Consider the following 57,671-nt stretch of genomic DNA (forward strand, 5'->3'; position numbering starts at 1 on the left):
ACGCCCCGAGCGTTCCACCGAGATCCCTTCGCCTCCGCGCAGCAGAAGCCGGTCATGGGTTCCCGGGGTGAAGACCAGCTTTTCGCTCTCCTTAAGTTCAGGAGCAAGCTGCAGGAGCTGGTGAAGAGTGAACTTGCCGCGGAAGGCGGCGAGCTTCTTGTACTGCGGATAGGTTTTCTCTCCGGTGTTGCCGTCCACCACTTCCACCACCAGTTGTCCGACGAACCCCCGGTTCGCCTTACTGCGCAGCAGCCAGAATGCGGCTGCAGCAGCCAGCAGCAGCACAATGCCGCCGATGATATAGTACAGCGTGTTCGAGGTCTTCTCCTCAGCAGGCTCTTCGCCCGCAGGAGTGCCTGCTGACGGCGGGGTGGTCGCCACCGTTCCGGTCTTGGCATTGATGGTCAGCACATCGCTCTCCCGGTAGAAGCTGCTCTCTTCGGCCCGGACCTTCAGCTCGTATTCATGATTATCCTTGATTTCAAAAGCACCCTTGAACTCGGCACCCGAGTTATCCAGCGGAATCTCCTGCACCTGGCCGGTATCCTTATCTGTAACCAGCAGCACAGCCTTCATATCCTGGTACAGGCTGCTCTCTGTTACCTCTGTTCCATTGCTGAACAGATGCGAGGAGATATCCACCGTATCGCCTTTGCCGTAAGACTTGGAGGGCAGAGCATCCAGCTTCAGCTCCAGATCGTAGTTGAATACCAGGTTAATATCGATCTTGTCCTTCGGCACACCCTTGACCTGGAGCTTCCAGTCTCCCTCCTCCGGCGACAGCAGCTTGATCAGCGTATAGCTGGACGACTTGGATAACAGCACTTTATCGGAGGGGATCGCTACTTCCTTCCCTGCAGGATTACTGAGCTTCGCGGTCACCGGCTTCGAGGACATGATGGAGATATTCGCTTCGAGTACGCTGCCGTTAGGCACATTGACCGTAACTTCCTGATAATCGCCGTTTGCCGTAATGGACGGCACCGGCACCACCTTCAGCTTCAAATGGCTGGCAAAAATCTCGCTGAGAATCTGCGGCAGATCATCCGCGGAATTCGTAGTGAACGCCTTGCCGCCTGTCTCGCTGGACAGTCCGGCCAGAATATTCTTGTTCAGCTTGCCGTCAGCATTCAGCCCTATGGTATATACGGGATACCCCTTCTGCTTGGCAGCCTCTACTGCCGCCTTCAGCTCCTTGTCGGAATCGGACTGTTTCCGGCCGCTGGCTTCATTCAGGTCATTGTTGCCGTCCGCCAGCATGACGATCATCGGCTCATGGCCGGGATCGCTGCCGTTCTCCAGCACCTTCACCGCCTCTTCCATCCCAACCGCCAGGTCTGTGTAGGGTCCGCGGCTAAGCCCGTCGATGAAATTCTTCAGATCCTCCTTATCGCCGGCGGATTTGATGCCGAGCAGCGCCTTCTCGCGCTGTACCTTATCGGTGTAGGCCACAATGCCTACCTTATCGCCTTGGGTGGACAGCATATCTATGAACATCTTCATCGCTTCATTGGCAATCTTGTTCTTGTCGCTCTTGTTCATCGAGTTGCTGACATCGATCAGCAGCACAGCATCAATATGTGAGGGTGCGGCCGAAGCCGCACTGGCTCTCGAAGCAGCATATGGAGATACAGTGATACATAGAATCATGAGCAATACAGGCAATATGCGCTGCAGTCTATTCTTGGCCTTACTGAAATTACGTTCGTTACGAAGCATAAATAGGGCTCCTCTTGTGTGAAATTAGGCGGATATGGCAGATCCGTAACGCATAGCTAAATTCTGTCAATAGCATGCCATTATGATATAATTAAACCTTGTAAACTTCAACATAGTGACCGCTGGACCGGCACTTCCGCTAGTGGCAATCGCCATCCTGAGCCGGATAGACTATTCTAAGTATACGCCGTAATCCTGAATATTTGATTAAAAGACCGTAACCAGAGCAGAAAGGAAGAGTTCCATGATTACATACGCCATACTCGGGATAACGTTTCTCTATGCTGTGATTCAGATCATTCTATATGCTTCCCGCCAGCGGAAGCCGCTCACCCGTGAGGATATCGACGAGCGCCTGCTGGCTGCATTGAACGGAGGGGATACGGCCCGTGAGTAAAAAGAAACCCGTCATCTTCCGTCCCTTCAAAGCCCCCCGTTACTCCTTCGAGAAGCTGCGCATCTGCCGCCGCTGTCACCGTTACACCGCGCTGGGCGAGGAACGCTGCACCCGCTGCGGCCGCGCCTCGCTGACTCCGGTGGAGAAGTATGCAGTGTCCCAGGCCGGGCGCAAGGTCCAGACCCGGCTGCTCGTTATCCTCCTGCTGACCCTGGCCGGAATCTATTTCGGACAGAATCTGCAGCAGATGGTGCTGTGCGGCGCAGGCGGTCTCGTAATAGCCGGACTGGTCTACTATACGCAGCGGAAAGTACGGCAGAACGAAAATTTGTATGCGCTGAACAAACTGCTTGGCCGTAATATTTTCAGCATCAAGGAGGATCTGGAGCTGAACCGCCAGGAAGCTGTGACGGTACTGCGTGAGAATGATGTGCTCGCTTATGAGAAGCTGCGCGAGATCTCCGTACTGCTGCGCGGAGACCGGATCTCCCGCCAGCGTGTCGCCCTGCTGCACGGGTTCCAGCTGCGCAAGGACATGACGCTGGAGCTGGAGCAGCTGCTGCTGAAGGACTTCGAGCCGCTGCTGGCAGAATATATCGGCGAGATCGCCAGGGTCCGTCCCGAGCTGATCAAAGACCGCACCCTGCGCTATGTCAAGAATTACGAGGTGCAGATTCTCGAAATGGATGAGGGGCTGGTCATTATGACCGCCGTTGCCAGTGCTGCGGTCCGCATGAAGCGATACGCGCTGCTCTACTCCGGCATGATCGGCCGCTATGTGCAGGAGCTGCCCAAGGACCGGTTCCTGCGCTTATCCAGACTGATTGCCGCGAATCCCTATGAGCCGTGGAACGGCCTGGATGTCAAGGTGGAGGAGATCCGTGAGCTTAAGTACCGCTGGGACCCTGAAGTATAAGGTTAGAAGCCGACTGCCGCTCTAATCCTTATCTATCAATAAAGGGGCTATATTATATGACGATCATAAGGGCTATAACCCTGCGGAATATTATGATTATTCTGTGTATTTTGATGCTGCTCCCGCTGGGACAGAAGGCGCTGGGGATTAAGAATAAGCTTCAGGATGTACAAGAAGCTGGAGAACTGTACGCTGCTGGGGAACTTATCGCTGCCGAGAACAAGTACCGTCTTGCAGCGGCCAATCATTCGATTCTATATAAAGAGAAAGAAATTTCGGCGAAACTGACAGAGCTGGCTCCTATTACGAGCATCCGCACGAGTCTGAGCAGACTGTCCTTAACGCTGGAGGACCAGCTGACGGTGAAGGATTTCGCAGGGCTTATGGAGAGCTACGCCTCTCTGCTCAGCCTGAAGAGCAAGTATATGACGCCGGGCGGTCCCTATGAAGCTTATTATCGACAGCTCTCGGCAGATTCAGGCTTGTCTGATAAGATGACTGCGGGGTTCAGGCAGTTCAAGGATGAGTATCTGGCCGGACTCGCCGCCGGGCCGTCCAAGGGAGAAGATTCAGGGGCAGCCAGCGATAGTAAGGACAGCCTCAAATGGAGCCTGCTGCAGATTCCGGCAGACTATTACGGAGGGGTGGCGGCCAAAGAGGAGTTATTGGCTGCGAGCTTCAAGGCCCATGATACCGCGAGGCTCAAGGCTCTGGCCGCAGCCGGAAGCTTCGGGCCTATGCTGGAGAGCGCCCTATCTATGGAAGAAGCTTATAAGAATCATAGCTATACCGCACCCTGGCTTAGCAAGCAGGTTCAGGAGAGCGCTTCGCTCATCCTGAACAAGGATCTGGACGGTGACCTCACCGCAGCCTTCGCCGGACATGCCGCCCGCTACCGCAGCTATGCGGCATCAGCCGGCATCACCAGCTCCAAGGTGCTGAAGCTGATCGACAACAGCATCGCCCGGCTGCTCCGCGAGGGCGCGCGCCATGTGCGCGGCGGCCGGTATGCGGATGCCATCAGGCTCTATGCGGAGCTGGCCCCGGTGCAGGACACCTCCGGGGAGACTGCTGCCGCAACGCTTGCCTGGAATACGGCCGAGCCACTCCGGCTGCTGCCTGGCGGAGAAGTGCAGGGCAGCTACTCCCTTACAGCCTCCGTCACCGACAAGTACGGTGCCAAGGTAGCCGTAGCCGGAGTAGATGCTGGCGGCAAGCTGGTCTACGCCGAGATGAGCGGGGACGGCACGGTCTCCACCCGGACCGGGGAGGTGATCCCGGGTTCGGGGATGCTGAGCGCTCTTTCTTTTGACGAAGCGTTGTCTGCTTACTCCGAAGTCCCCGTAGTTGTAGCTAACGGCGGTGAGGCTGACGGACGCAGCATCTTCACAGGCTATACCATCCGGCCGGAAGGAATCTCCCTGCTGTTCAGCTTCACAGGCAGCAGCTATGAGCTGATGGCGGAGGATGGCTCCATCCGCGTAATGAACACGGATCTGGCCGATGGTACTGCCGGCAGAACCGCTATTTTCCGCCAAGTGAACGGGGCATATGAATTCTCGGAACTCTATCAGGAGTTCACTTACACCCCTATAGATGCTACACAGCTTGAGCTGTTTCCTTATGAGAAGGTGATGCTGTCCTGCGATATTTACTTTGATGCTGCCGGAAGAGCAGTTGCGCGTTCGAATGGACGTGAGCTGCTGCTTCAGGGCGAGGTGCCGCTAATGACCGGATCTGCCGCAGTCAGCGGCCAGTTCGCGAATGAATTCGGAGAGGTGGAGACGGAGCTTGGGGTGCAGACGGTGCCTGTGTTTGTGGTCGATTCGGCCCAGAGCTTAAGCCTGACGCCGCCTTGATGTGCGGAATACAGAGATTACAGGTCGCTGAGGGATGGCTGCGGTGTCATCGCCGGGTGTTGCACCGTTTCAGAGAGGCATCAAAGAATGGTGTGGTGGAGCGGTGTGTGGGATAATGTGCAGTGTGCGGTGTGCGAAATGATGTCGTTGTGGTGGCGTAATTGTAGCGTGATGGCGGACAACTGGATGCTCCGCGGACTGTGAGGACTCTATTTGGTCAAAAAGACAATTTTTCTGCCCGCCACGAACTGAGAAGGCGTTAAAAGGTGCGGTGACGCTGAAAATGAGGCGATACAGGTTGGTTAAGGACCTCTGAGTCCGGATAGATTACCGTAATAGCGCAAATAGCAAAAATAGCGGCCTTCCAGTCCGCATGGACCGAAAATCCCAAAATGGAACACAAAAACGCAAGAGTCACACGGGATGTATGCCGCCCTGACTCTTGCGTTTTCTTTTGACGCGTGGAGATGCGTGGTTATCGTTCACGAACGGCGGCCCTTAGCGGCCATCAGACGTCCCTTCTTACGGCTGAACAGCCGGAGATACTGCTTCCGGGTAGACAGCACCTCCGCCGATGCGCTCAGCGTCTCCTTCACCTCGCCAAGCACCTCCTGAGTGTCCTTGACCGACTGCTTCATCCGCCCAAGCTCCGACTTCACTCCGTCACTCCGCAGCTTCGCCGCCTCCACCGTCTCCTGCATATTCGCTTTGAACTCATCCACCGGAGCCTTCAGTCCATCGACGGATTGCTTTACCCCGTCCAGTGACTGCTTCAGCCCATCGATGCTGCTCTTGAATTCCTTCAACGGATTGCCCATGTCGTCCCTCCTAAGCTCTCTTTCTCTATATTACCCAGAATGGAGGGAGCGGGATTCAACTCACCTGAAACTCTACTCTATTACGGTATGTGCAGATGCTCCGCGCCTTTGCGCTTACTGCTGTGCCGGAAGGAATACAGCGGCCAGACGGAAGACAGGCCTACTGCCGCAGCACAGGCTACGAACACCGCCACATAGCTTCCGTTCGGCTTGTTCCCCCCACTGATCATCAGACCGCCGGCCGCCGTTCCGAACATCATTCCGATGTTGCGGGATAAGGCCAGTATACTGCTGACCCGGCCAAGCTGCGATTTTGCCGCCAAACCCATAACGATGCTTGTGTTAGGCGAAGTAATCATTCCCATAGCACAGCCTAGCAGCACGACCGGCAGCACCATCGCACCTGCTCTCAAAGCAGGGGAGCCAAGGCCCAGCGCCAGCAGCGTGACACTCATCAGCAGCAGGCCGGCGGCCAGAATGCCGAGCGGTCCTTTGCGGTCTGCGATACTCCCGCTGACAGGGGCAGTTACCACCAGCGCCAGCGGATAGCCGATCATGATCAGCCCCACCCACGCAGGCTCAGCTCCGGATAGGCGCAGCAGCGAAGGCAACGCCAGTTGTGCGGCAAAAGCGGCCATATACGTGATAACCGTAATCACAATTCCGGCAGCAAAGCTCCGGTCCGTGAACAGGCTGAAGCCGTTCTCCGCGGGCGGGGAGTTGCGCTGAGCGAAACGGGCATATCCTGTATAACCCGCTGCCAGCCCTACCGAGACCGCGAGCAGCAGCAGTACGGGTACAGACAGGAATGAGGAGCGGCTGCCGAGATCGAAGGCCACCATCAGCGAAGTAAGACAGACAGCCATCCAGGCTGCTCCGGCCAGATTCATCCGGCCTCCGGCGGTCTCTGTATCCCGGGGAATCAGCCGGTGTGCGAGCATAGCCACGGCTCCCGCAACAACGGCCAGCAGCCAGAAGTTGCTCTCCCAGGCAAACCACTGGATCAGGAAGCCGCCTAAGGCCGGACCTGCCATCGAACCCGCAGCCACGAAGGTGCTCATCAGCCCCAGCGCCCGGCCCCGCTGCTCCGCCGGGAAGAGCGAGACGATCAAGGCCATGTTGGTTGCCTGATACATGGAAGCCCCGGCCCCCTGCAAGACTCTGAAGCCCAGCAGCATCGCTTCATTCTGGGCGAGCGCGCAGCCCAGCGCCCCTGCTGCGAAGGCGAACAGCCCCAGATTATGCACCTTACGGCGGCCGAATCTGTCCCCCAGCCTCCCCATCACAGGCAGCAGCACTGAAATGACCAGCAGATAGATGCTGACCAACCACTGTGCAGAGGCCACGGGAATCTGCAAATCAGCGGAAATATCAACCAGCGATATATTGAACATCCCGGCGGACAGATTGGACAGGAACGCCCCGAGACAGATGACCACCTTAACCGCCGTGAGGTTTACGGCCCGTTCCGGTGACGGCATCGTGAGGCTCACGACAGCTGCTGCAGCACAGGCTGGTTCCAGATCTTCCAGCCCGCTTCAATCTCTGCGGCTGAAGCAACCACGCCGAAGTATCCCTTCATATTTTCCAGCGTCATGTCATGCGCCGCCCGGGAATAAGAGGCACAGGCGTCCTGAACCATCACAATCTGATAATCCAGCATGAACCCGTCCCTTGCGGTCGACTCCACGCAGACATTGGTGCTCACTCCAGTCATAATCAGGGTTTCGATCCGCAGCGAACGCAGCACCGAATCAAGCCGGGTGTTAATAAAAGCGCTGTACCGGTGCTTATTTACAATAATCTCCTCCGGAAGCGGGGATACCTCGTAGAATTCAGCCCCCCAGCTCCCCCGGCGGCAGACACTCAGCGAGCCCCGCCCGGAGCGGGAGGTCCAGACCTGGGAATCGGTCGCTTTTTCATGGTAGGTCTGGATGTAAATGATCGGCACTCCCTGCGTTCTGGCCGCCGTAATCAGCCCGTGGAGCTGCGGCATCATCTCCCGCACAGCGGATACATCATTGCCTCCAGAAGCCAGTGCGCCCTCCTCATGGCAATAATCATTCTGAACATCTACTATAATAAGGGCCGTTTTATCAGGGATAATCAGATCGGCAGTTAACTCCATTTTGGTCACCTCTTTTATTTTTGAAGACCTGCGGGTCTCAGCTTACTTCGCTGCTGTTTTATTCACAAATTGCATATCGACCAGGTCATCATAGGTATACTCGCCTTTGTAGATTCCGGTCTTGATCATTACATCCATATCCTTATCCAGCGCCTCCTGCGAGATCACTCCATCCGGACTCCAGAGCTGGTCGTCATACGCCCGGTCAAGCGCAGCTTGGGCAGCAGCATCGGAGAGTGTAGGGAATTCCGCCTTCAAGACACGCATCGCCAGCTCTTTATCCTCCTGGATCACCTTCAGCGCCTTGACGACAGCATTCACCGCCTTCTGTACCGTTTCCGGGTCCTTCTCCAGGGTAGACTTCTTCACGCTCAGCACCGAGTAAGCATAGTCACCCAGATCATGGAATTTGTAAAAAGGTTCATCCCACACCCCCTTGCTCATCCCGTCACTGATCTGCGGCTCCGCGCCGTTCGCAATATCCGCGGCCCCCTGCTGGACCATCGCCACCACCGTGGAGCCATCCGCAGGCTCCAGCAGCCGCACATCCTTCTGCGGATTAAGCCCAAGCTCCAGCAGCAGATATTGGGTCAGCAGGTTCGGCGTTCCGCCATGCCGTCCGGCATTCAGTTTCTTGCCCTTCAGGAAGGCTGCCAATTCCTCATCTGAGCTGCCTGCCGGGGCTGTCCCTTTTTTGGCCATCAGATAGACATTCGCCCGGTTCACCACATTGCTGACCGAGACAATCGGGTCTGAGTTGCCGATATTCGCCAGCGCATTGGACTCCGGTCCGCCGATGACCGCCCAGGCATCCCCGCTGACCACCGAGGTGACATGCGTGCCGCCCGCAGCCTGAAGCATCTCTACCTCAAGACCCTCTTCGGCAAAATACCCCTCATGCTGCGCCACGTACAGCGGCAGATAACCTGTATAATGCAGCGGCTCGGCGATAACCAGCTTCTTCAGCTTCTCCGCGCCGTTCCCGGCAGCGGCTGCTTCTACTTCAGCATTGCCTTTACCGCCGCAGCCGGACAGCAGAATTACAGAGGCCAGCAGGACGGCCGACAGCTTCATTGTAGTAACATTCTTCATTGGCTTCTCTCCTCTATCTTGTTGAAATGATTGCCCGCTTCTTAAGCCTTTTTCATCCCATATCCCTTAGACAACCACTTCTCCAGCAGCACCACTCCCGCATACATAACCATCGACAGCGCAGACAGAACGACAACGCCTACCCAGACCAGATTAATATCGAGAATAGTACCGGCGTAGATGACCATACGGCCAATGCCATGGCTCGAAGCAATGAATTCTCCGACAATCGCACCGGCCAGCGAGAGGGCAATATTAATCCGCAGACTGCTGATCATCCAGGGCATCGCCCAGGGAATGACTACCTTGGTAAACACCTGATGCCGCTTCGCCCCGAGCGAATACATCAGCTTCTCCATGTCCTTGTCCACACTCTGCACGCCGCTATGCGCCGACAAGGCCGCCACAACCACAGTCATGGCAAAAGCTAGCGCCACCTTCGAGAAGAAACCGATGCCCAGCAGAATCACCAGCACCGGGGCAAGCGCCAGCTTAGGCATAGCGTTGAGCAAGATCAGGAACGGTTCACTGATGCCGGCAAATTTGCGGGACCACCAGAAGGACAAGCCGAGCAACGAGCCAATCAGCGTTCCGCCGATGAAGCCGAGAATCGTCGAGCTTGAGGTATAAGCGATATCCTCCAGCAGCGTCCCCTCTGTCATCTGAGTCCAGGTTGTGCTCATAATCCGCAGCGGGCTGCTCCAGTAGTACGGGTCCATCCAGCCGATCCGGGTGAACAGCTCCCAGCAGAGCACGATCAGCAGCGCCACAGACAGCCGTCCAATCCCGATGATCCGCCGCGTCCGCCGTCTGGCGGCTTCTTCATCAATGATGACGGGCACTTTCTGCATTTTGTCCGGCTTGACTGAATAGATCGGGGCGGGCTCCAGCTTGTGAATGACATAGCCTTTCTTGTGTACACTCTCCATGGTTGTCCTCTCCTTCAACAGTTTATGAGTTCTAAGAGATACGGGTGGCTGGCTCCTGGTCCCCGCTTGACAGCAGATTCAGCAAGTGGGCTTTCAGCTCCATGAATGAAGCAGATACCGTATCCTCCTGGTGTCTCGGACGCGGCATATCTACAGAAATCTTGGAGATGATCCGTCCCGGCCGCCCGGAGAAGACATAGATGTCGTCAGACAGATAGATGGCTTCATCAATATCATGGGTGACGAATAACACTGTCTTGCGGAAGTCTTCCCAGAGCTCCAGCAACCAGTTCTGCATAGTCAGCCGGGTCTGGGCATCCAGTGCGCCAAAGGGCTCGTCCAGCAAAATAATATCGCGCTCATACAGCAGCGTACGGAGCAGCGCTGCCCGCTGGCGCATCCCGCCGGACAGCTCTGCCGGGTAATGGCCGTCGAAGCCCTTCAGTCCATAGCGGTCCATCAGGGGCTTGGCCCGGGCTACCGCTTCCTTGCGCGGCACCCCGCGGATCTCCATGCCCAGAATAATGTTGTCCAGTATCGTCCTCCAGGGCAGCAGCATATCCTTTTGCAGCATATACCCGACATATCCGGTCTTCCCTACGATATCCTCTCCGTCTGCAAGCACACGGCCGGTGGAGGGCGGAATCAGGCCCGCGATAATATTGAACAACGTGGACTTGCCGCAGCCGCTGGGGCCGATAATACTGACAAATCTGCCTTGTTCTATGGAGAGATTCGTCTCCTGCATGGCCATAATCTCCTGCCCGTCACGGCGGAACCACTTGCTGACACCGGCAATCTCAATTTTGGTTTTCATAGAATCAGCTCCTTAAGAAAGTAATAGCATAGTTACGATAAACAAAAAGCCGCCAGTTCTGGACACAGCCCCGCAGGGAAATGTCCGAAAACTGACGGCAGGCCGGCTCTCCGAAAGATCAGAGTTCCAACGTAGCGTTCAGATAATGCTCAAGGTCCTTCTCCAAAATTATGATCGTACCGGAATACTCGGTCTCCACATCATAATCTTTAAGAACGGCCTTAATATTGACTTGAAATTCATCCAGAAATGCCTGCTTGATCTCGGCTTTGAATACTTCATGCAGCACCAGATTCATCTGGCGGCTTGCCGCAGGATCATGGGTATCCAGCACCTTAAGTACGGGCACCCGGCTATTAATGGATAAAATAATAATCTTGTTGCCCACGAAGTCGACCTTCTGCTGCTTAACGCCGGCGTTGAACAGCTTCTTGTTGATTTCGTTGTAAATCCGTAGAATATCCTGTTTCCATTGTCCGGCGGAAGCGATCATTAGCGATCACACCTTTGCTGCAATAGATTATGTTATTAAATGTGACTTGTAAGCAACTATATCGCCTGTGTGCCCACCGCTTATACATCATTATAGATAAATATAAAGACTTGTCAATAAAAATACGGAAGATAATATCACATAATTAAAATAAAAATATATATTATGGTAGAATATATAACATTTAAGTCGCCGGGTTCACGCGAAGCTCCTCTAGCAGCTTCATGACTGCCGATTCTTCAACCGGAACAGAATAAGAACCGTCGGCAAAACGCTTCATCCTCCCGATACCGTCCTGGAAGACGAAGCGGATGCGGCCATTGCGTACTTTTTTGTCTGTGTACATCTTGTCCACTAGTGCCCGGTTTGAAATGTACTCTGGAAGCTCTGTTGGCAGGCCCGCCTTCTTCAGCAAAGCCACCACACGGTTAGCCTGCTCTTCCGTCATATAACCAAATTTCACACCCAGCTTCGCCTGGATGACCAGCCCCACTGCAACTGCCTCGCCATGCAGCAGCCGGTAACCGCTGAGTGCCTCAAGCGCCCGGCCTGCCGTATGCCCCAGATTCAGAATCTGCCGCAGATTACTTTCATGCTCGTCCTGCTCTACCACTTCATATTTGATCCGGCAATTCGTCAGTGCAATATGCTCGCATACCCCGGCATCCAGGATCAGCTCCCCTTCTTCCGTAATAATTCTGTCCATATTCGCTTCCAGATAGCTGAAGAACTCCTCATCACTCATGCAAGCGTGCTTGATGGTCTCGGCCAGACCGCTTCTGAATTCACGGGATGGAAGTGTCCGCCAAGCGGCCAAATCTATGTATACTTTACGGGGCTGGTGAAAGACGCCGATCAGGTTGGTGGCGACGGGTGTGTTCACGCCTGTTTTGCCGCCAACAGAGGCATCCGCTGCTGCCAGCAAGGTGGTAGCATAATTCAGAGAAGGCACTCCACGGCCAAAGGTCCCTGCCAGAAACCCTGCCAGATCAGTCACCGCTCCGCCCCCTACCGCGATAATACAACAGTCTCTGCCGTAGGCTTGGCTTAGTATTTGGTCCTCCAGCAGCGCTTTGGTCTCACGGGTCTTCGAGCTCTCCCCCGCCGGAAAAGAGAATAAGTCCGCCTGGAATCCCTCGCGCCGCAGCAGCTCCAATAAAGGACGGCCATACAACGGCTCCACCGTAGAGTCTGTAATAATAGCATATTTACTGACTCCCTCAATCAGCCCCTGCTGCAAATCGCGAACTAATGAGGCAAACAGATGCTCACCGATTTCAATAGAGTACGAGTGATCGACTACTTTTTGGAGGGTTACTTCAAAGCTCTTGGACATGGGTTGAGCCCCTTTCATCAATAGACTGTAGCTTGCAGGAGAATGCAACTTGAAGATTTCATTTACGGATCATCGTCCGGTAGACGAACTTCGGCAGCGCGGATTGTCTGCGCCAGCGTGACTTCTGGCCTTTGGCGACGGGTGAGAATAACAGTCTGTGCGCCCACTCCAGATTCATTTTTTTCCAGATGGCCGGTGCCGGTCTTACTTTCCCCGAGATCACATCCAGACTTCCGCCCACGCCAAAACCAAGCTTAATTCCCTGCAATTCATCCTTGTGCTTATACAGCCATTTATCAGAGTAAGGCGCTCCCATGGCAAGAATGAGCACATCCGGCTTGGACTGCTGAATACTGGCGATGATCCCTGACTCTTCATCTGGCGCAAAGAACCCGTGATGCCTCCCGGCAATCTTCACCTGCGGATAGCGCAGATTAATCTGCTCCACCGCCAGTCTGCTAGTAGGCTCATCTGTTCCCAGAAAATAAAAACTCCAGCCCCGCTCATTTCCTTTCGCAAGTAAACTCAGCAGCAGGTCGTAGCCGGTCACCCGCTCCGTGATAGGATTTCCTTGTCTTCGCGCAGCCATCACAATGCCGATCCCGTCAGGGACAATCAGGTCTGCCGAATGGATAATTTCCCGCAGCTGTTCGTCCGTCTGACTCGCCAAAGTAATCTCCGGATTCGCCGTAATGAGATGAAACAGCCCTTCCTGCCCGTCCATGATCTGCTCGTCCAGCAGCGAAGTTGTCTGTTCCAGCGTCAGTTTGGAGAAGGGGACTCCCAGAATATACACCTTGTCCTTCATCATCTCACCTCTCCCATTTGTCTAATCCCATTCATTCCTCAAAGTACTTCCACCACTCCACCAGCCAAGGCTCATCTAAGCCGCGCAGGCGGAATTCCTCCAGCAGCACCCGGCGGACCCGCTTCTCCATCTTCACAAAGCTGTTATCCTCCTGATACATTGGCGCATAGGACAGATCTTCTGATAGGTATTGCCGGAAGTCCTTCATGCAATCAAGCACCCTTATCCCCACTGGAAGGTGCTCTGCTACCTGTACAAGCCATTTATCATACGGATAGGGGTGGCCTTCCACTGTGATGGCACAGCGTAGGGCCTGCTTGAACACCTCCACCGCCTGAAAAAGAATCGGAAAAGCCTCTCCCCGGCGCACGGGATTATCCAGGCTTTTGGCAGCACTCCGAAGGTCTATGTATGTCTTCTTCCGCAGACTCATCAAATGTTCTGAAGGCAGCGGAACCGCTTGCGCAAACAGCGCCTTCAAAGCCAACGGGTCATGATAGAGACAGGCGACTGCTGCATTCCACAACCAATCCAGTTGTCCCTTCTCCAGCGCCTGCTCCAGCTCCGATAATTTGAGCAGGGTGTAGTGTCCTGTTTTGCCGCTGGGCAGATGCACATCTACAAACAAGCTGCTTCTCTCCGGGATCAACTCTGCCCGTTCGAAACGGCTCGTAATCGGCTCATAGCATTCATCCCGGCAGACCAGGATCAGATCAATATCCGAGCTGTCGTCCACAATCCCGAGCGCCGTTGATCCATCCAGCAGGATGCTGATATGCCCGCAATCCTCCGCAAGCAGCGGGTGATTCAGAATGTGCGTGCTGATATAGCTGCCAATTTCACGAAGTAATTCATTGTGCCGCTGCCGGTTGTCCGGCTTCAGCAGCAGACTGGATAGACTTGCCGTCCATAGCACACGCTTCCCTCCCCCTCATAGAAATTCCGCTCCCGGCAACCAACCGCACAGAACATATTTCCGGAATATTATAACATAATTTAGGAGGGTTACTGTTTGGATTGTCTCATAATCGTACTTCGGGTTTACCGCAAGCTAACAGGAAGGGAGACCTTGAGAAGAATGAACGATGAAACGATTTATAGCCATGAGGACACGCTGAGGATGCTGGACTCTTTTTTCCGGGACGAGGGGGAATGGTGGGATGGGTTCTATGCGGATAAGGAGAAGGGCATTCCTTTTTTCCGGGATTGTCCCGATGAGAATCTGGTGGAATCTTTCAGCGAAGGGGCGCTCATATGCTGTGGGCACTGGAACAGTAGTAACTGTATTTTGTACAATGGAATGCTGTAAAAAGGGCATCGAAATAGATTCTATTGTATTCGGTACAATTGAATTTTGAATAAAGGCCTCATTTCGCCCAATACGCAGCATTCCACTGTATGAAATACAATAGAATCTCATTTTACGGTCAAATATGAGTTTTCTATTGCAGTAAATACAATCAGCTACTTTCAATTCAAGCGTAGAAGTCGGCGATGGGTGCAGGATCTGCCTGATATCATCGTTCATGCCTCCATTAAGGTACAGGCGATTAGCTTAAGTGCAATCTGTACAACTAAAACGTCTGATGTACCATCGAATCGCGGTTTAGTTGCATTTCGTACATCTAAAGTACCTCCATACCCCGGTTCTCAACCATTAAGGCAAATTTAGTTGTACAGACTACAGTTAGAAGAGGAATGTTTGCCTTTTCGCGGTTTTTAATTGTGCAGAATACACTTATCTCAGAATGTCTTTCAAACGTCGCCTCGTACATTACCGCGTTAATGCAAGAACCCACTTCTATAGTTCACATGAGTTCACACGCGAAACTCCGCATCATCCTGCACAACAAACAGGCGGGGTGCCCTGTGACCCATGCGCCCCGCCTGCTACATGCAGCTTAACTACCTTTGCTTATCGCACCCGCTCCATAAACAGCCGCCCCGCGTAATCGCTGATCAGCCCGCGCAACGCCAGCTTGCCGCTCCAATCGGCCGGAATGCCGCTCAGGCCATAGTAGGCTCCGGCGATCTGGCCGTAGATGGCACCAGTGGTGTCGGCGTCATTGCCGAGATTCACGGCGAGCAGCGCGCCTTCGGCGAAGCTGTCCGACTTATGGAAAGCCCATAGCGCAGCTTCCAGCGACTCCACGACATAGCCCGAGCCTTGGATCTGCGGCGGCTCCTTCAGCTTATAGGAGCCTTGCTTGATGTTCAGCATATGCGGCGTCAGGGTATCCTCGTCCAGCCATTCGCGGAAGGCATCCGGCGCCAGCATCTCCTGCTTGCTCCAGCCGTGCAGCCCGGCTAGAATATATGCCGCGAGCAGGCGGCAGGCAGCAAGACACTCGGCGGCCCCGTGCGTGGTTCTTGAACTCATTGCTGCATAGCGGATCGCCTCAGCGGGCTGCTTCGCGTAGTACATCACCACCGGAGCCAGACGCATAATGGATCCGTTCCCGGCAGAGAACGGATCCTCTGAACCGCTGTAAGCCTCCCCGCTGGCTTCATACCGGTGCAGCGCTTCACGCGTTGCGTTGCCGATATCGAAGCATCTGCCGGTGCTGCTGAGCGCTCCTTCGCGGTACCACTTCACATACCGCTGCATCTGATCCGCCGGATCGAAGGCCTGAACGGTTAGCAGGCTCTCCGCCAGACAGAGCGCCATCGAGGTGTCGTCCGTCCACTGTCCCGGCTGCAGAGCGAATACCCCGCCGCCGACAATATCTGTCATTGGCTTGAAGGTTCCGGGTGCCTGGAATTCTACAGTTGTGCCCAGCGCATCCCCGGCGGCCAGCCCCTGCAGGCAGCCCTGATAACGGTCATCAGTCAATGTCACTTGGTTCTCCCCCTTTCCGGAAGCTTCCTGCCCGCACTTATTCGCCGGGATACTTCAGTCCCCACTGCGCCCGGACTTCATCCAGCAGCTTCATCAGGGCTACGGATTCATCCAGCGTCATCACCGGGCTCTCGGTAAGCCCGGCCTGAAGACAACGGCCTACCTCTTCCGCCTCGAAGCAGTACCCGACCGAAGCGCGGTCATCTTCGAACCTCTCCGCCAATTCGCCGTTCACGTAGAGCTCGGCCGATTTCGGATTAACCAGGGTGCCATTGACCACGATACGACCTTCCGTTCCATAGATATGGGCTTCATCGTCCAGATTCAGGCGGATGCCGGCATGGAGTGAAGCAGATACGCCATTCCCGTAGGACAGCAGCAGCGAGAAGTGCTCATCCACGCCAGTCTCCCCGATATGAACGGTGCTGGCGATCGACTCTGGATGAGGTCCGAGAACCATCGAGGTGAAGGAGACCGGATAGATGCCGACGTCCAGCAGCGCACCGCCGCCAAGGGCCGGATTCAGAAGACGCCCTTCCGGCTTCCAGTCAGAACGGAACCCAAGGTCCGCCTTCACTAGCTTCACCTCGCCTATGCGCCCGGCAGCCAGCCATTCCCTCACCTTCACATGTGCCGGGATATACCGGCTCCACATCGCTTCCATGAGGAACAGCTTATGCTCCCGGGCATAGGCCACGACTTCCTCCAGTTCAGCACTATTCACGGTAAAAGGCTTCTCGCACAGCACAGCCTTGCCCGCCCGCAAAGCCAGCAGCGCATTCTCCCGGTGGAACGGATGCGGTGTGCCGATATAGATGGCGTCCACATCAGGATCGTTCACCAGCTCTTCGTAGGTGGCGTATGCGACAGGAATGCCGTGATCGGCTGCGAATTTATCCGCGCTCTCCTGCGAGCGCGAGCCGACTGCATAGGCCACCCCATTGCTGGCGTGGGCCAGATCCGTGGCGAACTGATGGGCGATCCAGCCTGTGCTGAGAATGCCCCATTTTATCGTGTAAGCGTTATCTTCTGCCATAGTAATATCCTCCTCGTAATGAAGCTCAGGTCCCTCTGATTCTATCAAAATCTCCCTGGTGTGTATATGTCCGCCGACCGGCAGGAGCCTCCAGCTCCAGACAAGTGTGTATTACAGCCCGAACAACACATTCAGACGCTCCTCCGAATAGCCGTCCTCCCCGCGCCAGTTGGCTACAGCGTTGAAATCATTGTCTCCGCCCCGCCCCTGGCGCGGCTCCTCCTGCGGAACCAGAATTCCAGCATATCCCCAGATCTCCATCACCACATCCCGTTCATGCCGGTTCGAGGGGAATATATCCTTCCAATGCTTCTCCAGCTTCCGTGCACCATCCTTGCTGCCGCATAGCTTCACGGCTTCGGCCATATCCTGCAAAATACGAAGATCCTGCGGAGCAGCCTCCACCTCCTCTTCCCGGCTGAACAGCTCCAGATCGAGCCAGCAATACAGCAGCTTATTAAGGCGGATGCCGCCCCATTTGACCCGCTCGAAATTGAGCACATTCAGATCCACAGCGTTGTACTGCTGATCAGACATCAGGTGCCTGGCATCACAAGCAGCACAACTGCTATACCTTGGCTGCTCGGCGGGGGGCTGGGCGAATTCATGTGCAGGCAGCTCCGAGGTTAAGGCCCAGCTGGACAAGGCACTCCGCAGATGAACCTTCCGGGTAGACAGGCTGTGCAGAAAAGCCGCCGCCACCTTCTCCCGGGTCACACTCCCGCTGTGCAGCACCCGAAGCTTCTCCACCAGCTCATCATGGGTGATTGTGAGGGGATCGAACATGACCCCCTTGCTCTTCGCATAGTCGAACTCTTCACCGGAAAAAGGCCCGTATGTCCCCTTCCAGCCGCTGGCGCTCCAGAACGATTTTTGCAGTATAGTTTTGGCCTTACGATCCATGTATCTTAGCTCCCTTCCTTACCTGATGGTCCTATTGAATAATTATGTATCTCTTATACTTAACCTGAAGGCGGGGATTTGTACCGTCACAAAAAAACACCCTACCGGGTGAAAGATGCTTTCATGGCGATGCGCAGCCTCCCCCTCGCCAGTTCTGAGAGTCTTCTCTCACCGACCGCTTGCATGGATAGATTGTTGCACATCTTGCAGGATTTCTCTAAAAAGTCACGGGCTGTGGAGCACGCACCACGCGCCAGCACAATGTAATCGGTTTTTCGATTACATTCCAGCCATACGCCCTGCGACAGCCCAATGTAATCGGTTTTTCGATTACATTTCGGCCATACACCCCGCTCCAGCCCAATGTAATCGGTTTTTCGATTACATTCCAGCCATACGCCCTGCGCCAGCCCAATGTAATCGGTTTTTCGATTACATTCCAGCCATTCGCCCTGCGCCGGCCCAATGTAATCGGTTTTTCGATTACATTCCGCTCATACACCCCGCGCCAGCCCAATATGTTCGCTTTTTCGGCTACATTCCGCCCACGCATCTCGCGCCAGCCCAATGTGTTCGCTTTTTCGGCTACATTCCAGCCATACGCCCCGCGCTGGCCTGATGTGTTCGCTTTTTCGCATACATCCACATCTGGCCCACCGCCTTCGCCCCAGCCCCAGTCACAGCAAAAAACCCTCCCCGCCAGCCGCGAATCCGCAGCAGACGGGGAGGGGCATCCCCAACCCTATATTATTTCTTAAGCACTAGCTCCAGGCGCACCTCAAGATTGTTCTCGGTACTGAGCACGATGGAATGCGGATTGCTGAGGCCGAAATCCTCGAAGGTTACGGTAGTCGTACCCGACAGCTTAAGCTCTCCGCCGCTATATGCGGCCTGCGAGTCGAACGTCACTTCCTTCTCGATACCTTTCACGGTCAGCGTCCCCTGCAGTTGTACCGGCACCGCTGTACCCTCTGTCCATTCCTTTGGCATCTCCGAGAAGGACTTCACCGTGAAAGTGGCCTCCGGGAACTCCGCTACGGACAAGAAGTCCGCTCCCTTGACATGCTCGTCCCGCTGGGCGGTTCCCGAATCAAGCGCGCTCATGTCGACCGACCCTTCGCCGGTCATCGCGGAGGCATCCTCCAGATTCACCTTCCAGGTACCCTTCACGGAAGGATCTACGAAGTTAACCGTTTCTTTGGATGTGGTCACGGACCAGTAGACCTTGGACGGCTCTGCAATGTTCCAGGTTCCGTTCAACTGCTCCGGCGTTACAGCAGCAGCGGCAGCAGCCGCATTGGCCGTTCCTTCCTTCTGCGCTCCGCTGTTCTGCGCCTGCTCAGGAATCACCGATTCAATCTCCACCTTATTGCCAAGGCTGTTGTTCACTAAGATGAAGGCGGTGATGGCTCCTGCAATAATTACAATGGCTGCGGTTATAGCGACTGTTCTCTTCTTCATACGATCTCCTCCATTCCATATTCTTATCTCTGCTCTATTGGCTTGGCTCCCATTCTACCAAAGCAATATGTCGGGAATAAGTCAAAGCATACTAGCCTGCAAATGTGTTAGAATTGTCGTAATTTTAGTTAAGGGACTGAAGCTCATGCAATCGATACTAATCGTAGAGGATGAAGAAGCCATCGCGCGGGTGCTAAGTGCCTATCTGCGAAAAGCAGGCTTTCACGTCACCCGGGCCGCAGACGGCCGGAGTGCTCTGGACGCCTTCGAGGAGGCGCCTCCCTCACTGGTCCTGCTCGATATCATGCTGCCGGCGATGGACGGCTTCGAGCTGCTGGAGCTGATCCGTGAGCGAAGCAGTTGCCCGGTCATCATGCTCACCGCCCGCGACGGGATCAAGGACCGGCTGGCGGGTCTGGACGGGGGGGCGGATGACTATATGTCGAAGCCCTTCATCCCCGAGGAAGTGGTCGCAAGGGTGCGGGCGGTGCTGCGCCGCCCCTCGCAGTGGTCGGACGGCAGCCGCAAGCGCCATTACGGCAGTCTGTTCATCGATTTCTCGGCGCGCAGCATCTTTCTGAACGGGGCGGAGGTCAGCCTCAGCCCGCGCGACATGTCGGTGCTGCTGTTCCTGGCGGAGCGGCCGAACCAGATCTGTACCCGCGATCAGCTCCTGGAGCATGTGTGGGAGATGGATTATGACGGAAGCGACCGGGCGGTCGATCTCTCCATCAAAAGACTGCGCCAGGCGCTCTCGCACTGGCCAGAGGACGAGGGCGAGATCCGCACACTAAGAGGAACGGGTTATCAATTATGGACAACATAAATAAGAGTAAGAAGAACAGCAGCAGGAAAAAGAAGACCACCTCCATTCTCACTTACTGGACGCTGCGGTATCTGCTGATCATCAGCATCGGGCTGCTGGTGACGGCGCTGTTCACCCTCTGGTGGATGCAGCAGGAGGCGATGAGCAACCGGATGCAGACGACCGGTCTGCTGGCGCAGGAGATCGCTGACAGGAGCGTGGATACAGACGGTCAATTAGCGATTACCGGGGGCCTGAATAGGCTGGTAGAGGACCGCAAACGCTTCTTCAAGGTCACTGAGGAAATGTGCGTAATCATCACCGGACCTGAAGGCGAATTGTTATACTCCCAGCCCCCGATGACAGACGAGGAAATGCGACACAAGCTCAATGATAGCCTGACCGATTCGCGTACCTCGGAATACAAAGCCGCTGCCGCTCAGATTCAGGGGGACCAGGGCACGCTGGGGCAGGTGCTGGTTATGCAGTCCAAGCGCTCCCTGCGTCATATTCCGACAGAGGAGATCACCTTCTTCTCGATTATCATCGTCTTCCTGATTATTCTAAGCTGGCTGACGATCTATCTCTTATCTATCAAGCTGGCCAAGCCGGTTCAGCGGGTGGCCGCCGCCGCCGCGCAGATCAGCAGCGGCCAATATAATATCGCGCTTGAGACCGGGGCCAAAGAACGTGAGATTCACGAGTTGCTCGTCTCCTTCCAGGAGATGGCGGGCAAGCTGCAGCAGTTCGAGCAGTCGCGGGCCATCATGCTGGCCGGCGTGTCCCATGAGCTCAAGACACCGGTCACCTCAATCAAAGGACTGCTTCATGCGGTCCGCGAGGGCGTTGTCGAAGGCGAAGAGGCCAATGAATTCCTCGATATCGCTCTGCTTGAGACCGGGCGGCTGCAGCATATGGTCGCCGATCTGCTGGACTACAATGCGCTGACAGCGGGCATGGTTGCCGTCCGTCATGATAAGCTCGAAGCGGCCCCGCTGCTGGAGGAAATCCTCTATCAATGGATGCTGACCCAGAACGGGGAGGTTAATAAGCCCATCCTGCTGCTGACGGAGAACCCGCTTGTGCTGCGGGGAGACCCACTGCGCATCCAGCAGATTATTGTGAATCTGCTGGGCAACAGTCTGCAGGCGAAGACGCCGGACTGCAATCTCCAATTGAAGCTTGAACTTACGGCTACGCCGCAGGGGCAGGCCGAAATCTCCGTTACAGATAACGGGCCGGGCATCCACCCAGACAGCCGGGAACGGATCTTCGAAGCCTTCTACCGCAGCTCAGGCAAGCAGAGCCTGCTTCGCGGACTCGGGCTGGGCCTGACCTTCAGCAGACTGCTGGCCGAAGCCATGGGCGGCAGCCTGGAGCTGGGCAGCAATCCGCCGCAGGGCTGCACCTTCGTGCTGCGGCTCCCGCTGGCAGAGTAATGAACCGGGGAAGCGCGTTATAGTCCAGCACCCCGCTGCGTGGTATAATCAACTGACTACAAGCGGAAACGGTATTGCCGTCCTTTTAAAGGACGGTACCGTTTCAGCGAGAAATAGAAAGATAATGTATAGCGTGAAACCTATACATTTTTATATTTCAAGTGAACCGGAGGCTGTATATGCTTACTTTTGAACAGAAAATAGCTATTCTTGATTCCTATCCCCAGCTGGAGGCGCGGAAGGTCTCACTGGGACGGGTGAATTATCACCTGGAGCAGAGCCGTCACGACAAGAAGACCGTGGCTTCGCATATTCACCCGAACGGGAACGGCTTCGTCTATGCCGGGCTGCTGCGGGGCTATGAGACGGATGATAAGGGACTGGTTAATATCCGCGATTATTCGGAGGCTGCGCTGCGCGAGCTGCTGGATGCGTCTATCACTTCTCTCTTGATGTACATTCCCGAGGCCCCGGCCCCTTCCAAAAGAAAGAAAAAAGCGCAGACGGGCGGAGCTGAAGCGCAGTCGCTGTGGAAGAATGAGGACGGGCATACGCTGAGCCTGAGATTTGAGGAGGATCTGTGGTATCTCTATGCCGGACTACAGCTTGAGATGGCCTTCGAGACGGTCGCTGAAGCGGAGGAATATCTCGCTGAAGAGGGGTTTGCCCGGGTGGCAGACGAATTACAGGAATAGAATGGGTCCCGGCCCGTAAATCGACGTTTATCGACGATTTACGGGCTTTTTCGCATGAATTTCTGCATATTCCGGCAAATTTATAGAATTTCCCGGTGAGTCCCCTTATACTAGAGCCAATGGCATTTTCCATATATTTCACAAGGAGGAATCACCATGAACAATCCGGAAGGCGGAACACCCTTCACGAATCCTGAGGGACCTAACAACCAACCTGGGCAACCGCAGCCCCAGCGTAAGGTAACCGAGCAGTTCAATAATCTGCTCAAGGATGAACGTGTACAGCAGGCACAGGCAGTAGGCAAGCAGTATTGGAGCTTTTACCTGAGAGCCCTTACCCGCCCGTACAGTACAATGAGGGAAATTCCTGTGGCCCATTTCATGAACAGCCTGATCACCATGGGCCTTACGGCGTTGTTAACGGCCTTATATTTCCTCACCCTGTTCATCAAATGGGATGTCTCGGCCATCTTCGGCCCCGGCTTCCTGAAGCCGCTGTTATTGACGGCGGTAGGCCTTGCCGTTGCTTGCGGAGCCACTTATGCAGTTCTCCGGCTGGAGAAGGTCAGCTTCGATTTTAAATTGCTGATTACCCGGATGGGAACGCTGCTCGTTCCGGCCGTGGCGCTGCTGGTGCTGGCGATTCTCACACTACTTGTCAGCCTGTACTCCTTCTCGACCACACTGGTGGCGTTGTCCTTCCTGTTCGTCTTCATCAGCATGAATACGGCTTTGTTCCAATATCCGCTGAACACCGGCGGCAGCCGGGGCATTGACACCTTATACCCGATTGCCATCGCCAACATTGTGACCGGATATATTTTCTACAAGCTGATCACCTCCGTCATTGCCGGTGCAGCCTTTGGTATGCTGAGCAACTCGTTTAATTTATAAAATCACCCCGCAAAACAATTCACGCCAAAAACGGCGCTGCCGTCCTAATCAGGACAGCAGCGCCGTTTCCATGTGTTGCACTTCTATTCAGCCCGGTAAGCCTGTTACGGAGTTGTAGGAGCTGCCGGGGTTGTTGGCATTTCAACTTCCTTCGCGTCCAGTGCTTCCTGCGGAACCTTGATCTCGTCGACCTTGTTGTGATCGCTGATAGTCGCCTTCATATCCATATCAATCGATATCGTCTGGTCATTGCTGGTCATATCCATGACCATGGTTACATCTGTACGGGTTGGGAAATAGGTCTTCTTATCCACCGCATAGGCGATATTCATGCTCTTGATATTCATCTGCTCCATCATGGCAGCCATCTGAGGATCGGCACTGCCGCCCTGGTTCATATAAGACTTCGCCAGCTCCTTGACGTCATCGCCGGATACCTCGGCAGACAACAGATAACTATCGCCTTCCTCGGTGATTTTGGTCTTCTCGGTAAGCGCCTTGAATTGCTCCAATTGCTTCTCAGGGTTCGCGGACTGCTGCATAGCAGCTAGGACCTGTTCACCCATCGTAGCAGGCATCTTCATCCATTGCCCGTTCACCTGGGAATAGAAGCCGTCCTTAGTCACATACTGCTCAATCTTCTGGTCGCCCTGGGCCGTCTTCATCTGCACCTCCTGATGCATCATCAGCGGCTCCTTAATGAACTTGGATTTCGTGGTCATATCGGTATCTTGCGCATTGTCCCCTTGTGCCGTCTTCACATTGATCTTCTGCTTCACCTGCGATTCCATCGCGAAGCTCTTCAGATCACCCGATGCGGCAACCGACTTCTGAATCAATTCATCCACCGTTGGAACGCCGTCTGATGTCTGTTCAGCAGGCGCTGCCGATGCGGAGGCTTCCGGAGCCGCGCTTCCTGCAGGTGCAGCTGTTGCAGCGCCCTCCGATGGTTTGAGCTCCTCATTATTGCCGCAGCCAGCCAAGGCAACAGTCAGCATAACACCCATAAATATCGTAGTCCATTTCTTCAAGTTCGATTCCTCCTAGTGATGTTAGCAAGTAGTATTGTTAAATCTTGTGATGTATTTAACCACAGGAGCACCCCTTTTAATCAGCCGTTTAAAAGTTACATCCAAAGTCATGGTCGTCCGGGTGTTAAAAGAATGCTATGAAGACAGGCAAAACTGTGCTTATATATGGAGAATACTACTATAATCCAAAGGGAAAGAAGCGTGGACCCGCATGAGTTTTGAAATCGTAGAGGCTACCCTGTCTGACATTCAAGCCGCTCTGGATTCCGGGGAGATCACTTCCAGACAATTAGTCCTGATGTACCTTGAGCGCATAGCGGATCATGACAAAAACGGTCTGACGGTGAATTCTGTACTGGAGATTAACCCGGATGCGCTGTTCATCGCTGAATCCCTGGACGTAGAGCGCCAGCTTCAGGGTCCGCGCGGACCGCTGCACGGCATACCGGTGCTATTGAAGGATAACATTAATACCGGGGATAACATGCATACCAGCGCGGGCTCGCTCGCGTTGGCGGACTCTTTTGCCGGAGAGGATGCCTTCATCGTCAGGAGGCTGCGCGAGGCGGGAGCTATCATTATGGGCAAGGCTAATATGACGGAATTCGCCAACTTCATGACGAATGGCATGCCCTCCGGCTACAGCTCCCGGGGCGGGCAGGTGCTTAACCCCTATAACATCTCCACGCCGACAGGCGGCTCCAGCGCCGGGTCTGCAGTAGCGGTGGCCTGTAATTTCTGCACCGTCTCCGTTGGAACAGAGACCTCCGGCTCCATCCTCAATCCCGGCAATCTTGGCTCTATTATCGGTATTAAGCCCACGGTGGGGCTGATCAGCCGCTCCGGTATTCTGCCGCTCTCCAGCACGCAGGATACCGCCGGGCCTATGGCACGAACGGTCCGGGATGCCGTCCTTCTCCTGAACGCTCTGCTCGGTCAGGATGCCGGAGATGCGGCTATGGGTACGAACAGAGGTAAGGTTCATGAGGATTATACGGTTTTCCTGGATGCAGACGGTCTGCGGGGAGCAAGAATCGGAATTCCGCGCGATTATTACTTCGAGGAGCTGACGGAGGAGCAGCTTGCGCTGTTCAATGCCTCTGTGGAGAGAATGCGGGAGCTCGGGGCGACCATTATCGATCCGGCCGAGATTACAACGGCGCGGGAGATCAGCTATTCATCCGTGGTGCTGAATGAATTCAAAACCTCGCTGAACGCCTACCTGGCCCGCCTGGGCCCGGGGGCACCGATGCGTACCTTGAAGGATATTATTGATTTCAATCATGCCCATCCGGTCCAGACGCTGAAGTTCGGGCAAGCGACCCTGCTCGATGCCGAATTAACAACCTCCGGCACCTTCACCGAGCCGCAATATTTGCGTGACCGCATGACGGATCTCAGACTCTGCAAGGAGCTGGGGATTGACGCTACTATGCGCGAACATCAGCTTGATGCCCTGCTGTTCCCCGCTGACTTCGGCGCACGGATTACCTCAAGAGCCGGATATCCGTCGATCGTGGTGCCGTCAGGCTATACCTCAGCCGGTGCCCCCTTCGGCGTAACCTTCTCCGCCCGGGCCTATGAAGAACCGGTGCTTATCAGACTGGCTTACGCCTATGAGCAGAACTATAAGGTACGCAAGCCGCCTTCACTCCGCAGCTTCATCTGATCCCGCTTCAGGCCAACATGGGACAGGCTCCAGGTGCGCAGCCCGCAGCTGCGCACCCCCTTCTCAATCATAGTCATGCCGGTTCTCTTCATCGGCAATGCTCTGAATCTCCTCTGCATGCATCAGATGCAGCTCATAATCGCCTTCGGCATGCAGCTTCACGACCCGCTCTTTGGTGAACTTCGCACTGCTCTCCGCCGCATCCTCGTCGTAGAACAACAGAATCCCGTCACTTTTACGCAGCAGCAGATCATCTCTGGCCTTGAACTGCCAGCTCCCGTCATAGGGAGCATTGCTAACGGCTCCGTAGTAGTCAGCACCGGCTACAATGCGGCGGTATTCATTCTGCTTCTCTTCCTTCCACTTCTCCTCCGGTGAGGCATGGGCCGTAATAATGCCCAGCTTCAGCCCGGGGTATTGCTGCTTCAGCTCCAGCACCACCTCGCAGGCCCACAGATCAACACCATATTGCCCGGGAGTAATGACCCATTCCAGTCCCTCCTCCACCAGCGGAATGATCCGGTTGGCGAGTGCTTTTTTGATATAGGGAATGCCCTGATGCTTGCTGTCATAAATGCCGAGCTCATGGGCCCGGTAGCCTGTGACCAGTAAAGTCTTCATGTGCTGCGCCTCTCTCCTGACTGCTTCATTCCGAAATGTATGGGACAACCTGTACTTTATGCATTATATCTTATTTCGCGTGGCAGGGCTGCCGGACCCGGGGAGCATATAAGCCGGACCCACCGTACCAAATTATTTTCGGTAATTACGAGTAAATTTAGATAAAGTTTGGAAAACTGCATGAAGATGAAAACTCGTACTCCGTTATACCCAAATTCAAAAGCTGGGGATGATTACACTGTTCGGTATGATTCTTTCCTATATACCCGGCTGGGCAATCTTCGCCCAAGCGGGTGTGGCTATGCTTGTTCCGCTGCTCTTGGCCTATCTCTATAAATCGCTCTACAAGCTGGTAGGCAGCGGACGCGGCCAGATCGGGTACGGCGCAAGAACCGTTCCTGCGCAGGGGCCGCCGCCGCTGGCTCCAGAGGAATCCTCCGCCCGGTTTACCGGTGATCTTAAGGATGACCTGCAGGCGGTTAAATCCGGCATCGGCAACAACAGCGATGTCCATTTCAGAGCATTCACAAATGCGAAAACAGGTGCACAAGGAGTCGTCATCCATGTCGACGGGATGCAGAGTGACCGGCTGCTCAGTATGGAAGTCATGCAATACCTGATGTATGAGATGCCTGCCGGGCCACAGTCTTCTGTTGAAATGGCCGGGCATCGTCTTCCCTTCAGCGAGCTTAGAGAGGAAGAGCATATCAGGGACTTCAATAAGTCTGTCCTCTTCGGCCATGCCGCCCTGCTGATCGATGGGCTGCGCTGCGGGCTCCTGATCGAGATGCCAGGTGCTCCCAGCCGCCAGGCGGACGAGCCGGTCTCCGAAGCGCTGCTCCGCGGCCCTAGACTAGGCTTCACGGAGGTGCTCAGCGAGAACACCTCTATTTTGCGCCGCCAGGGCCTTAACGATCAGCTTGAGATGGTATCCTTCCGGGCAGGGACCGCTATTGAAAGGGAGATCGTTGTGGCCTACATGAAGGATATCGTCAATCCCGACCTGCTGGAGGAGATTAAGAACCGCATCTGCAAAATCGATATGGATTTCCTGGCCGAATCCGGCTACATCGAGCAGCTCATTGAGGATAATTATCTCAGTCCGTTCCAGCAGCTACAGAATACAGAACGGCCGGACAGAGTGATCAGTGCCCTGCTGGAAGGACGGGTTGCCATCCTGCTGGACGGCACACCCTTTGTACTAATCGCACCGGTAACCTTCAGCATGCTGCTGCAGTCGCCGGAAGACTATTACGAGCGCTGGCTGCCTGGCACTTTGCTGCGGCTGCTGCGTTTTGGAGCATCTTTCTTTGCCCTGATGGCTCCGGCCCTGTACATCTCATTCATCTCCTTTCATCCGGGGCTGATTCCTACAGAGCTGGCGATCACGATCATTAAGACCCGGCAGGGTGTGCCCTTTCCCTCTCTGATAGAGGTGCTGATTCTGGAGGTCGCCATCGAGATTCTTAGGGAAGCGGGCATCCGGCTGCCGAAGCCGATCGGTCCGGCGATGGGCATCGTCGGCGGTCTGATCATCGGCGATGCAGCGGTTCAGGCGGGGATCGTCAGTCCGTTCCTGGTCATTACGGTGGCCGTAACTGCCATCTCCTCCTTCTCCATTCCGATGTACAGCGCCGGGATCACCCTGCGGATGCTGCGCTTCGCCGGTATGCTGTTCGCCTCGGTGCTGGGAATGTACGGGACCATTCTGTTCTTCCTGCTGATATGCTGCCACCTGACCAAGCTCAAGAGCTTCGGAGTGCCTTATCTGACCCCGCTCTCCCCTTTCCGGCTCAGTGACTGGAAGGATCTGTTCCTGCGCGCTCCGATGGCACTGATGAAGCGCAGACCGAAAATGATGAAGACTAAGCAGAGTAAACGAAGATCATGACCGCGCCTGGTATAAGGAGGAATGCAGTATGTTCATACGCACGGATGATAAAATCACGGCTACACAAACGGCCATTTTCCTGAACAATACCTTGCTGGGCGCGGGTGTGCTCACACTGCCGCGCAGCGTAAGCAAGAGTGTCGGAACTCCGGATGGCTGGATCTCCACCCTGCTCGGCGGGGCCATTGTGATGCTGGTTGTCCTCCTTATGGTGAAGATCAGCCAGCAATTTCCGGGAAAAACCGTCTTTCAGTACTCAAGGCTGCTGACCGGCCGGTTCATCGGCGGGATTCTGTCCATGCTGTTAATCCTGTATTTCATCACTATCGCCGGCTTTGAGATCCGTACACTGGCCGAGGTTACCCTGTTCTTCCTGCTGGAGGGGACTCCGATCTGGGCAGTAATCCTTCCTTTTCTCTGGCTGAGCACCTACCTCGTATACGGAGGCATCAACTCTATTGCCCGTGTCTACACCATTGTTTTTCCGATCAGCATTATGATTCTGCTCATCTCCTTCGTGCTCAGCCTGCGGATGTTCGATATCGATAATCTGCGTCCTGTACTCGGCAAGGGATGGTCCCCCGTATTCGCCGGGCTCAAATCCACCGTGCTTGTATTCACCGGCTGTGAAGTCACTATGACGCTTGTGGCATTCATGGAGGACCCCAAAAAGGCTGTCAAAGCTATGCTTGGCGGCGTGGCCATCCTGCTGTCCATCTATTTCCTGACCATCATTATAGTGATCGGAGGCATCTCTATTGATTCCGCCATCACCAGCACCTGGCCCACTATTGATCTATTGCGCAGCTTCGAGGTGCCGGGATTTTTCTTCGAGCGTCTGGAATTCCCGTTCATGGTCATCTGGCTGATGCAGATGTTCTGCAACTTCAGCAGCTTCTTTTTCCAGTCCACGCTGGGTCTCTCACAGATCTTCAAGCTTAAGGTGCACCCGATTATTTATGCGTTGGTTCCGCTGCTGTTCATCTCGGCGATGCTGCCCAAATCCTTAGGCGATCTGTTCGCACTCGGAGATACCATAGGCAAGATGGGGTTGGTGCTGTTCCTGCTGGTGCCTGTCCTGCTCTCTGTCGTCTGGCTCATCCGGGTGAAGGGGCTGAAGCAGCATGTGTAGACGAATCCTGGTGGTGCTGTGCAGTCTGCTAATCCTTGCCACACTGACCTCCTGCTGGAGCAGTAAAGAGATTGAGGATCTGGCCCTATACGCAGGGCTGGCTCTGGATGTCGGAGAGTTCTCACCCACAGAACAGGAGCTGGAGGACAAGGGCGCTACTTATTATAAAAAGAATAAAATCACCGCCACTGTGCAGATGGTTCCGGCTAACTCCGTGGGAGGGACAGATAAACAAGGCGGCAGCAGCGGCAGCAGTCCACCCTATATGAATGTAACCGGAACCGGAGATTCTGTGCTGGAGATCTTCCGTCAATATTCGATTCTGCGTGAACGGCCGATCATCGGCCACCACCTCAAGGTTATAGTGATCTCCAGTGAGCTGCTCAAGCAGCAGAGGATAAACCAGTTAATGGATTTCGTCCTTCGGGATAATGATATCCGTCCCAGCACGATGGTGTTCTTAAGCCAAGGCCGCGCAGCAGACACCATGGTCGCGAAGCAAAAAAATGAAATTCCTGCCTTTCACATCAGAGATATGCTGCGCAATCAGAAGAGAACCAGCAAGGTGCTGGACCCTGTTATTTTATCGAAAATGGATGCCAATATGCACTCCAAACGCAGTTATGCACTGCAGAACCTGGTAACGGCGAATGGGGAGGTAGAATTCTCGGGAGCCGGAGTGATCAAGGGAGATACCGGGCACTGGGTGGGCCCGCTGAATCAGGAGGAAACCGAATGTCTGAGCTGGCTGACCAACGGGGGGCAAAGCGGGGTCATCAAGACCTACGACTGGAGCAATGAGCCGATTACCTATGAACTCAAGTCCATGAAGAGTAAAATCACTGCCAAAGCAGACGGCGGCGAGCTGTCCTTCGACGTCAAGCTTGTAACGGAAGGAAGGCTAAGCGAAACCTGGAACGTAGAGGAATACCCTGCGGCCACCCATCTTCCCCAAAAAGCAGAGAAGCTGTTCAAGGAGCGGCTGGAGGGGATGATGAAGAGTATGCTTCACAAGCTGCAGTCGGATTACAAAGCAGATGTGGGCGGATTCTCCACCAGACTCAGCATCCAGGAACCCGACTTATGGAACAAGCTGGAGGATCATTGGGACGAGGTGTTCAGCCGGACTCCTATTCATGTCACGGTTGATTTGAAGATTACGGACTTCGGCTCCTTTACTCAATAGAATAATCCTTTTAAGTGAATCTGTATAAAAAAAGAAGCTGTCCCAGCAGCCGTGTCTAATGAACGGCCTTCGGGACAGCTTTGTCGTGCCTTACTGCTTGTCTGAGAGAATCAGCACTCCGCGCCCGGGAACTGGAGTGGAGCCGCTAAACTTCTTCCCGGTAAGCAGATCGGTCCGCTCTAGGGTACCGATATCCGCACGAAGCTCCTCTGCTGAATGGTTCAGCAGGAACAGATAGGATACGCCGTCCTTCACACGCTGAACGGACTCAATACCTTCCGGCGCGCTGACCAGCGGCGCAATGCCGTTATCGGCGCACAGGTTAGCCAGGAAGCCGCGTAGGAAGGCCGCATCCGGGCTGGTGGCCACATAATAAGCCTTACCAGCGCCGAAGCTGTTCACCGTTAGGGCAGGCATACCTTTATAGAAATCCGCACCATACTGAGCGAGCACCTCTGCGCCTTCGGGATGAATCAGGTCGCAGAGCAGGTCGCAGGCATAAGAACGGTTCAGAGCCCCCCATTCCTTATTCATTACGATTTCATTGCTCATGCCCGGCAGCAGGGCATCGATCTCCTCGGCCCAGATCCCCAGCACCTTACGCAGCTCTCCCGGATACCCGCCAACCGTAACCAGATCATTCTCATTAACAATCCCGCTGAAATACGTCGTAATGAAGGTGCCGCCTGCCTGGACGAAGGCTTCGACCTTCTCGGCGAAGCCCGGCTTCACCATATACAGCACCGGTGCAATGACAATCTTGTATCTCGACAGATCCTCTTCTACGCCGATCATATCCGCTTCAATATTCTGCTGATAGAGCGCATCATAATACTTATGGACCTCGTCCACATATTTCAGTGCAACAGACGGGCCGCTGGAGAGATCAAGCGCCCAGCGGTTCTCCCAGTCGTAGATAATCCCGATCTGCGTCGCACTGCGTGCATCCAGCAGCTCGCTGCCCAAGCTCTCCAGCTCCCGGCCCAGCTCAGCACATTCGCGGAATACGCGGGTATGCTCATGCCCTACATGCTCAATGACCGCTCCGTGGTATTTCTCGCAAGCGCCGATGGACCGCCGCAGCTGGAAGAACAGCACGGTGTCAGCACCGCGCGCTACCGCCTGATAGCTCCAGAGGCGCATGACGCCGGGACGCTTCAGGGAATTGTACGGCTGCCAGTTCTGCTGACTTGGCGTCTGCTCCATCAGCATGAACGGCTGGCCGTTCTTCAGGCCGCGCATAAGATCATGTGTCATCGCCGTATGGCTGACCGGCGTGTCCAAGGAAGGATAGTTGTCCCAAGAGATTACATCCAGATATTTCGCCCACTTGAAATAATCCAGCTCCGGGTAGAAGCCCATCATGTTGGTTGTAACCGGAATATCCTGGCTGTGCTCCTTGATTGCCTTATATTCGAGAATGTAACATTCCAGCAGGCTATCCGACATGAATCTCCGGTAGTCCAGAGAGATTCCCTGGAAGTTGGTCCGGTTGCCGCCCCACTCTTCACTGAGTTCATTCGGAACAACGATTTCCTCCCAGTCATAGAAGGTATGGCCCCAGAACCGGGTGTTCCAGGCTTTGTTGAGCGCATCCAGCGTTCCGTAACGTTCCTTCAACCAGACGCGGAAAGCCGCCTCGGACTGCTCGGAATAATCATATCCGCCGTATTCATTGGAGATATGCCAGGCCACCAGGCCCGGGTGATCCTTATAGCGCTCAGCCAGCTTACCGGCCAGCAGGGCCGCATATTTACGGTAGACTGCGCTGTTTGGATTGGAGTTGTGGCGACCGCCGAATTTACGCTTCCGGCCCTGAACATCCACGCGGGTTACCTCCGGATAGCGGTGAGCCATCCAGGCCGGATGTGCCCCGGTACCCGTAGCCAGACATACATATGTGCCGTTCTTATATAAGCGGTCGATTAACTCATCCAGACCACTGAAATCGTACGTATCCTCAGACGGCTGAATCAGCGCCCAGGAGAACACATTAATGGTGGCTACGTCTATGCCCGCGAGCTTGAACATCCGCTCGTCCTCCGCCCAGACCGGGGCCTCCCATTGCTCCGGGTTATAATCTCCACCGTACCAGATCTTAGGTAATTTCTCGTTGATCACGCTACGCACATCCTTTATAGTATAAGTATATTCTTATTTTAATCGCTACCTCAATCGCTATAAATATAATATTAATGAATTGGAATATAATAATATGGAACACCAGGAGATGAACTGGAATGTCACTGGATACCGTCCGCAGAATCGTATTCGCCCAGGAGAGCGGGCAGCTGCTCCCCATCACCCTCGACAGTATGGGTTATAACCCTGATCAGGAACAAGTCTCCCGGCCGCAAGGCTATCACACCTATCACTGGCTGCAGACGGCGCATGGCAGCGGGATGATCCACTTCGACAACAAGAAGCTCACCCTCACCGAGAGCAGCGGCATTCTGCTGATGCCGGGGACACCGCACCGCTATGAAGCACTCTCCTCAGAGACTTGGCGCACCTATTATCTCACCTTCGGCGGGACCTCAGCCCGGCATATTCTGGATTCGCTCGGGATGAACACCAGCCTGTTCTACCGCTGGGAGAGCGGGGCGCCGCTGAGCTCGATGCTGAAGGAGATGCTGGACCGCCACGATACTTCGAATGACATGTTCAGTCTCGGGGAATCCAGCGATGCCTACCGTTTCCTGCTGACCCTGAACAAATACGGGCAGCTGCATAACAACACGGCCATCTCCCGCAATGTGGACAAGCTTCAGCCGCTGCTGAAATGGATGGACAGCCATTATGGTGATCCCGAGGTAGGCCTCAGTGATCTCGCCTCCCGGCTTGAGGTGTCCGGCAGATATCTGAACAGCCTGTTCCTGCAGACCTTCGGGCTATCGCCCTATGCTTATTTCGTCCGGCTGCGCATCCGCAAGAGCAAGGAGCTGCTGGTTGCGAATCCCCAGCTTACCGTTAAGGCCATCTCGCAGCTGGTCGGCTTCCGCGATGTCAGCCATTTCGTAGCCACCTTCCGTAAGCAGTCGGCGGTTACGCCGGAGCAGTTCAGGAAGCTGCACTAACTCCTGAACATACAGAGACGGATACCATCCACCTAAGTGGGGTATCCGTCTTTTGCGGCACGAATATAGGATCTTATCCTACGTTTATGAATTCACTGCTGCCCGTTACTCCACAGGACCGCTGCCGTTCTGCATCCTGTCTGTCCCGCTCACCGCTTCCGGCAGCCCTGCCTTCAGCTCTTCGATGAACTCCCGGAACGCGCTCGTCATATAGAGGTCACGCCGCCGGATGAATACCGTCGGCACCTCCGCATACTTCTCGGGAAACGGATAGATCCTTATCCCCTCCGTGACATTCATCCGGGTGAAATAGGATAACGGCAGCACCGCATACCCTATTCCCGCCCTTACACAGCCGAGTAATCCCTCCATCGTCCCGAACTCCATCATCTTACCCAGCCGTCCGCCCTCTTCCGCCAGCCAGCTCTCCAGCTTGTTCCGGTACAGGCATTCTGCATTCAGCATCAGCAGGGTCTTGTCATGAACAGAGAGGATGCCCTGATAATCCATACTATCGGGAATCACCAGCCCGATCCGTTCGTGGATGAGCAGCTCCTGGACAATCTCCGGGTGCTCCACCGGCCCGTCCATAAACGCCCCCTGGACTTGATGCTGCAGAACCGACTCGATCAGCTCCCCCGCCCGTCCGACCTGCAGCTGCACCTCCACCTCCGGGTAGCATCCTCGGTAAGTGGACAGGATAGCAGGCAGCCGCACTGCCGCCGTCGTATCCGAGCCGATGGTAATCAAGCCTGTGGGCACTGGCGAATCCAGCACCGCCAGCTTCGCCTCATCCAGTAGATTAAGAATCTTGACCGTATACTCCATGAACGTCCGTCCGGCCGAGGTCAAGGTAATTCCCCGGCTATGCCGGTAGAACAGCGGAGTCTTCAGCTCCTGCTCCAGCTGCTGGATTCTTGCCGTTACATTGGACTGCACATAGTTCAGGCTTTGGGCTGCCTTAGAGATACTTCCTTCTTCGGCAACCGCCAGAAATACTTTGAGAAGACCCGTATCCACGCCGTATCGCTCCCCCCGGATCACCCATCAGCCGCAGTGATGGCCTCCATCATTTCCCTTCATTATACATGATCCGATACACCGTTTATGATGGAAATATAACAGGAATGCGAGACCCCGACTAAAAAATGGCTAGGAGTGAGAGCAGTGGAAAACAAAAAGTGGAAGTTCCAGCTGCCCGGTAATCCGGATGGCATAGAAATAGCTATCGGTACAAGTGAAATCAGAACTGTCCATGACCTCCTAAGCCGGTTCCGCCAAGAGGAGCTTATGGCGGCGCAGAAGCAGCAGGCCGAAAGACGGAAGCCACAGCCGAAAGCTCCTGTGGTCTCCCTGGCCTCCCGCATGCAGGAGAAGAGACGTCACCCTACTGCCTGACTCCAGCTTCCTGCAGGCCAGAGCTTACAGCTTGCAGAATCTGAACAGCAAAAGGCGGAAGCATGACGGTTCCAGTCTCCAGATTGCCGGTTAGCGCGCTGCGGTAGTGCTTCTCCAGCCGGATGCTCTGAGCCGTCCGGCTGAGGTTCAGCAGGAACAGCAGCTCCCGGTTCTCTCCTGTACGCTTGAAGGCCTGAACGCCCTCCGGTAATTCCGCGAACTGCTCAAGCCCTGCGTCCAGCGCGATATCCCCCAAAAGCTTCAGCCAATAATCCTCCCCGGGATCGGTTCCGATATAATATACCTTGCCCGCCCCGAAGCGGTTCAGTGTAGCCGCAGGAACTCCGGCATAGTAATCATCTTCATACCAGGCGATCGGCTCCGCTCCCTCCAGACAAAGAATGTCGCACCAGTGGCTGCATGCATACAGATTCCCTTCAGCATCACGGAGCGTATGAACCTCGTCTCCAACCGGATCATACTCCTCCACCGTTATGCCGGCCGCACGTGAGAACAGCCCGGGAAGAGGCTGCATTACACAGATATTATTCATGTTCTTCACACCGCTTCGGCTCATCAGAATGACTGTGCCGCCGCCTTCCGCAAAGGATTCCAGCGCCTGTGCCGCCTCTTCATCATGCAGGTACAGGCTCGGGACGATAACCAGCTTGTAGCCCTCCAGCGGCTGACGCCAGTCCACCACATCACAACTGATGCCCCGCTTGGTTAACGCCCGGTGATATTGCTTGATGTTATCATAATAGTCCAGCCCCTCCGCCTGGGGCTGAATCCGCAGCGCAGCCAACTGCTCGTGCGAATACAGGATAGCTGTCTGACTCATGACCAGTGTCCCTTCCAGCAGCGGAGCCAGAGCATTCACCTCACTGCACAGCTGCCCGAATTCGGCAAATCTCCGCCCGGGCACATTGCTGTGGTCGATGAGGCCGTGCCAGAACTGCTCTGCTCCGGCGGCTGCGCTTCTCCAGCGGAAATGCACCACGGTATCCGCACCTCTGGCAATCGCCTGCCAGGCATATGCACGGATCAGTCCGGGATACGGAGTGCGCCACATCGGGAACCAGCAGCCCGGAGGGCCGCTAAGCTGCTCCATGATCCAGAAGCCCCGGCGTTTAATCCCGCGGGTCAGATCCAGGGATAAGGCCCCGCTGTATGGTGCAGTGGCCTGTTTCTGAGGCGAAGGATTCGGATAGTAATCGAAGGCCGCCACATCCAGCTCCTCTGCCAGCCCGTGCATGTCCAGCCGCTGCGGATAACTGTGAAAGTTATGGGTGATAAAATGATGTGGGCAGATCGCCCGCAGCACATCAATCTGCGACTTCTGGAAGGCAATCACTGAATCCCATTGGAACCGCTGGAAGTCCAGCAGCAGCGAAGGGTTCTGAAAAGGTGAAGCGCCATAAGGAACTGTCACTTCACTCCAGCTGCTGTAGCTTCCGCTCCAGACCACGGTTCCCCACTCCGAATTAAGCTGTTCCAGCGTCCCGTACTTCTGCTGAACCCAGTCCCGGAACGCCAGGTTGCAGCTGTCACAGCGGCAATCCAGCATACTGAATTCGTTATCCGTCTGCCAGCCGATAACTGCAGGGTGGCTGCTGTACTGGCGGGCAAGCGCCTCAATAATCCGGCCGCCATGTTTCCGCAGGGAAGCGCTGTTATAACAGCGGTGGCCGCGCACGCCCGGATGGAAGACGCCGCCATCCGCGAGTATAGGCAACACATCCGGGTAAGCGGAGGTCAGCCAACGCGGCGGTGTTGCTGTAGGCGTCCCGATCACAATCTGAATCCCGTACGCATGGAACAAATCCAGCGCCCGGTCCAACCAGGCGAAGTCAAAGCTGCCGTCCGAAGGTTCCAGCCGGCTCCAGGCAAATTCCGCTACCCGGACAACCTTGACCCCGGTTTCCTTCATTAATTTGATATCCTTCTCCCACATGGACTCGTCCCAATGCTCAGGATAATAGTCGACACCGATTTGCACGTTGCTGTAATCATTCCGCTCCCGAATTGTGCCCAGCTCCCTCTTATCGTAATGTACAAGACTTTGATTCGAGTATACCTCAATCACCAGTTAGCCGAAAACCATAAAGGACGCCCCGCCTCACCTCATTCACTGAGATGGGCATGAGCGTCCCGGCCAAACCACTCTATCCAATCTGTTCCCTTTCAGATTATTTCTTCAGCTTATCCCAGGCAGCCTGCATGCCCTTCTCCCAGCCGGCTTCATCCACTTTGCCGGCAATCAATTCCTGAATGGAGCTGGCGAATTCCTGTGTAACGCCATCAGGGAATTTGGACGCCTGCAGCCCGTAGACCTTGCCTTCTTTTACATAATTCCAGACATCCGCACCCAGCAGACCGATATCCTCAGGGGTTGCCGGAATGGTGGACAGCGCAGGAATGAACTTCCATTTCTTCACGATATACTCTTTCCCCATATCCGAAGTGACCAGCCAGTTCAGGAACGTCTTCGCTTCTTCCTTGGAGCCGGATTCCTTGTTCACTACCAGGTTCGCCGGAACACCCACCGACAGCTTATCGTTCATCGCCGCATCATCGTTGATTGGCATCGGGAACATCCCGATGTTCATGTCCGGCGTAATGTTATCCACCAGGGTCTGTGCCCAGTTGCCTTCCTGCATCATAGCCGTTTCGCCCTTGGCGAACAGCGCCAGGTGAGTGTTAGCATCCGTGGTCAGCGGATTCTTCTGGCCGTATTTTACTGTCAGGTTCAGCAAGTTGCTCCAATCCTTGAACTTCTCATTCCCCACAATGGATGCAGTTCCGTCGTTCAGACCCTTGATGAATTCATCCACATTATCCTGCTGGGCAAAAGCTACGCTAATCCCCTGAATCCCCAGCAGCCACCATTCCTGATAAGCGTTGCCGAACGGAGTTACGCCAATCGCCTGCAGCTTTTTAGCTGCTTCTTCAAGCTGGGAAATGGTTTTTGGCGTCTCTGTAATCCCGGCCTTGGCGAACAGGTCCTTGTTGTATACATAACCGATTCCTTCAAGGTTCATTGGCATCCCGTAGGTTTTGCCGTCCTTGGTCATAGGTTCTGCTGCAAGTGGAATCAGATCCTTCACCCAAGGCTGGTCGGACAGGTCTTCGAGTTTGTCTTGCCACAGTGCCATTTCAGCATACCCGCCGTTACTGAAGATATCAGGAGCATCGCCGGAAGCGAATTTGGTCTTCAGCGCTGCACCATAGTCTGCGCCGCCGCCCACCGTCTGGATATCCAGCTTGATGTTAGGATGCTCTTTCTCGAATTCCACCTTCAGCTCATTCAGGCCTTCCACGATCTCGGTCTTGAACTGGAAAATCTTAACCGTCTTCACAGCGCCGCTGTTGCCAGCGCTTCCATTAGAAGCATTATTTGAGGCAGACTTATCGGCATTGCCGCCACAAGCCGCGAGCACTACTGACATTAGCATTACGGATGACATCATCAGTGCAGAATGTTTCTTCTTCATTAGATATTTCCCCCTTGAATAATTTAACTGCTTCTTATGTGGAACGGGAGCCCGGTGAATTAACCCTTCACCGAGCCAGCCGCTATTCCCTCAACAATGTAACGCTGCATGAACAGATAGAAGATGACGATCGGGGCAATCCCGATGGTCAGTGCCGGAAGCGCCATATCCCACTGCTTCGTATACTGGCCGAAGAAGGAGAAGGTCGCCAGCGGAATCGTCCGCAGTCCGGGTGCTTGAAGAATCAGAGACGGCAACAGATAGTCATTCCAGATTCCCAGCGCATTGAGCACGATAATGGTCATCAGCATCGGCTTGAGCAGCGGCAATACAATCCGGAAGAACGCGGAGATCGGGTTACAGCCATCCACCGTGGCCGCCTCTTCAATCTCCAGCGGCACAGACTTGATGAAGCCGTGGAACAGGAAGATCGCCATCGGAATGCTGAGGCCGAGATGGGAGATAATGAGACCTGTGAAGGAGTTATTCACGCCCAGGACGTTCACAACCTTCAAGATCGGAATCATAATCGTCTGGAACGGAACCACCATCGCCGCTACCATCAGCAGCAGCAGAATCTGGTTGAACCGGTTATTGGCACGCACCATGCGGTACGCCGCCATCGCACTGAACAGCGAGATCAGCGCTACACTGATGATCGTAATAATCAGCGAGTTGCGGAAGGCCTCGGAGAACCGGGCCAGCTTCCAGGCATTCGTATAGTTCGACCACATGAAGCTCTGCGGCCAGCTTGCCGCGTCGCTCAGAATCTCGCCGAAGGATTTCACCGAATTCGCCAACAGGAAGTAGAACGGAGAGAGGAACAAAAGCGCCAGAAGGATCATAATCACTTCAATGCCGATATTCCATCTGCTTTTGGTCTTGGCATTCATTAAGCTTCTACCTCCTTACTCTTCGTTATACGAACCTGAATGACAGTGATCAGCGCTACAATGAGGAAGAATAACAGCGCCTTAGCCGTACCCAGACCATAACGGTTGTTCAGGAAGGCTTCGTTATAGATGTTCATCGCTACAGATTCCGTCGATTTGAACGGTCCGCCTTTGGTCAGCGAGAGGTTCAGGTCGAACATCTTGAAGGACCAGGAGATCGCCAGGAACAGGCCAATCGTAACCGCAGGCATAATCAGCGGAAGGATGATGTTACGCAGCACCTGCATCCGGGAGGCGCCGTCAATCTCGGCAGCTTCCAGCACCTCTTTGGAGACGTTGCTGAGCGAAGCGATGTAGATGACCATCAGATAGCCGGAGGACTGCCAGATGAAGACCAGGACAATTGCCCAGAAGCCGGTGGTCGCATCCCCGAGCCAAGGAAGGTTGAAGAAGGACAGGCCTGTAAGATCGCCCATAGTGGCGAAGCCTTTGATGAAGATGAACTGCCAGATGAACCCGAGCAGCAGGCCCCCGATCACATTCGGCATGAAAAAAATGGTCCGGAGCATATTCCGTGTCTTCAAGGGTTTGGTCAAAAGATAGGCGAGGAAGAAGCCTACTACGTTAGTCAAGATCACACCCAGCACGGTGAATCTAACGGTAAACCAGAAGGATGACCAGAAATCGTGATCATTTGTAAAAATACTTTTAAAATTCTCAAAGCCGACCCAGCTTACATTACCGGATACGCCGTTCCAATCCGTGAAGGAGTAGTACATCCCCATCAGAAACGGAACAATCATGATCAAGGTAAAAAACAATAATGCCGGGCCAACGAAAAATACCTGCTGACCAAATTGGGACAATTTATTGCCGCGCATGTATGGCCCCCCTTTCTTTTACTCACTCACTTGTTTATGATCTAAAGATATTATCTGTTTTTTGCAGAGCCTCTTACACCTACGCAAGTGATCTTTAGGGTGTAAAATATTGACCTGGATGTGACCCGCCCCATGAAATGGACCAGTATCCGCACGAAGCTGATTGTCTTCCTGCTTGTGCCCACCTTAATCTGCATTATGGCTACGATGTATGTCAGCTATTCCCACACCACCAAGTCGCTGCGGGACCGGGCGGTCGATGAGAACAAGAATCTGCTCTATCAGGGCTACAAGAACATTAACAGTCTGCTGCAGGAGATTAACCGTCTATCGCTGAACGTTTATTCCGACGGCGATTTCTACCGGCTGCTGGAAGCCGGGTACGACGATCTGTCCTCCGATATTGCCATCTATAACTCGCTCAGCTATATCTCCACCTCGCTGCCCCACCTCTCACAGGTGTACTTATACAGTGTGAAAGACTCGAAGGCTACGCTGATTACCGACAATACAACACCCAAGCGCTGGCTGGCTAATGCCCCCTACCACCAGTCCAGTCTGAGCGGAAGCTCACCGGTAAGCGTGCAGAGTACACATCTGAGCAATGCTTACGGGCTAAGGCTGCCCTTAACGCAGTTTATACCGGAGCCGGTCTTTACGCTGCACCGCAGAATTGAGCGTATCCCTACCTCGCAGGCGCTAGGCTATCTGTCAATTGATGTGAAGCTGGCTGCCCTCAGTGAGATTGTGGACCAGCTGTACGAGCAGGATCAGGAGAAGCTCTACCTGGTGGACAGCAGCGGCAGGCTGGTCTACAGCCATGATTCCGGGCTGCTCGGCAAACCGCTGAATGCTGATTGGTATAACACTCAGATTGCGGACAGTACGCAGTTGCAGGGTTATTTTGAACAGGACAGCTCTGTATTCATCTATCAAAAAATCGACAGCATCGGCCTCGGCTGGACGCTCGTCAAGCAGATTCCCGTCTCCTACCTGTTCCGCGAAGCCAAGGAGGCCGCCGCGATCAACCTTCTGCTGCTGGCGCTGCTGCTGGTAACGATCATTGTTCTGACGATCCTTGTCTCCTTCCGGATTACCGCGCCGATCAAGCAGCTGACCCGGTATATGAATCAGGTCCAGACCGGGAATCTCAACATTGAGATCCGCCCGGCAGGTAACGATGAGATCGGGGTAGTCACCGAGCATTTCCGCAGTATGATGGATACGATCAACAATCTCATTCTGCGGGAGTACAGACTGGAGCTGGCGAGCCGGACCAATGAGCTGAGGGCGCTCCAGTCCCAGATTAATCCGCATTTTCTGAACAACACTCTCCAGATTATCGGTACGCTGGCCCTGGAGCTGAAGGTGCCGCAGATCTACGGCTTGCTGTCGGCTCTGGCCAAAATGATGCGCTACAGCATGTACAATGATGAGAAGGTGGTGACGGTCCAGAATGAGCTGGATCATGTCAAAGCGTATATCCAGCTGCAGAAGGAGCGTTTTGAGAACAAGTTCAGCTTCCGCTGTGAGGTGGAGGAGCCGCTGCTTCAGGCGCTGATGCCCAAAATGATCCTGCAGCCGATTGTGGAGAATTACTTCAAGCACGGCTTCCAGCTTGACCGCCAGGACGGATACATGGAGATTAACGTGGCCGCGCTAACCCCGGAGCGGATGGAGATCAGCATCGCCAACAACGGCCTCCCGATTCCGGCAGGACGGCTGGAGGCGCTGCGCAAGGAGCTGGAGCAGTCCAGCACCGTTGAAGAACGGGAGCTCCTGCAGAATGCCGGACAGGACAGCCCCAGCAGACGCGATGCACCGGGCGCGGGCATCGGCCTCGGCAATGTGCTGGCCAGGCTGCGGCTTGTCTGCGGCGATAACGCCCTGCTGACCGTGGATAATCTGAAGACAGGCGGGGTAATCATCCGCCTTGAAATCGATATTGTAGTGGAGAGTGAACGGATATGAAGGCACTGATTGTAGATGACGAAGCAAGAGTCCGGAAGGCCGTCCGCCTGCTGGTGGACTGGGAGGCCCATCAGATTGAGGAGATTCTGGAGGCGGGTAACGGCAATGAGGCCATCGGTCTAATCCGCCAGGAGAAGCCAGCGCTGGTCATTATGGATATGATGATGGAGTCCGGGAGCGGCCTGGAGCTGATGACCTGGGTGGATGAATTCGCAGGCAGCACCAAGTTCATTGTGGTCAGCGGGCATAATGATTTCGACTTCGTCCGCCAGACCGTCCGCCATGGCGGCATCGATTATATCCTGAAGCCGATTGACCCGGATATGATTAACAGCGCGGTCTCCAAAGCAGTATCCGCCTGGCGGGCCGAGGAGGCGGAACGCAGCCACCGCCAGCACCAGAACCTCCGGCTGAATGAGATCAAGCCGATCTTCGGGGAGAAGCTGCTGTCCGCATTGATCGACGACAAGGTGAATGCCGAGGCCTCGCTGCGCCGCCTGATCCATGACGGCATCATTCCGCCGGACATTAAGATTTCGCGTCTGCTCCTCGTGCAGACGGACAGCGGCAACAATCCGCTGCTGCGGCGCTTCGGCGGTGACAGCGAGCTGCTCTACTATGCCATCGTGAACATCTGCAACGAATTTTTGCAGCAGCAGGGCACGGGCATCGCCTTCCGCTATTGGGGCGGGCCGCCGGAGATTGCCATCCTGCTCTGGGAGCCGCATGAATCCGTCACTTCGCTGATTAGCCGGATGAATCAGGGCATCTTCCTGACGCTGCAATTCCGCATGCATTTCGGAATCAGCACGCCGGGCGCTTTCCCCGCGCATCTGCCGGCGGGACGCGCCGAAGCCGCCGAAGCGCTGCTGCGGCGGAATCTGCTCAGGCATGAGGATTACTGCCATTTTGCGGGAGAGGAGGCGCTGCCGGGCGCGGGGACAAGCATGGGAGCGGGCTCGGTGGCAGGCGGGGAGACTGATGTGGGTGTGATGACGGGCGGGAAGCCAGGCTTGGGTGCGGCGACAGGCGGATTGACTGGCTCGGGAACGGGCGAGGTGACTGGCCGGAAGTCAGGTGCGGGTGCGGGGCCGGGGTGGGTGACTGGCAATGGTGCTGGCGCAGTGACGGGCAGGGAGCCGGGGACGATACCCGGCGGGAAGCCGCGCGATAAACGGGAGACTGCAGTCCCGCTGAGCTTCGCCGATGTCCAGGAGGACTGGCGGATGGCAGTCATCAGCGGGACGCCCGAGGCCCTGACCGCAGCAGCGCAGCACTGGACCCAGGAGTTGAGCCGCCGGGGGGTGGTTACCCCGCAGATGCTGAACAACTGGAGGGCCGATGCGCTGCTGCTTCGCTCCCGGCTGGTCCGGGAGGCGCTTGGCAGCCAGGCGGCTAACGTGCTGGCTGAGCTTGAGCAAGGGGACCAGCAGAACCCCTCTCCGCAGCCCAGCGGCTATTCCTTCTCCCTGTTCACCTGGCGCGATTGGTCCCTTGCCTTCATGCAGCAGTTATCCCGGGCGCTCACGGACAAGCAGCAGAAAGAGCGGAACCCGATGACGGAGATCGTAAAATACATTGAGCAGAATTACCCCTCCGACCTCTCCCTTCAGGAGGTGGCGGGCAAATTCCAGGTCAGCCGCGAGTATGTCTCACGCCGGTTCAAGCAGGAATACGGCATCAACTTCTCCGACTACATCGTCAGCGTCCGCATCGAGAAGGCCAAGCTGCTGATGCAGAATCCGGGCCTCAAGCTGGCCCAGATCTCGGAAATGGTCGGCTTCCACGACGTCAAATACTTCAGCAAGGTCTTCAAGAAGCACACCGGCCATTCGCCGAAAGACTACCGGGATCAGGCGGAGCATTAAGCTCCGTCTGGGTGGTATGTGAATGCTGATTACTGGGGGAGAATGTATTCGGTTATTCGCCTACATTCGGCCGTGTTCCCTCGCGACGGTGCATTGTGTTCGGTTTTTCGCCTACATTTGCTCCGGTTACTTCACCCTTTTAGTCCTCCATGGCTCTTCACCCATCCACAGATGAAGAGCTGATGCTCTACTAGTAGCTCATCAGCTCTGAACGTGTGAAAATTACTTTAACTAATGGCTTGCTGAGTGGTTACTTCACCCCAATTAGGGGGCAAGGGGGAGGCTTAATTGTAATTCGTACAACTAAATCGTCCGATGTGCCGCCAAATCTCCGTTTAGATGTAGTTCGTGCAATTAAAATACCCCTATACCTGGATTTTCGTCCATCCGGGCAAATCTAGTTGCACAAAATACAATTAGAAGAGGAAGTCCATCTGTTTCACTGTTTTTAGTTGCACAGAATACACTTATCCCTGTTTTTTCGGTACGAACGCAGCTTCATCCCTTACCTCATTTATGGAATGAACTCACTTGTTTAATTCTGATGCTCTACTAACTTACTGGAGTCCGTTTACTGTTAAATTTCGCTAACCTCTGTACCACGCCAGAAAAGCCGCCGCCACTGCCTTGCCCGCCGCACCGTTCGGATGCGGGTCGAACTCGTCGCTCATATACTCTGGCTTGATCCGGTGATCTGCAGGAGCCGGAACTGAGAGGACGGCGGCCATGTCGAATACGCGGTCCACTCCGGCCGGAGGACTCATGTGGATACATTCATTCACTTTACGCCAATGGGTCTCACGCTCGCCCTCGAAATTGAAAGGTGGCACGGTGCTGAGAATTACTGTTGCCTCCGGTTGTGCTTCCTTGATCCGGGAGATGATGTACGCCACGTCCCCCAGCAATTCCTCTGCCGTGCGCTGGCCGATATCCAGATCATTCACGCCGAGCACGATCAGCACCTCATCACCTTGCTGTGCCTTATGCAACCAAGGACCGTCCGTGGCTACATCGTAGGCCCGGCCCCAGCCGGATCCGATATTCCACACTCCATACTCTGTACCCAGCCCCTCTGCAATTCTTGCCGCCCAGTGTGTGTATTGATCCTTAGCGGTCCGCACCCCTTGCGTGATCGAGTCACCCAGAAAAACCAGCTTCTTCGTTACATCCTTCTTGTAGCCCAGGAAGCTTGGGAGGACCTGCAGCTTGTCCGATTCGCTGAAATCAGCCGCAGACTCCTGAGCTGCCAAAGTGCCCGGCGCATCGTAGCCGGAGACCAGCATTCCCTCCACATTGAAGGGGAATGACTTGCCTGCGCCAGCCGTTTTCAAGGTCCAGGTGAAGGCCAACAAGTGGTTCTCCGGCAGCTCCAGAAGCGCTTCGTCGCTCCAGAACTGCTCACCCGGCTCCACTCGCCGCGACAATTCGCCGCCGAAGGTAACCGGCACCTGCGAGCCCGGCACAATGCTGCCATCCGGCGCGGCTCCGCCATCGGCAACATATGCCGCTTCGATGCTCCACTCGCCGCCCGGTTCACTGGCTATGGCATCCGCGCCCAGGTCCCAGGTCGAATCCACAGCATTGCTGTGCCAGAACTTCAGCGTCAGGCTCCCGTTCTCCCGCAGCCGGATATAGGTGCGGTACGTATGGGTGAACGGCTCCGGCGCGTTCATAATATAGTTGGCGGCTGTAGACAGCGCGGTGGCCGAGCTGAACTCCGGCTGGCTCAATACTCCGTTTGGCCTGTTCTCCTTGTTCTCCATAGTGCAGCCCGCCTTCCCGATACTCTCTTCCCCACTATCCACCTTCCCCCAATCTTCCTCTCCAGCGTTCACTGTCCCGCTATTCTCAATATTGTTCATAGTCATCGACTCCTTTATTCTGGTGCTGTTTCTCTGGCTGATGGGCTGCGGCGACTGGTACGGCTGACGCTATACCATTAAATTAACAGTAACTTGGCAACCCTTGCAGCACACCTCCAGCATTCCTTCAGCACTCCTTTGGCACTCCTTCAGCACTCCTTCAGCACTCCTTCAGCACTCCTTTGGCGCTCGTTCGAAACCTCTAATGTTGCACTATCTGCAACACTGATGCCCGTAAAATCGGGTGTTCCGGTGCAATGTTGCACCAAATGCAGGAATTTTGCCGCTGATTGGCCCAAGGAAGCTGAAATGCTGCATTTTTGACAACAATTCGCCATAGCCCTGCTCCTGCTGCGGGGATTGTTGCATTTCTGGCAGCAATTAGCCCGTTGTGGCTCATCGTGTGTGCCCTTGCACTCCCCCATCGCCGCCAATCCCCAAAAAGCTCCCCGATCCAGGAGACGAATGTCCCCTGTCATCAGAGAGCTTGGTTACTTAAGGGCACAACCATAGGCTAAGCCAGCGTGCAAGTGTGTTAATTCGGTCTATAGTTGTGTTAATTCCGTCTATAGTTGTGTTAATTCAGTCGTGCGGATGTGTTAATTCGGTCTATAGTTGTGTTAATTCCGTCTTGCCGGTGTGTTAATTCCGTCTATAGTTGTGTTAATTCAGTCTTGCAGGTGTGTTAATTCCGTCTATAGTTCACTTATTTCAGCGTAATCGTGAACGATACGGATTTCTCGCCCGCGCCCACGCTCACTGTAGTCTCATCTACCTGCTCCGCACCTTCCACGGAAGCGATAGCGCCGAGATCCTTCACCGCCAGGGTGAAGGCTTTGCCGCTGCCTTCGGCAGTTACCTTTACAGTGCTGCCGCTGCGTACAGCTTCTACCTTCAGCTCAGGAGCGCCGTGGATATCGCGCACAGTCGCCGCAGCAGACTTCCCGTCCTCCAGGGAGTACAGGCCGAACTTCACGCCATCGGCAAAATCATAATCCGGACGGCTGTCCTCACTGCCCACAGCCAGCAAAGTGTTCGGCCGAACGAACAGCGGCAGGCTGAAGAAGTCATGCTTCTCCTTGCGCCATGCTCCGCCCTGTACGGTCTCACCGTTCAACAGGTGTGTCCAGCGTCCGGCCGGCAGGTAGTACTTCACTTCGCCATTCTCCTGGAAGATCGGAGCGACCAGCAGGGAATCACCAAGCATGTACTGGCGGTCCAGCACCTCACAGGTCGGATCTTCCGGGAACTCCATCACCATGGCCCGCATCGAGGCCCAGCCTTGCTCATGTGCCTGTCCGGCTACATCATACAGGTACGGCATCAGGCTGCACTTGAGCTTGGTGAAGAAGCGGGTAACGTCCACGGCTTCATCGTCATACGCCCAAGGCACACGGTACGAGGTGCTGCCGTGCAGACGGCTGTGGCTGGAGAGCAGGCCGAAGGCCAGCCAGCGCTTGAAGACATGCGCCGGAGCGGTGTTCTCGAACCCGCCGATGTCATGACTCCAGAAGCCGAAGCCGGACAGGCCGAGCGACAGGCCGCCGCGCAGGCTCTCTGCCATGGATTCATAGTCGGCATAGCAGTCGCCGCCCCAGTGAACCGGGAACTGCTGGCCGCCAGCGGTAGCAGAGCGTGCGAACACGGCAGCTTCATTTTTGCCGAGCTTCTCTTCCAGCACCTCGAATACAACCTTGTTATACAACTGGGTATAATAGTTATGCATCTTGTAAGGGTCGGAGCCGTCAAAGTATACCACATCCGTCGGAATCCGCTCGCCGAAGTCCGTCTTGAAGCTGTCTACGCCCATATCCACCAGGTCGCGCAGGTAACCGGCATACCATTCACAAGCCGCAGGGTTCGTGAAGTCGACCAGTCCCATTCCCGCTTGCCAGAGGTCCGTCTGATAGACGTCACCGTTGGCTTTTTTGAGCAGATAACCATTCTTCCGGCCTTCTTCAAACAACGGGGAGCGCTGTCCGATATAGGAGTTGATCCATACGCAGATCTTCAGCCCCTTGTCATGCAGGCGCTTCAGCATGCCCACCGGGTCCGGGAACACACGGGAATCCCACTGGAAATCTGTCCATTGATATTCGCGCATCCAGAAGCAGTCGAAGTGGAACACATGCAGCGGCAGATCGCGCTCCGCCATCCCTTCCACGAAGGAGTTCACCGTAGCTTCATCGTAGTCTGTTGTGAACGAAGTCGTCAGCCAAAGGCCGAAGGTCCAGGCCGGAGGCAGCGCAGGCTTGCCGGTCAGGGAGGTGTATTTCGTGATGACCTCTTTAATCGTCGGTCCTTCAATCACGAAGTATTCCAGGCTCTCTCCGGCTACGCTGAACTGGGCCTTCTTCACCTTCTCAGACGCAATCTCATACGATACCAGCTCTGGCTGATTCACAAATACACCGTACCCCTTGCTCGTCACATAGAACGGAACGTTCTTGTACGCCTGCTCGGAGCTTGTACCGCCGTCTTTGTTCCACAGATCCACCACCTGGCCATTTTTGACAAAAGCCGTAAAGCGTTCGCCCAGACCATACACGAATTCGCCGACGCCTAAGTCCAGCTCCTCACGCATGAAGGTGTTGCCGTCCTGATCCGTGATGTAGGCCATCGATTTGTAACCGCTGCCGGTAATGCGCTCGTCGCCGCGGTAGAAGTCCACTGACCAGTGTGTGCCCTTGTTGATGACCACGCGGAGTCCGCCGCTGATCAGCACTGTCTGCGCCTCTGTCTCCTCGATTTCCACATGATCGCCGGTTCCCTCAGTCAGCTCGAACGAAGGTCCGCGTGGAATCACGCCGTCGTTATGAATAATTTTGACGCCTACCACGCCCGGAAGCGGGGAATGGAATTTCACCGTCAGCAGTGTGGAGTTGAGTGTCGCCGAACGTCCCGTGATGGGAGTCGTCTGCGTGATGGCGGTCAGGCCTTCCTCGGTTTTTTCTACCACATAGTTCTGCACTGCACCATTGATTGTAATTCCGTCACGAACCAGCCATAAGCCGTCTGTAAATTTCATATGTGCACTTGCCACCCTTCGATTTGGTGTATATAGTTGCATTATACCGATAATAAAAGCTCAAAACTAATAATATATAGCTTATTTATAACACTATTTTGACGTCATCAGACAAGGAGGCCCCTAATGGACCGTACCTCGCAGCGCTTGCTCAAAGAAGACCGCGAACACGGAGATGTCATGTTCCCCCTGGCTGCCTACTGGATCGAGCTTCCCGCCGGAGCCCATGTCCTGGACACGCACTGGCATGAGGAAGCCGAGTTCTTCCTGCTGCTGGAAGGCGAGATTCTGTTTCAGGTGGACACAGACTATTTCACGCTTCGCCCCGGTGAGGCCGTGTTCATTGAATCCGGGGATATCCATGCCGCATACGCGCTTACGGAGGCCCCCTGCCGCTTCTGCGCACTTGTCTTCCACCCCGACCTGCTGGCCAGCGCCCAATATGATACCATCCAGCAGAGCGTCATTTTGCCGCTTCAGGAGAAACGCCAGAGCTTTCCGCGCCACCTCACCCCTTCTGTTCCCTGGCAGGCGGAGCTGCTGCTGCATCTGAACTGTATGATGAATGCGTATGATCAACAAATGCCCGGATTCGAAGCTTTTATGAAAGGAACCCTGCTGATTATGCTCTCGCAGATTGCGCAGCCGGGGCGCTTCGTCAACCACAGCCAGTCCGAAGGCGCGGAGCCCACGAAGATTGACCGCCTGAAGCGGGTAATTCTCTACATCCAGGACAACTACCAGGAGCCGATCCGCACCCGAGACCTGTCGGGGCTGATTCCGATGAGCGAAGGGCAATTCTGCCGTTTTTTCAAAAGCATGACCCGTAAGACGCCCGTCGATTACATCAACTCCTACCGGGTCCGCCAGGCCGCAGCCCTGCTGAAGCAGGGAGACCGCAAAATCTCCGATATTGCCATGGATGTCGGCTTCGACAACGTCAGCTACTTCATCAAAGTGTTCCGCAAAGTCATGAACTGCTCGCCTTCGGAATTCCGCAAGGACGCCGGTCCCTTCGCCGGGCAGAGCCAGCTTTATCCGTAGGCTGAACCCCGTCCTGTACTTTTTCCTGCTTACGGATGCCCGGATACGTTTAAGTTAGGGTATGGATGACCACAGCACCTGCCGCTTCAGCGGTGGCCTAATGGCTCATTCCGGTGGACATGCTGTTCCCCACTAATCTACTTACAGGAGGCAGATATTCATGAATCAACATGTTACCTTGCCAATTGAGGTACAGGACTTCTACAATGCAGTGAACCAATACCAGCCTGACGCTCTGATCGAATTGTTCGCTCCCGGCGCTACCGTGAAGGATAACGGGAAGTCGGCCGAAGGCACAGAGGCTATAGCGGCTTGGGCAGAATCCGAGCTATTCTCTGCTAAGGTCCGCTTTACTATTATGGAAATTGAAGAAATCCAGGGCCGCATTGCGGTGACCGCTGAGATGGAGGGGGAGTTCAATAAGAACCGTGTTCCCGCCCCGCAGCAGTTCACCCATGAATTCAAGGTACAAGGCGGCAAAATCAGCGAGCTGATCATCACGCTTAAATAGACTTTGATGAAGCAAAAAAAGAAATCGTTCCTTCGGAAGATTGGGCTGCCGCCCAGCCCTTTCAAAGGAGCGATTTCTTTGGTATGAGACAATCATCCGGGAAGGCAAAAGACAGCCGGAATTGTCCGCCGTCAAGCGCAGCCTCAAGGCTGCCTCCTTGCTTCTCCACCAGTTGCTTGACGATGGCGAGTCCCAGACCGAGCTGGCCGCTTGACCGCGAAGGATCGCTGGTATACGTCCGCTGGAACAATCTGGGCAGATCCTGCTCTTGGATATGCTCCGTTTCATTGGCGAACTTCAGCTTCACCTGCTGCTGTTCCATATACAAAGATATGGTCAAGCTGTTCTTGCCGTACCGGAGCACATTCTGCAGCACATTAGAGAAAATGCGGATCATGGCTTTCTCATCCAGCGGGATGGCCTTGACGTTCTCATCCAGATGAAGCTGCACCTCGATGCCCTTCTGCGTAAGGTCCGGATGAAACGCCAGAATCACTTCGCTCAGCAGACTGTAGAGATAAACCGGCTGGCTGTCCAAAGGAGTGTCCCCCGAGTCTATACTGGACAATTCGTAGAACGCTTCTACAATATTGTTCATGACTGCCATCTTATGCATGATGATCTCCATATACTGCTGCTGCTCAGCCTCAGAAGCACGGGGATCTTTCAGCAGATAAGCATATCCCTGCAAGGACGTGAGCGGGGTCCGCAGATCATGGGACAGATTGGCAATCTCTTCTTTCACTGCATGCTCTCTTGACCGGTGGATCACCCGCTCCCTCTGGCGTTGATCCAGCAGCCGGTTAACAGCCACGACGAGCCGCTCCATCTCCTTCCCGGGCAGAGGCAGCTTGACGTGCAGGTTCTGCCGGGAAGACGCCTCCGCCTCTGCCAATTGCCGCCGCACTTGGATCATGCTCTGCCGCTGCAGCAGATACACAAGGAGTATCCCTGCAGCAGCCAGAGCGGCAATGATGGCTATAGCAAGATACATATGTCTTCCCTCCTTAGCTGCACCTGTTAGAACTCTTCTTTCCTGAACAGATACAATCCCAGTACATAAAAGAACAGCGTGTACACCATTCCTGTAATCCACGGCTCCCAGGCAGGATAGGATGCCACATCGTAGGCATTGAACAAATAATAAGCAGGGCTATGGCTGTGGAGCCAGGCCGCCCAGACATATCTGCCTTTCAGAGCGCCCAGAATCATGTAGGGCAGGAAATAGATCAGCAGGAACACGGTAGATATCTGTGCATTTTTGTTCATCACAGCGTTGATACAGAAGTAGGTGGTTACACCGGCAATCATAATAGGCAGCATACCAAGCAGCATCTGGCAGTATTCAGTAAGCGCATATTCATAGCTGCGCAGCAGCAGCTTCGAACCAAGCAGTACAGAGATCCCGACCAGAACGAGCGCGAACAGCAGGAAGCCGGCCAGTGTAACCAGCAGCTTGGCGGTGTAGATCGAGCGTCTGCTGAAGCCGTAGGCTACGGTATTTTTGAGCACATGCTTGTGATCTCCCATCAGGATTCCGGTAAAAATCGTAAGCAATGCGAATACCACCGGCATCATAGCCAGCACATTACGGTAGAAGAAGCGCTCATTCCCATAGGTGAAACCCGGATCAGAATGATGAAAGACATTGAGCGTCACCGCAGCACCGGCCATTAACACCGCACAGAGCAGCCCGTAATAATAATAGTTTTTGGTGCGGACAAAGCGGTACTGCTCACTTTTCATCAGATTAAGCATGACGCTCACCTCCCAGCAGACCCAGGTAATATTCTTCCAGATCGCCGCCGGTGGCTGCAATGGAGAACACGCTGACGCCCTGGGCATGAAGCACCCGGTTTAGCTGATCGGTCTTATCCATACCGCCGGAGAGCAGAATCCGGTGCCCCGGCAGGATCCGGTAAGAGATACCCGGGAAATGCTTCTCCAGAACGGTAGACGCTTTGCCGCTGTCATCCACCACGATCTCTACATTTCTTCTGGTCTTCTGCAGCAGTTCTTCTGCCGTTAATTGCTCCACAATCTTCCCCTGGTCCATGAAAATATACCGGGTAGCCACACTCTGCAGCTCAGACAATACGTGACTTGAGATGAGGATTGTAACCTTCTTCTCTTCATTGAGCGTCTGCAGGAGCTGGCGGATCTCCGCCTTCCCCTCCGGGTCAAGGCCATTGGTCGGTTCATCCAGAATCAGCAGCTCGGGGCGGGTCATCAGCGCAAGCGCAAGTCCCAGCCGCTGCTTCATCCCGAGGGAGAAGGCTTTGAATTTCTTGTTCGCGGCATGAAGCATATTGACATCCTTAAGCGCCTGCTCGATGGAATCCTTACCGGCCAGACCCCTCTGCTGGCGGAAATACTCCAGGTTCTGCCTGGCTGTGAAGTCCGGGAAGAACGCCGGCTCTTCAATCATCGCCCCCACGCTCCGTCGCCCCTTCCGCAGACCGGCGTCATCCTGGCGTCCGTAGAGCGAAATCGTGCCTGCCGACGGAAACACCTGCTCTGTGATACATTTGAACAGCGTGGTTTTGCCTGCGCCATTTTTACCGATCAGTGCGGCAATATCCCCTGACTCAATCTGCAGGTTAATATCCCGGAGCGCATAAGCTTCCTGATAGGTCTTATTGAGCGCCTTAATCTCCAATATACAATGCATCATCGTTAAGACTCCCTTGCCGTTTGATAATTCCATTGTATAAAGAACACTTTTAATAAGCTTTAAGCAAAGTCTTAAGAAAGGTTAAAGAATTCCCCGTTACACCAGCTTGAACCCGATGCCCCAAATCGTTCGGATATACTCCTCTTCCGTGACCCCAGCCATTTTGGCACGCAGATTGCTGATATGTACATTAATGGTGTTATCGTCCCCCAGGTAGGTGCCGCCCCAGATTTGCCGGTACAGCTCGCTTTTGGAGAAAATATGATCCGGCCTCGACATAAGCACCGCCAGAAGCTCAAATTCGTATTTGGTTAAAGCCAGGACCTGGCCGTCCAGCATAACCTCCCGCCGCTGCTTGTCCATGACCAGCCCGCGTACCTTGAGCAGCTCTCCATCAGGACCTGCGGCAGGCGCATATTGCAGCCGGCGAAGCTGCGCGTACACTCTGGCCATCACCTCCTCCTGGTCAAAGGGCTTGGTGATGTAGTCATCCGCTCCCAGACGCAGCAGACTCACCTTGTCCTCCAGCGTGCTTTTGGCCGAGATTACAATAATGGGTACGGTAGACTGTTCACGGATCTGCGCAATCAGCGATTCGCCTGTCATGCCTGGCAGCATCAGGTCCAGGAGGATCAACTGGTAGTCTTCAAGCGACATTCTGAGTGAGGCTTCGCTCCCTGAGAATGCAGGCACGGCCGTCAGTCCTTCACTTATCAGCATACGGCACAGCAGGCGGTTAATGTCGGCATCATCTTCTACCACAAGTACGCTGAGATTAGCGTTGTTCACTTTAGCCTGCCTCCTTACGGATTACGATGAAGCAGGTGCTGTCCGGCAAAGGCACCGCCTGCCCGTTATCGTCCATCATAACCACTCTGTTCTCCAGCGCCTCCGTGTAGCCCTCCTGCAGGTAATGACGCAAGACCTCTATCTTGGCCCGGTCCCCCAGCGTCTGCTGAATGAATGCGGTGTACTGCGAAGGTGTGAAGTAGCCGAACTGCTCCTGAACCTCATGAATGTAGGCTTCCTCCCCCCAGGTGTACGTATACAGGAATTCCATCGCATCATTCACCGGCATCAGAACCTCGTGTTCGCCCAACTGTTCATAACGGATATTCCTTCCGGCAAAATCCTTCGCGTACCGCTCCAGCCACGCCATGCCGTCCGCCTCCAGAAACTGTACCCGCCGCAGCTCATCCTCCGGCTCACTCATTATGCCGTCGCGGATAATGATCGTCCCGCCGTCAGCCAATACCTCGAAGGCACTGGTCAGGGCTGCCGCCACCGTGCCGTGATTGAACTTCCGGCCGTCCAGCGGCACATAGGAATACAACTCATGCAGAATGGATGAGAAAATCACCGTGTCCACCGTACCCGGCTCCACATAATCCTTCAGGTTCAAAGCATCGCCTTGGAGCACCTCCCAGCGGCGGTCCTCCCGCTGCTTGCGCTGCCGCAGCGCTTCGATCACATTGCTTGCGATATCAATCCCCACCGGCACCACCTCCGGCATCCGCTCCTCAATCAGATCGAGCAGCACCCCGCCGCCGGGGCCGATGTCCAGCACCTTCCCTCCGGTAACGTAGTCCAGAATCACTGCCTTATAGTCAGCCGTATCATTCATCTGGCTTAAGTACGTATCCTCATTGTGGAAGCGGTCGAAAGCATCCCGCCGCAGATCGAACAGGTCGAACAGCAGCAGGACCGCCCGTTCATACAGCGCTGACTTCTCGGCCTCCATACAGAACTCAATCAGCTTCTCCGCTGCCGCTGAGAACTCGAACTGGAAGAACAGCGTATCCGGCAGATGCTCCTTACCCCGCAGCCTGTGCGTAAGATGCGGGTTGCTGCCGGAAGGCTTCACACCGCTGTAGATCTCCTCCCAGCCCAGCTCCGAGAGATACTTTTCAATAATCCGTTTCTTATAGACGTTGATCTTCTTGCTGCCCTTATAGTCATAATGAATACTGTTCATGACCGCCTCGAAGCTCAGATGGCTCAGATGGCTTAGCTGAAGCGGGCCGCTGCCGGCCACCAGACTCATGACCTTCAGGAACTGCTCCAGCGAGAAGGTCTGGAGCGCCGATTCCACATACCAGAAGGTGGCAGGCTGCAGCGGCTCCAGCGCAGCTGGGAGGAAGCCCTCCTGCACCAACCCGTCCCACTCCGTCTCGTAATCCTCCCCCTGCGCAATGGACCCGGCGCGCATTCTCCGCAGACGTTCCTTCATCGGGACTTCAGGCTGCAGATTCCCTGAAGCAATTACAGCAATCAGCTCCATGACCTGCAGGCGGACCTCCTGCCACAGCTCCGGGGATACCGCAGCAATGATGCAGTGATTCAGTGCGAACAGCAGCCGCTCCAGCTCCTCTGCGCCCAGCAGTCCCTGCTCCACCAGTGCGGACAACGGAAGATTGACGGAAGGCGGAACCTCGCCGCGGATTTGCTGTCCAATCAGCCCATGCGTCTCGATCAGCGTATGTATGACCCGTCTCTTCTCCGCAGAGCCTGCCTCGTCCTGCTTCATCCCTTCTGCATACCTCCGGTACAATTCTGCGGAGCCGATATTATGAACGAAAATATTAATACCCTCTTCCTGCCAGCTCCGCCGCTGCCGGAGAGTCCCGCCCTTAGCCGTCTCCGACCAGATCAGCGTCTCCTCAGCCAGCTCCTTGATCCAATACGACAGCGGCAGACTGTCCAGCACCCGCAGACTCCGCTCTACATAATCCAGCACCGGATTCTGCTGCGCAAGCGACTGCAGCGATTCTACCCGCTCCAGGTTCACAATCGTCTGCTCTGCCTGCACGATGTACTCCAGCCACGGATAGCCTTCTCCGGCAGGCCATCCTCCTTCACGATACGCCTCTACAGCCCGTAATGATTTCAGCATTTGCATACCTCCCTATGTAATAGCAATCTATATACAATAGCCCATGTGCTTCAGGTTTGAATCAGAGTGTCCCCGGAATGGAACAAACCGCAAGCTTCTATTATAGAAGCCTGCGGCTGCGAAGAGCTCTTGTTCAATTGTATCAGATAGTTGGCCGGGAATCAGATTCCTCTCATTTCACACCTGCCATGAATTCTCTGTAATCCTTGGCAATCTCTTTGGACAGCGTATGATGCAGATAATGTCCGCCATTGAGCGGCACCAGCTTACCGTACACGGAATCCTTCACCTGTTCCTCATGCAGCTGCATCCAGCCCTCAACATCGGTATTATTTGACTGTACGAAGAGCAGCAGCGGAAGCTCTTTGGGGAAGGTCAGCGTCTGGGCTGCTGTGAAATTCTCCTTGAGATGATCGATCTCATTCACGACAGTGTCATTGTTTAAATTCTTGGTGGCGATCATTTTCATCTGCTGCTTGGTGTGTTCGTCGAATGGAAGCCCGGCATACGGGTCGCTGCCTATCTTTTGAAACAATCTCATGATGCCGGATTTGTCCAGGAACTTAAGCGTCCCCACCGGTATTTTATCGTCCAAGCCCCCTTGGTTCGGCACACTGCTGTCAATTCCTACAAAAGCCTGCACTTCATCCTTATACTTGTTTACATAATCCAGTCCGTAGATTCCGGCGATGGAATGTCCCATGAGTGTGTATCGCTTGATTCCAAGCTGCTGCAGCGCTTCATGAATCTCACTGACAATATTGTCCGAGGTCCGTTCCTTGTCGGTCCGGTCACTTAAGCCATAGCCGAACGGCTCCACCACGACTACTTTGTAGTTAGGAGACAGCTCGTCTACCAGCGGTTTGAAATCAAGCGCCGGTGCCCCGGTGCCATACCCCGTCAGCAGCACCACAGTCTCCTCACCCGATCCCTGGATGAGTACATTCATCTTCTTGCCATCGACTGGCACAAGCTGCCCGTACTGATCAATCTTCTTCAGCTCCGCTTTGCTGCTGATGATATTGACCACAAATACTACGGCAAAAAACAATACGATCACAATCATCAATGCCGCTATAGACTTAAGCAGGATTCTGAGTCCTTTTTTCATTATACAATCACCTGTCCCTATGAATCGGATGTACTGCCTTGATGAAGTGCTA

General features: G+C 54.8%; 51 protein-coding genes (1 of these 51 cut by a window edge). 18 read left to right on the plus strand and 33 right to left on the minus strand.

Translation table 11 applies throughout. The features are described from left to right. Positions 1-1,719: the 5' portion of a vWA domain-containing protein gene (locus MKY64_RS22635; RefSeq protein WP_340955847.1), read on the minus strand. Its footprint begins 102 nt before the window's first position; the window shows 1,719 of its 1,821 coding nt (coding positions 1-1,719); the start codon lies at positions 1,717-1,719; its stop codon lies beyond the left edge, outside the window. A gap of 244 nt (positions 1,720-1,963) precedes the next feature. On the opposite strand from MKY64_RS22635, the gene MKY64_RS22640 reads away from it, so the two are divergent. From MKY64_RS22640 to MKY64_RS22650, 3 genes are read left to right on the plus strand one after another with little or no spacing between them, the layout of a single operon-like run. After that, the gene (locus MKY64_RS22640) at positions 1,964-2,116 is read left to right on the plus strand and encodes a hypothetical protein (RefSeq protein WP_155991665.1); all 153 of its coding nucleotides are present in this window, start codon (positions 1,964-1,966) and stop codon (positions 2,114-2,116) included. Beyond that, complete coding sequence (locus MKY64_RS22645) at positions 2,109-3,032, plus strand: hypothetical protein (protein ID WP_340955849.1); 924 nt, start codon at positions 2,109-2,111, stop codon at positions 3,030-3,032. Before MKY64_RS22640 ends, MKY64_RS22645 begins: the two co-directional genes overlap by 8 nt. Positions 3,033-3,088: 56 nt before the next feature. Continuing rightward, positions 3,089-4,891, plus strand: coding sequence for a hypothetical protein (locus MKY64_RS22650; protein WP_340955851.1), 1,803 nt, complete (start codon positions 3,089-3,091; stop codon positions 4,889-4,891). A gap of 482 nt (positions 4,892-5,373) precedes the next feature. Here the strand turns inward: MKY64_RS22650 and MKY64_RS22655 are convergent, their stop codons facing one another. From MKY64_RS22655 to MKY64_RS22700, 10 genes are all read right to left on the minus strand, one after another. Next, a complete protein-coding gene (locus MKY64_RS22655) occupies positions 5,374-5,709 on the minus strand; it encodes a hypothetical protein (protein WP_340955853.1) in 336 nt (111 codons plus the stop codon). An 80-nt stretch (positions 5,710-5,789) separates the two neighbouring features. Beyond that, positions 5,790-7,202 carry an MFS transporter gene (locus tag MKY64_RS22660; protein WP_340955856.1) on the minus strand — a complete coding sequence of 471 codons (1,413 nt, stop codon included), beginning with the start codon at positions 7,200-7,202 and terminating at the stop codon, positions 5,790-5,792. Continuing rightward, on the minus strand, positions 7,199-7,837 hold the full coding sequence (locus tag MKY64_RS22665; protein ID WP_340955858.1) for a cysteine hydrolase family protein: 639 nt from the start codon (positions 7,835-7,837) through the stop codon (positions 7,199-7,201). Before MKY64_RS22665 ends, MKY64_RS22660 begins: the two co-directional genes overlap by 4 nt. 42 nt (positions 7,838-7,879) lie before the next feature. Then, positions 7,880-8,929 (minus strand): ABC transporter substrate-binding protein, encoded by a 1,050-nt coding sequence (locus tag MKY64_RS22670; RefSeq protein WP_340955861.1) that lies wholly within the window; start codon positions 8,927-8,929, stop codon positions 7,880-7,882. Between the two features lie 41 nt (positions 8,930-8,970). Then, on the minus strand, positions 8,971-9,780 hold the full coding sequence (locus MKY64_RS22675) for an ABC transporter permease (RefSeq protein ID WP_445323361.1): 810 nt from the start codon (positions 9,778-9,780) through the stop codon (positions 8,971-8,973). A 109-nt stretch (positions 9,781-9,889) separates the two neighbouring features. Continuing rightward, entirely contained in the window at positions 9,890-10,675 is a 786-nt protein-coding gene (locus MKY64_RS22680; protein ID WP_036731326.1) for an ABC transporter ATP-binding protein, read from the minus strand. A 118-nt stretch (positions 10,676-10,793) separates the two neighbouring features. Then, positions 10,794-11,168 carry a Na-translocating system protein MpsC family protein gene (locus tag MKY64_RS22685; RefSeq protein ID WP_200869600.1) on the minus strand — a complete coding sequence of 125 codons (375 nt, stop codon included), beginning with the start codon at positions 11,166-11,168 and terminating at the stop codon, positions 10,794-10,796. Positions 11,169-11,352: 184 nt separating this feature from the next. Beyond that, the gene (aroB, locus tag MKY64_RS22690) at positions 11,353-12,504 is read right to left on the minus strand and encodes a 3-dehydroquinate synthase (protein ID WP_340955865.1); all 1,152 of its coding nucleotides are present in this window, start codon (positions 12,502-12,504) and stop codon (positions 11,353-11,355) included. A gap of 58 nt (positions 12,505-12,562) precedes the next feature. Next, positions 12,563-13,315, minus strand: a complete 753-nt coding sequence (locus MKY64_RS22695; protein ID WP_235192051.1) for a WecB/TagA/CpsF family glycosyltransferase — start codon at positions 13,313-13,315, stop codon at positions 12,563-12,565. A 28-nt stretch (positions 13,316-13,343) separates the two neighbouring features. Then, positions 13,344-14,228 (minus strand): hypothetical protein, encoded by an 885-nt coding sequence (locus MKY64_RS22700; RefSeq protein ID WP_340955868.1) that lies wholly within the window; start codon positions 14,226-14,228, stop codon positions 13,344-13,346. Positions 14,229-14,390: 162 nt separating this feature from the next. On the opposite strand from MKY64_RS22700, the gene MKY64_RS22705 reads away from it, so the two are divergent. After that, positions 14,391-14,621 carry a hypothetical protein gene (locus MKY64_RS22705; protein ID WP_340955870.1) on the plus strand — a complete coding sequence of 77 codons (231 nt, stop codon included), beginning with the start codon at positions 14,391-14,393 and terminating at the stop codon, positions 14,619-14,621. A 606-nt stretch (positions 14,622-15,227) separates the two neighbouring features. Here the strand turns inward: MKY64_RS22705 and MKY64_RS22710 are convergent. The 5 genes from MKY64_RS22710 to MKY64_RS22730 form a co-directional block, all read right to left on the minus strand. Further along, the gene (locus MKY64_RS22710) at positions 15,228-16,151 is read right to left on the minus strand and encodes an ADP-ribosylglycohydrolase family protein (protein ID WP_339312857.1); all 924 of its coding nucleotides are present in this window, start codon (positions 16,149-16,151) and stop codon (positions 15,228-15,230) included. Between the two features lie 37 nt (positions 16,152-16,188). Continuing rightward, entirely contained in the window at positions 16,189-17,187 is a 999-nt protein-coding gene (locus MKY64_RS22715; RefSeq protein ID WP_340955875.1) for a Gfo/Idh/MocA family protein, read from the minus strand. Between the two features lie 111 nt (positions 17,188-17,298). Continuing rightward, positions 17,299-18,090: a hypothetical protein gene (locus MKY64_RS22720; RefSeq protein ID WP_340955878.1), complete on the minus strand. Its 792-nt coding sequence runs from the start codon at positions 18,088-18,090 to the stop codon at positions 17,299-17,301. A 217-nt stretch (positions 18,091-18,307) separates the two neighbouring features. Further along, a complete protein-coding gene (locus MKY64_RS22725; protein ID WP_340955881.1) occupies positions 18,308-18,736 on the minus strand; it encodes a hypothetical protein in 429 nt (142 codons plus the stop codon). Between the two features lie 101 nt (positions 18,737-18,837). Then, positions 18,838-19,551: a YceI family protein gene (locus MKY64_RS22730; RefSeq protein ID WP_340955884.1), complete on the minus strand. Its 714-nt coding sequence runs from the start codon at positions 19,549-19,551 to the stop codon at positions 18,838-18,840. Between the two features lie 145 nt (positions 19,552-19,696). Here MKY64_RS22730 and MKY64_RS22735 point away from each other — a divergent pair, with 145 nt between their 5' ends. The 4 genes from MKY64_RS22735 to MKY64_RS22750 all read left to right on the plus strand — a co-directional run bounded on the left by MKY64_RS22735 (position 19,697) and on the right by MKY64_RS22750 (position 23,384). After that, positions 19,697-20,377: a response regulator transcription factor gene (locus tag MKY64_RS22735; RefSeq protein ID WP_340955886.1), complete on the plus strand. Its 681-nt coding sequence runs from the start codon at positions 19,697-19,699 to the stop codon at positions 20,375-20,377. Beyond that, complete coding sequence (locus tag MKY64_RS22740) at positions 20,365-21,795, plus strand: HAMP domain-containing sensor histidine kinase (protein WP_340955888.1); 1,431 nt, start codon at positions 20,365-20,367, stop codon at positions 21,793-21,795. The genes MKY64_RS22735 and MKY64_RS22740 overlap by 13 nt, the downstream gene beginning before the upstream one ends. A gap of 179 nt (positions 21,796-21,974) precedes the next feature. Beyond that, positions 21,975-22,490 (plus strand): hypothetical protein, encoded by a 516-nt coding sequence (locus MKY64_RS22745; RefSeq protein WP_340955889.1) that lies wholly within the window; start codon positions 21,975-21,977, stop codon positions 22,488-22,490. A gap of 156 nt (positions 22,491-22,646) precedes the next feature. Beyond that, positions 22,647-23,384 carry a hypothetical protein gene (locus tag MKY64_RS22750; RefSeq protein WP_036731299.1) on the plus strand — a complete coding sequence of 246 codons (738 nt, stop codon included), beginning with the start codon at positions 22,647-22,649 and terminating at the stop codon, positions 23,382-23,384. A gap of 104 nt (positions 23,385-23,488) precedes the next feature. On the opposite strand, the gene MKY64_RS22755 is transcribed toward MKY64_RS22750, so the two are convergent. Then, positions 23,489-24,415, minus strand: a complete 927-nt coding sequence (locus MKY64_RS22755) for a DUF6612 family protein (protein ID WP_339253774.1) — start codon at positions 24,413-24,415, stop codon at positions 23,489-23,491. Positions 24,416-24,626: 211 nt separating this feature from the next. On the opposite strand from MKY64_RS22755, the gene MKY64_RS22760 reads away from it, so the two are divergent. Further along, positions 24,627-26,084 carry an amidase family protein gene (locus MKY64_RS22760; protein ID WP_340955894.1) on the plus strand — a complete coding sequence of 486 codons (1,458 nt, stop codon included), beginning with the start codon at positions 24,627-24,629 and terminating at the stop codon, positions 26,082-26,084. Here the strand turns inward: MKY64_RS22760 and MKY64_RS22765 are convergent. Continuing rightward, positions 26,042-26,182 (minus strand): hypothetical protein, encoded by a 141-nt coding sequence (locus tag MKY64_RS22765; RefSeq protein ID WP_340955896.1) that lies wholly within the window; start codon positions 26,180-26,182, stop codon positions 26,042-26,044. The two genes, MKY64_RS22760 and MKY64_RS22765, sit on opposite strands and share 43 nt — an antisense overlap. Beyond that, complete coding sequence (locus MKY64_RS22770) at positions 26,148-26,705, minus strand: DUF1273 domain-containing protein (protein WP_036731292.1); 558 nt, start codon at positions 26,703-26,705, stop codon at positions 26,148-26,150. Before MKY64_RS22770 ends, MKY64_RS22765 begins: the two co-directional genes overlap by 35 nt. 238 nt (positions 26,706-26,943) lie before the next feature. On the opposite strand from MKY64_RS22770, the gene MKY64_RS22775 reads away from it, so the two are divergent. The 3 genes from MKY64_RS22775 to MKY64_RS22785 are packed head-to-tail and all read left to right on the plus strand — an operon-like array spanning position 26,944 to position 30,914. Further along, on the plus strand, positions 26,944-28,596 hold the full coding sequence (locus MKY64_RS22775; RefSeq protein WP_340958154.1) for a spore germination protein: 1,653 nt from the start codon (positions 26,944-26,946) through the stop codon (positions 28,594-28,596). A 28-nt stretch (positions 28,597-28,624) separates the two neighbouring features. Next, the gene (locus MKY64_RS22780; RefSeq protein WP_339253769.1) at positions 28,625-29,728 is read left to right on the plus strand and encodes a GerAB/ArcD/ProY family transporter; all 1,104 of its coding nucleotides are present in this window, start codon (positions 28,625-28,627) and stop codon (positions 29,726-29,728) included. Next, positions 29,721-30,914 carry a Ger(x)C family spore germination protein gene (locus MKY64_RS22785; RefSeq protein ID WP_340955899.1) on the plus strand — a complete coding sequence of 398 codons (1,194 nt, stop codon included), beginning with the start codon at positions 29,721-29,723 and terminating at the stop codon, positions 30,912-30,914. Before MKY64_RS22780 ends, MKY64_RS22785 begins: the two co-directional genes overlap by 8 nt. Before the next feature lie 90 nt (positions 30,915-31,004). On the opposite strand, the gene MKY64_RS22790 is transcribed toward MKY64_RS22785, so the two are convergent. Beyond that, the gene (locus MKY64_RS22790; RefSeq protein ID WP_340955901.1) at positions 31,005-33,035 is read right to left on the minus strand and encodes a beta-galactosidase; all 2,031 of its coding nucleotides are present in this window, start codon (positions 33,033-33,035) and stop codon (positions 31,005-31,007) included. A 119-nt stretch (positions 33,036-33,154) separates the two neighbouring features. Between MKY64_RS22790 and MKY64_RS22795 the strand changes: the two genes are divergently transcribed. Next, positions 33,155-33,991, plus strand: a complete 837-nt coding sequence (locus MKY64_RS22795) for an AraC family transcriptional regulator (RefSeq protein ID WP_340955903.1) — start codon at positions 33,155-33,157, stop codon at positions 33,989-33,991. Positions 33,992-34,096: 105 nt separating this feature from the next. Here MKY64_RS22795 and MKY64_RS22800 read toward each other — a convergent pair whose 3' ends face one another. Beyond that, the gene (locus MKY64_RS22800; protein WP_051478504.1) at positions 34,097-35,011 is read right to left on the minus strand and encodes a LysR family transcriptional regulator; all 915 of its coding nucleotides are present in this window, start codon (positions 35,009-35,011) and stop codon (positions 34,097-34,099) included. 147 nt (positions 35,012-35,158) lie between these two features. Between MKY64_RS22800 and MKY64_RS22805 the strand changes: the two genes are divergently transcribed. Further along, a complete protein-coding gene (locus MKY64_RS22805; RefSeq protein ID WP_076078884.1) occupies positions 35,159-35,389 on the plus strand; it encodes a hypothetical protein in 231 nt (76 codons plus the stop codon). Here MKY64_RS22805 and MKY64_RS22810 read toward each other — a convergent pair. The 4 genes from MKY64_RS22810 to MKY64_RS22825 form a co-directional block, all read right to left on the minus strand. Further along, the gene (locus tag MKY64_RS22810; protein WP_340955908.1) at positions 35,379-37,475 is read right to left on the minus strand and encodes a beta-galactosidase; all 2,097 of its coding nucleotides are present in this window, start codon (positions 37,473-37,475) and stop codon (positions 35,379-35,381) included. The two genes, MKY64_RS22805 and MKY64_RS22810, sit on opposite strands and share 11 nt — an antisense overlap. A 103-nt stretch (positions 37,476-37,578) precedes the next feature. Next, positions 37,579-38,883 (minus strand): ABC transporter substrate-binding protein, encoded by a 1,305-nt coding sequence (locus MKY64_RS22815; RefSeq protein ID WP_036731279.1) that lies wholly within the window; start codon positions 38,881-38,883, stop codon positions 37,579-37,581. Between the two features lie 59 nt (positions 38,884-38,942). Further along, on the minus strand, positions 38,943-39,776 hold the full coding sequence (locus MKY64_RS22820) for a carbohydrate ABC transporter permease (protein ID WP_339253755.1): 834 nt from the start codon (positions 39,774-39,776) through the stop codon (positions 38,943-38,945). Next, on the minus strand, positions 39,776-40,657 hold the full coding sequence (locus MKY64_RS22825; RefSeq protein ID WP_339253751.1) for a carbohydrate ABC transporter permease: 882 nt from the start codon (positions 40,655-40,657) through the stop codon (positions 39,776-39,778). Before MKY64_RS22825 ends, MKY64_RS22820 begins: the two co-directional genes overlap by 1 nt. Before the next feature lie 132 nt (positions 40,658-40,789). Here MKY64_RS22825 and MKY64_RS22830 point away from each other — a divergent pair, with 132 nt between their 5' ends. Continuing rightward, on the plus strand, positions 40,790-42,628 hold the full coding sequence (locus MKY64_RS22830; RefSeq protein ID WP_339253749.1) for a sensor histidine kinase: 1,839 nt from the start codon (positions 40,790-40,792) through the stop codon (positions 42,626-42,628). Beyond that, positions 42,625-44,496, plus strand: a complete 1,872-nt coding sequence (locus tag MKY64_RS22835; RefSeq protein ID WP_339253747.1) for a helix-turn-helix domain-containing protein — start codon at positions 42,625-42,627, stop codon at positions 44,494-44,496. Before MKY64_RS22830 ends, MKY64_RS22835 begins: the two co-directional genes overlap by 4 nt. 587 nt (positions 44,497-45,083) lie before the next feature. Here the strand turns inward: MKY64_RS22835 and MKY64_RS22840 are convergent. Continuing rightward, positions 45,084-46,358: an SGNH/GDSL hydrolase family protein gene (locus MKY64_RS22840; RefSeq protein WP_340955914.1), complete on the minus strand. Its 1,275-nt coding sequence runs from the start codon at positions 46,356-46,358 to the stop codon at positions 45,084-45,086. A gap of 706 nt (positions 46,359-47,064) precedes the next feature. After that, a complete protein-coding gene (gene yicI, locus MKY64_RS22845; protein ID WP_340955917.1) occupies positions 47,065-49,386 on the minus strand; it encodes an alpha-xylosidase in 2,322 nt (773 codons plus the stop codon). Positions 49,387-49,512: 126 nt separating this feature from the next. Between yicI and MKY64_RS22850 the strand changes: the two genes are divergently transcribed. Further along, the gene (locus tag MKY64_RS22850) at positions 49,513-50,430 is read left to right on the plus strand and encodes an AraC family transcriptional regulator (RefSeq protein ID WP_340955918.1); all 918 of its coding nucleotides are present in this window, start codon (positions 49,513-49,515) and stop codon (positions 50,428-50,430) included. Positions 50,431-50,590: 160 nt separating this feature from the next. Next, entirely contained in the window at positions 50,591-50,941 is a 351-nt protein-coding gene (locus tag MKY64_RS22855; protein ID WP_339253739.1) for a nuclear transport factor 2 family protein, read from the plus strand. A 61-nt stretch (positions 50,942-51,002) separates the two neighbouring features. Here MKY64_RS22855 and MKY64_RS22860 read toward each other — a convergent pair whose 3' ends face one another. From MKY64_RS22860 to MKY64_RS22885, 6 genes are all read right to left on the minus strand, one after another. After that, entirely contained in the window at positions 51,003-51,935 is a 933-nt protein-coding gene (locus MKY64_RS22860; RefSeq protein WP_340955919.1) for a sensor histidine kinase, read from the minus strand. Positions 51,936-51,961: 26 nt separating this feature from the next. After that, a complete protein-coding gene (locus MKY64_RS22865) occupies positions 51,962-52,699 on the minus strand; it encodes an ABC transporter permease (protein WP_340955921.1) in 738 nt (245 codons plus the stop codon). Continuing rightward, entirely contained in the window at positions 52,692-53,615 is a 924-nt protein-coding gene (locus MKY64_RS22870) for an ABC transporter ATP-binding protein (protein WP_340955923.1), read from the minus strand. Before MKY64_RS22870 ends, MKY64_RS22865 begins: the two co-directional genes overlap by 8 nt. Before the next feature lie 96 nt (positions 53,616-53,711). Continuing rightward, a complete protein-coding gene (locus tag MKY64_RS22875; protein WP_340955926.1) occupies positions 53,712-54,404 on the minus strand; it encodes a response regulator transcription factor in 693 nt (230 codons plus the stop codon). 1 nt (position 54,405) lies between these two features. Then, the gene (locus MKY64_RS22880) at positions 54,406-56,508 is read right to left on the minus strand and encodes a class I SAM-dependent methyltransferase (RefSeq protein ID WP_340955928.1); all 2,103 of its coding nucleotides are present in this window, start codon (positions 56,506-56,508) and stop codon (positions 54,406-54,408) included. A gap of 172 nt (positions 56,509-56,680) precedes the next feature. Continuing rightward, complete coding sequence (locus MKY64_RS22885) at positions 56,681-57,619, minus strand: alpha/beta hydrolase (RefSeq protein WP_340955930.1); 939 nt, start codon at positions 57,617-57,619, stop codon at positions 56,681-56,683. Positions 57,620-57,671: the final 52 nt, after the last annotated feature.

The organism is Paenibacillus sp. FSL R7-0210, assembly GCF_038009085.1.
GTDB classification, from domain to species: Bacteria; Bacillota; Bacilli; order Paenibacillales; family Paenibacillaceae; genus Paenibacillus_AQ; species Paenibacillus_AQ silagei.

Coding starts and splice junctions, on each gene's coding strand:
- MKY64_RS22640 (WP_155991665.1), top strand. CDS start 1,964: ATGATTACATACGCCATACTCGGGATAACGTTTCTCTATGCTGTGATT.
- MKY64_RS22650 (WP_340955851.1), top strand. CDS start 3,089: ATGACGATCATAAGGGCTATAACCCTGCGGAATATTATGATTATTCTG.
- MKY64_RS22655 (WP_340955853.1), bottom strand. CDS start 5,709: ATGGGCAATCCGTTGAAGGAATTCAAGAGCAGCATCGATGGGCTGAAG.
- MKY64_RS22665 (WP_340955858.1), bottom strand. CDS start 7,837: ATGGAGTTAACTGCCGATCTGATTATCCCTGATAAAACGGCCCTTATT.
- MKY64_RS22670 (WP_340955861.1), bottom strand. CDS start 8,929: ATGAAGAATGTTACTACAATGAAGCTGTCGGCCGTCCTGCTGGCCTCT.
- MKY64_RS22675 (WP_445323361.1), bottom strand. CDS start 9,780: ATGCAGAAAGTGCCCGTCATCATTGATGAAGAAGCCGCCAGACGGCGG.
- MKY64_RS22680 (WP_036731326.1), bottom strand. CDS start 10,675: ATGAAAACCAAAATTGAGATTGCCGGTGTCAGCAAGTGGTTCCGCCGT.
- MKY64_RS22685 (WP_200869600.1), bottom strand. CDS start 11,168: ATGATCGCTTCCGCCGGACAATGGAAACAGGATATTCTACGGATTTAC.
- aroB (WP_340955865.1), bottom strand. CDS start 12,504: ATGTCCAAGAGCTTTGAAGTAACCCTCCAAAAAGTAGTCGATCACTCG.
- MKY64_RS22695 (WP_235192051.1), bottom strand. CDS start 13,315: ATGATGAAGGACAAGGTGTATATTCTGGGAGTCCCCTTCTCCAAACTG.
- MKY64_RS22705 (WP_340955870.1), top strand. CDS start 14,391: ATGAACGATGAAACGATTTATAGCCATGAGGACACGCTGAGGATGCTG.
- MKY64_RS22715 (WP_340955875.1), bottom strand. CDS start 17,187: ATGGCAGAAGATAACGCTTACACGATAAAATGGGGCATTCTCAGCACA.
- MKY64_RS22720 (WP_340955878.1), bottom strand. CDS start 18,090: ATGGATCGTAAGGCCAAAACTATACTGCAAAAATCGTTCTGGAGCGCC.
- MKY64_RS22730 (WP_340955884.1), bottom strand. CDS start 19,551: ATGAAGAAGAGAACAGTCGCTATAACCGCAGCCATTGTAATTATTGCA.
- MKY64_RS22735 (WP_340955886.1), top strand. CDS start 19,697: ATGCAATCGATACTAATCGTAGAGGATGAAGAAGCCATCGCGCGGGTG.
- MKY64_RS22740 (WP_340955888.1), top strand. CDS start 20,365: ATGGACAACATAAATAAGAGTAAGAAGAACAGCAGCAGGAAAAAGAAG.
- MKY64_RS22745 (WP_340955889.1), top strand. CDS start 21,975: ATGCTTACTTTTGAACAGAAAATAGCTATTCTTGATTCCTATCCCCAG.
- MKY64_RS22750 (WP_036731299.1), top strand. CDS start 22,647: ATGAACAATCCGGAAGGCGGAACACCCTTCACGAATCCTGAGGGACCT.
- MKY64_RS22760 (WP_340955894.1), top strand. CDS start 24,627: ATGAGTTTTGAAATCGTAGAGGCTACCCTGTCTGACATTCAAGCCGCT.
- MKY64_RS22770 (WP_036731292.1), bottom strand. CDS start 26,705: ATGAAGACTTTACTGGTCACAGGCTACCGGGCCCATGAGCTCGGCATT.
- MKY64_RS22780 (WP_339253769.1), top strand. CDS start 28,625: ATGTTCATACGCACGGATGATAAAATCACGGCTACACAAACGGCCATT.
- MKY64_RS22785 (WP_340955899.1), top strand. CDS start 29,721: ATGTGTAGACGAATCCTGGTGGTGCTGTGCAGTCTGCTAATCCTTGCC.
- MKY64_RS22795 (WP_340955903.1), top strand. CDS start 33,155: ATGTCACTGGATACCGTCCGCAGAATCGTATTCGCCCAGGAGAGCGGG.
- MKY64_RS22815 (WP_036731279.1), bottom strand. CDS start 38,883: ATGAAGAAGAAACATTCTGCACTGATGATGTCATCCGTAATGCTAATG.
- MKY64_RS22820 (WP_339253755.1), bottom strand. CDS start 39,776: ATGAATGCCAAGACCAAAAGCAGATGGAATATCGGCATTGAAGTGATT.
- MKY64_RS22825 (WP_339253751.1), bottom strand. CDS start 40,657: ATGCGCGGCAATAAATTGTCCCAATTTGGTCAGCAGGTATTTTTCGTT.
- MKY64_RS22830 (WP_339253749.1), top strand. CDS start 40,790: ATGAAATGGACCAGTATCCGCACGAAGCTGATTGTCTTCCTGCTTGTG.
- MKY64_RS22835 (WP_339253747.1), top strand. CDS start 42,625: ATGAAGGCACTGATTGTAGATGACGAAGCAAGAGTCCGGAAGGCCGTC.
- MKY64_RS22840 (WP_340955914.1), bottom strand. CDS start 46,358: ATGAACAATATTGAGAATAGCGGGACAGTGAACGCTGGAGAGGAAGAT.
- yicI (WP_340955917.1), bottom strand. CDS start 49,386: ATGAAATTTACAGACGGCTTATGGCTGGTTCGTGACGGAATTACAATC.
- MKY64_RS22850 (WP_340955918.1), top strand. CDS start 49,513: ATGGACCGTACCTCGCAGCGCTTGCTCAAAGAAGACCGCGAACACGGA.
- MKY64_RS22855 (WP_339253739.1), top strand. CDS start 50,591: ATGAATCAACATGTTACCTTGCCAATTGAGGTACAGGACTTCTACAAT.
- MKY64_RS22860 (WP_340955919.1), bottom strand. CDS start 51,935: ATGTATCTTGCTATAGCCATCATTGCCGCTCTGGCTGCTGCAGGGATA.
- MKY64_RS22865 (WP_340955921.1), bottom strand. CDS start 52,699: ATGCTTAATCTGATGAAAAGTGAGCAGTACCGCTTTGTCCGCACCAAA.
- MKY64_RS22870 (WP_340955923.1), bottom strand. CDS start 53,615: ATGATGCATTGTATATTGGAGATTAAGGCGCTCAATAAGACCTATCAG.
- MKY64_RS22880 (WP_340955928.1), bottom strand. CDS start 56,508: ATGCTGAAATCATTACGGGCTGTAGAGGCGTATCGTGAAGGAGGATGG.
- MKY64_RS22885 (WP_340955930.1), bottom strand. CDS start 57,619: ATGAAAAAAGGACTCAGAATCCTGCTTAAGTCTATAGCGGCATTGATG.